Origin of the sequence: Gemmobacter sp. 24YEA27 (assembly GCF_030052995.1) — a bacterium.
GTDB lineage: Bacteria > Pseudomonadota > Alphaproteobacteria > Rhodobacterales > Rhodobacteraceae > Pseudogemmobacter.
This window is the reverse complement of the sequence record NZ_JASJPW010000003.1, coordinates 111435-166173: the sequence shown is the minus strand read 5'-3', so window position 1 is coordinate 166173 and position 54739 is coordinate 111435. Positions and strand designations below refer to the sequence as shown.

Genomic DNA, 54739 nt, shown 5'->3' with positions numbered 1-54739 from the left:
GCGCTCGGATGTGACCCGGCCAAGCGCCGAAGGTGCGGCGCAGGACCCCGAATACAGCGATCTGCGTTCGATCACGATCTGGATGCCGGGCTGGGATACGGTGACCGATACTGCTGTGCTGGATGTCGATTACGATCTGGGCAATGGTCTTGTGCTGACCAATAAATTCGAGACCTCGAAATCCGATGTTGAACGCCGCGTCGGCACGCCCACCGCCGGTGACGCCAATATGTGGCGCAAGAATTTCTCGAATGAATCGAAGCTGGCCTTTGGCACGCCCGAGGATGTTTTCTCTGGCGTGGCCGGTCTTTACGTCGCCTATAGCGATCAGGATGAATGGCTGAACCAGGGCGGTATCTCGACCTTCAATGACAAGAAGAACCAGCTTGGCGTCTATACCGAACTCAGCTGGCGTATTGATGATCAATGGACGCTTTCGGGCGGGCTTCGCTATCAGCGTGACCATCTGCGTCGCACCGGCGATGTCTCGCCGCTCTTTGCCAACAGCGATATCGATTATGACCAGACGTTTGAGGAGGTGCTGCCGAAACTTACGCTGTCCTATGCCGCGACACCGGACTGGACCGTCGGCGCGATGATCTCGAAGGGCTATAATCCCGGCGGCATTTCGCTGGATTTCGTCGGCACCCGCGACTGGACGAAATATAAGGAAGAGACCGTCTGGAATTATGAACTCTTCAGCCGGGCAAGCCTGATTGACGAGACGCTCTTCCTGACCGGAAACCTCTTTTATATGGATTACACCAACGCCCAGCACAGTGTGACCCAGATGACCTCGTCCGGGATCAACCAGACCCAGACGCTGAATGCTGAAAAAGCCCATTCCTACGGGCTTGAGATCGGTGCGGATTACAAGCCGGTCGACAGCCTGACGCTGCGCGCAAGCGCCGGTTTCCTCAGGACGAAGATCGACGAGATGTCCTCGGCCAAGGCCTGGGAGGGCAATGAATTTGCCCGCTCGCCCGGCAAGACCTTTACCCTTGGCGCAAGCTGGGATGCGAGTGACAAGCTGAAACTTGGTGGCCAGGTGCGCTTTATTGACGGCTATTATTCCAATACCGCCAATACACCGGCCTATGAGGTGGACAATTACACCCTCGTGGATATCCATGCGAGCTTTCAGCTGCGCGACAATCTTGAAGTCTATGGCTATGTGAACAACCTCTTTGACGAACGCAGCCCGACCCTGCTCGAGGCCGCGCGCGGCACGGTGGCCTTCACGCAGGGCTCGATGACCTCGCCGCGTATGTTTGGCATCGGCATTCGCGGCACGTTCTGAGCCATCGCGACAGAAACTGCGGCCGGCCCGTCTCTGGGCCGGTCGTTTCATGAACTGACGAGGCAGGGCGATGAAGCTCCGACCGAAACTCTGCATTGGGATCTCGCTGGCGCCGACCTGGCTGTCTGGCGAAGGCTGGCGGCTGGATGGCAGCGGCATCGAGGGTCTTTATTCCAGCGATTTTGCACTGGAGACCGCACAGCGCGCCGAGGCCGCCCATCTCGATTTCGCCTTCCGCCCCGATGCGAGCTTTCTGCCATTGGCGATCATGGACCAGTCCTTTGGCTTTTCCAGCCTGGACGCGACTTTGCTGATGACTTCGGTCGCGCGCGAGACGCGGCGGATCGGCCTCGTGACTACGATCTCGACCACATTCGGCCATCCCTATCAGGCCGCGCGGCAGCTGATGTCGCTGCACTGGCTCAGCAAGGGCCGCGCCGGCTGGAATGTCGTGACCGCCTTGCAGGGCAATGAGAATTTTGGCGTGGCCGAGATGCCTTCCTCGGATGCGCGCTATCTGCGGGCGCGTGAATTTACCGATGTCGTGCGCAAGCTGTGGTCCAGCTTTCCGTCCGGGGCGCTGCTGGTTGACCGCGAGACCGGGCGCTATGCCGATACTGATCTGATCCTGCCGATCAACCATCGTGGCCAGGGGTTCGAGGTTCAGGGACCGCTGAACCTGCCGGCATTTCCCGGACCGGGGATCCCGCTGATGCAGGCGGGCGGGTCGGCCACCGGTATCGATTTCGCGGGCGAGGTGGCGGATATGGTTTTCGGCATGACCCCCGATCTGGCAACGGCGCAACAGATGCGCAGCCAGCTTTCCGCCCGCGCTATGGCGCATCGCCGCGCGCCGCGTGATATCCGGCTTCTGCCCGGGCTCAGCCTCTATCTGGCCCCGACCCGCGAAGAGGCGCGCGCGCTGTTTCAGGACAACCACCGCCGCGTCGGACGCGCGCAGCGTCTCCAGCGCATTCAGGAAGCGATCGGGCTGGATCTGAGCGGCTGGCCTGACGATCGCCGCCTCACCCCGGCCGATCTGCCGAAAACGCATCACTCCATGCGGTCTGCCAGCCATCGTGCCCTCTTGCAGCGGATCGTGTCTGACACGCAGCCAACGGTGGCCGAGCTGCTGGCGCGGCCCGAGATCCTGTCATCGGTGCATTGGCAGATCGTCGGCACCCCCGAAGACGCGGCCCGGGAAATCGCCGTCTGGCATGACGCCGGCGCGATTGACGGCTTTATCGCCGTGCCCGGCGGCTCGCCCGAAAGCCTGCGCCTGACGCTGGAGGAACTGGTGCCGCGGCTGGTCAGCGACGGGCGCTTCCGCCGGGACTATACCGGCGACACATTCTTTTCGCATCTGACGGAAGACTGACACGGTCGCCGGTCCGGGCCAGGACTGTCCGGGTTCAGAACCGGGTGGTCAGCCCAAGATGGAGCCGGCGGCCTTCGGGCAGGACATCGCCCTCATGCCGGTCGTTCAGGTTGTAGACCGCCAGCACGCCGCTGACCCGGTCGCTGAGCTCAAAGCTCAGGCCCAGATCGACGATCACATGTGCCGGGACCGGTGGCTTCCGTCCCGAAGCGGGCGCGCGGCTGCGGGCGCGGGCCTGACCCCAGAGGTTCAGCCGATCTGCCACCTGCCAGTCGAGCGAGAGAGTCAGCATATGCAGCGGCAGGTTGTGAAAGCGTTGCCCGGCATTGCGGCCCCGTGTCACGCGCGACTCCGAATAGGTATAGCTCGCGGCGATATTCCAGTCGTCCAGGGTCAGATCCAGCGCCAGCTCGGCCCCGCTGAGCCGCGCGCTGTCGTCGTTGATATATTGCGACACGGCAACATATGGCGTTCCGTCCAGCAGGCAGCCCGGCGCCTGGCCGGTCGGCGTGCGGCACAGATCGGCCCGGGCGATCCGGTCGTAAAAACGGCTGTGCCAGAGCGTCGCGCCCAGGTGCAGCCCTTCGGGTCCGGTCCAGATCAGGCCAAGCTCGACATTGGTGCTGCGTTCCGGCCGCAACGAGGAATTGCCCCGGTCGCGCGACCGTCCATCGCCGCCCGAGGGCTCGGCCACACCATCATCGGCCTGTTTCAGCGCAGGCACCTTATAGCCGCTGCCAATGCCGCCTTTCAGCACCAGATCCTGTGTCATATACCAGATGAAAGAGGCGCGCGGCGTCAGGGCGAAGCCGTATTTCTGGTTCTGATCGGCACGCAGGCCAAGGGTCAGCGTCACGTCCTCACCCAAAGGCAGCGCGCCTTCCAGAAAGACCGAGTGATGCCAGCGATGCAGGCGCGGATTGGCCAGATCGGGCAGCCGGTCGGGGTCGTGCCTTGTGCGCTCGCGGCGGTATTCATAGCCGAGGGTGAGGTTGCGCCGCCCCTCGCCCAGGGTGGTGCGGGTGTTGAAGACCAGCGCATCATGGCCGCTTTCGTTGCCCGACCGGAAGTCGGTCGCCTCCCATTGCAGGAAGCTGGTGGTCTCGCGGTTTTCGCCCCAGCCGATGCGATGTGACAGGGCCGTGATGCGATCGGTCACTTTGGTATCGGCATGGCTGCGCGCAGACAGGGGGCTGCGGCTGAAATTGACGCGGCTTTCCTGCAGGCTCAGCTCAAGGCTCTGATCCGCCACAGGGGTCCAGCGCAGCCGCAGGCCCGATATGCTGCGCCGCGCCGCGCCGAGGCCCTGGCTCTGATAGCCCGCGCTGATCCGGTCATCCTCCTGACGCACCGTGAGCGATGTAAACAGCGCAAGCCCCAGCCGCCCCTGGACCAGCGGCCCGCCCAGCCAGACCCGCGCCTCATGGCTGTTCCCTGAGGCCGGATCACTGGCCCTGCCAAAGCCCAGCATGGCCTCGCCGCCCCAGATCCCGGGAATGTCGCGCGAGATCACATTGATCACGCCGCCCGCTGCAGCTGACCCGTGCAGCGCCGATAACGGGCCCCGGATCACCTCGATCCGGTCCAGCGCCAGGAGGGGTGGCAGGAACCCGATCCGCGTGTTCAACCCATGGCCGTTATAGCTGGCCTCTTCCGAAGCGCTGAGCGGGCGGCCATCGATCATCAGAAGCACATAGCTTTGCCCCATGCCCCGCAGGGAAATCGCCGGCAGCCCTTCGCGCCCCGGGCCGGGCACATAAAGGCCCGGAACGCTACGCAGCGCATCGGCGAGGCTCGCCATCGGGCGGGCTGACAGTCCTTCTGCCGGGATCACGGTCACCGAGGCCGGTGCGTCAATCAGATGCTGCGGCTGGCCGCTCGCTGTCAGGACGATGGTCCCGAGATTCTCGGCCGGTGATAGAGGTGCCGCCGCAGGCAGCGTGACGACAAGGCTGCCATCCGAGGTGAACCTGTACCCCGCGCCGCTGCCCGCGAGCACCTGATCCAGCGCCGCCTGCAACCCTGTAATGCCCCGGATCGCCGGAGCCTTCAGCCCGGCGCTGTCGCCTTTGATCAGAACCGAAATGCCCGCGCTTTCGCCGATGCTGTTCAGCGCACGCGCCAGCGGCAGTGCGGGCTGATCAAAGGTCGCGACCGGCTCGGCCAGTGATGGGACCGGGATGAGGGATATAAGGCACAAGGCCAGCACCGCCGCGCGCAAAACACCGTCGCGCGCGGCCCGGCAATAAGGCGGCGACGCGGGGCAATATGGTCTGGCGCGGCTGGCTCGCATCCTGTCCTTTTTCTGGCCCTGCCCGGCACGGGCCTTTGCCTGACCTTCACGCATGAGGCCATGCCCCACTGAACCCGCGCCCTGGCGGATTGTTGGCAATATCGCTGGCGGGACGCGAGGGCTGGCAGGCGATGTCGCTGGCCCCGGCGGCTGGCGAAAGGGTCACATCAACAGATTGCCACCCGGCAGGGCGAAGATGCGAAAGCCCATCGCCTCTGAAAGCGCCTGTAATTCGGCGCCGGTATCGGAGAGGCTGATACTGCCCGAGATCTTGCGATCGGCCAGCGCCGCATCCCCGAAAAGGATCGCGCCGGCGCCATGGCGGGCCAGCACCCCCGCGACTTCGCGCAGGGTAACATCGTAAAAGATATAGCGCCCGTCGCGCCAGGCCAGCGCCTCGGGCGCATCAGTGCCGGCAAGCTGCGGCGGTTCGCCAGGACGCAGGCGCATTTGCTGGCCGGGGGTCAGATACATCTCGTCGAGGCCGGGCGCGGTGACCGCGATACTGCCCTCTTCCAGCGAAATCTCGACGCAATTGCCGCAATCGCGAACCCCGAATTGCGTGCCAAGCGCACGGATTTCGGTCTCGCCCAGCTGCACGGTAAAGGAGCGGCCGTCTTTTTCAACATCGAACCAGGCGGCACCGGTCAGCAGCGTCACCCGGCGGCTGTCGCTGTCAGCGGTGAAATCCAGCGCCGAACCGCCATCAAGCAATGTACGGCTGCCATCCTGCAGCGCGAAATCACGGATCTCGCCCGCAACACTGACGTGATCCGCCACCAGCCGCAGCCGCAGATCCGGGCGCACCTGGTTCAGCCAGACTGCGCCCACCAGCGAGGCCGCCAGCGCGAGCCCGGCGCCGGCCCGCCAGAGCCGCCGCCCTGCAGGGCGCAGTGGAACGACCGCAACCGGCGCCTCCGCCGCGAGATCAGCGCCCACCAGACCGGCAATCTGCCAGGCCTGTTGCGCTTTGGCAAAAGCTGCGGCGTGGCGGCTGTCGGCCGCAAGCCAGGCGCGGAAAACCCTGTCCTGCTCCAGCGCCGGATGTGCAGTCACTGCGACCAGCCATTCGGCGGCCTCATCGCGGATCTGATCCTGGGAAACGGGGTTTTGCGCCAAAAGAACCGGCCTCATTCGCTGCGCTGGTGGGCGGGGCTGTCTGCGGGGGGATCTTCAAGCGCGCGGGCACAGCGCGCCACCGCTTTCGCCATATGCTTTGCCACATTGCGCTCTGACATGCCACAGCGGCTTGCGATTTCCTGGAAGGTCAGGCCCTCGGCCCGGTTCATCAGGAACAGCCGGCGCGTCGTTTCCGGCAGGTCGCGGATCGCGCGTTTTACCGCCTCCTGCGACTGGCGCGCAGCGATTTCCGCGAAAGCCGGATCGGCGGGCGCGGCTTCGGGCAGCGCGCTGCTGGTATGGCTGTCACGTACCTTTTCGCGCCGCAGATGGTCGATGGCCGCATTCCTCGCGGAACGGCTGAGAAAGGCAGAAGGATTGCCGGAAAACGCACCTGTCACCCCGCGCGTCCGTTCCCAGACCCTGAGAAACACCTCATGGACCAGGTCGCGCGCAATCGCGGGATTGCCCGTCCGCCGCGCAATCTGTCGCTCAAGACGGGCGCTCTCCTCGCTGTAGAGGCGGCCGATTTCGTCGGACTCGGTGGAAGACATCAGGGGCGCCAGAGGATCCGGAACAGGGATGAAGGATCTGGCATAGAGGGGCGCGAGCGCCCGCATCCGGCTGGAGCCAGACCCTATTTCGCGCCCCGGGGCCTGTCCACCGGCTGCGACGGTTACGACGGGCCCGGGCAGGTCTCTGTTGCATATTGGCGCCATTTTTCGCGCCCCGTCACAGGCTATGCAAAGGCGCGGCAAAAAACCGACAAAAAAACTTTGCGCGGTGGTTCAGTGACTGCCCGCCTGCCGCGTGAACCTCTCATGAAACCGAATTTTGCTCTGGGCCCAACCTGGCCCGGCTGGGGGATGTGATGAAAACCAACCACAAAATCAGGGCCGGGCTGTTGTCCTGCCTGCCCGTCTGGGCCATTGCGCTGGCCGTGATCGTGCCGCAGACGGCGGTGATGGCCCAGACCAGAAAGGCCGGCGAAGAGGAAGAAGCGCAGAACCTTGGCACCATCGTTCTGACCGCGACCGGCCAGGCGCAGGCCCTGCCTGACGCGCCGGCGACCATCACCGTGATCTCCGGCGAAGAGATCGCCTCGCGGCCCTATGCCTCGATCGCCGATGTCCTGCGCCGGGTGCCGGGCGTGGTTGTGTCCTCGCCATCGGCGCGCTCCGGCGCCGAGACCATCTCGATCCGGGGCCTTGGCGAAAGTTATGTGCTGACGCTGGTCGATGGCCGCCCCATCGGCAATTCGCAGGAGGCGACCTATAACGGCTTCGGCTCCGGCCTCGCGATGTCTTACCTGCCGCCGCCTTCCGCCATCAACCGGATCGAGGTGATCCGTGGGCCGATGTCGTCGCTTTATGGCACTGCGGCCTCGGGTGGCGTGATCAATGTCATCACCAAACCGGTTGCCGATGTCTGGTCGGGCTCGCTGATGCTGGGGAATTCGACCTGGCAGGACAATAACGCCGGTTCTGCGCATGAGGGGCGGTTCTATCTGAGCGGGCCGCTGATCGAGGGGCGCCTTGGCCTTGCGGTCTATGGCTCGATCTATGACCGCTCGAAGCCTGCGCTGCAGGTGGCCGGCACCGGCGCGCGCCCCTCGCAGGATACCGAACGCAAATCCCTCGGGGCCAGGCTGACCTGGATGCTCGACGACAATCAGGGCCTGGATTTCGAAGTGGCGTCCGGCACCTCCGACACTGTGAACCTGACCCCTGGCGGCACCCCCGGCGGTGTGAAGGTCGAGCGGATGAACTACGCGCTTGGTCACAAGATCACCTGGGGTGAGGGCTATGAGACCAACAGCTTCGTCACCTATGAAGATGTCGATTTCAAGAACGGCACCAATATCTCGGGCTATGAGCTTTGGAACCTGAATTCGAAAACCAATGTCAGTTTCGGGCGCCATGACCTGACACTGGGCTTTGATTACCGCGACGAGACCACCCGCCATTCGCCGAACCGCGTCAGCGTCAATCCGGTGATGACGCGCTGGAACCGGGCGGTGTTCGGCGAAGACAATTTCCACCTGACCGATGATGTGACGGTGACCTTCGGCCTGCGCTATGACGAGAACGAGCGCTATGGCTCGCATGTCACGCCGCGCCTCTATGCGGTCTGGCATGCCTCTGACGCGCTGACGATCAAGGGCGGGGTCTCGGGCGGCTATAAGACGCCGTCGCTGAAACAGGCCGACAGCAATATCTTTGAACCTTCCGGTGGCGATGGCCGGGCACGCGACCAGGGCAATACCAGTCTGAAACCCGAAGAAAGCACCAATTTCGAGATCGGCGCGATCTGGGAATCGGAAAGCGGCGTGCAGATCGGCCTTACCGCCTATCACACCCGCTTCAAGGACCGGATCACGACCGAGCGGATCTGTATGAACCCCGCCGATCCTGTCAATTACCCCGGCCTGCCCACCAATTGCGGCATGAACACCCCCACCGATCCGATCAAATGGATCAACCAATATGTTAACCGCGACGCGGCAGAGCTGAACGGCGTCGAGGCAACCATTGACTGGGTGCTGGGCGATGTCGGCTTCAACCTGAACTACACCTATGCCGACAGCAAGGTGACCAAAGGCGCGCGCACCGGCACCAGGTTCAACAACAGCCCGCTGCATGTCGCCAATCTCGGCATCGACTGGCAGGCGAATGAGGCACTGTCGGTCTGGGGCAATGCGCAATATCGCAGCGCGTCTTTTGACAGTGGCAACAGCAGGATCAAAGAACACGCGATCTTTGATATCGGGCTCGATTACGAGTTCAACGAGAACGTCAAAGGGTCGGTCGCGGTCTATAATATCGGCGACACGACCTTCGGCTCCACCAATTACAATGATGGCCGCCGCTTCTTTGTCGGGCTGACCACCACCTTCTGAGCCAATCCGATCCCGGCCCCTCACACGGGGGCCGGACGCTTTCTCACTGATCTTCCAGGAGCCGTCATGACCCGCCTTTCCCGCCCTGTTCTCGCGCTTGTCCTTCTGATGGGCAGCAGCTCGTTTGTCGCCGCCGATGCGGTGTTTGATGCGCCCGCGCCCTTTACAGGCCAGGTTTCCTTCTCGGGGCCGAACCGCAGCCCGGCCTATCCCGGCGGCGCGGTCGAGGTTTCGGGCGAAGGCTTTGCCCCTGGCCAGATCATCACCCTGAGCCGCGGCGGCGATCTGATTTCGCCCGAGGGCCTCAGCGCCGATCAGGAGGGCAAATTTTCCTTCCCGCTGACCTTGCCGGCGGATGCGGTGACCGGCCAGCACCCGATCGTGGTCGAGGCCGAAGGCCCCGACAGCGCCGCCGTGGTCGATCTGAAAATCTCGCCCGAGATTGCACTTTCGGGGGGCGAAAAATACACCAGCCGCAGCGTGAAGACCGCGCCGGGCGTCTATCAGGTCGCCTATAGCGCCAGGAACGGCACCGTTTTCACCGCATCTGCCACCGGGCGCGGCGACAAGGGCACCTCGTCCATCGTCAAATTCGACGCGACCACTCTGGAAAAACTGGCCGAGGCCTCGCCCTATTTCGACAAAGAAAACGGGCTTTACGGCGCTTTTGGCATCGCGGTGGATGACGAGAATGGCACCGTCTGGGTCACCAATACCCGTACCTCTTCGGTCGCGATCTATAAGCAGGATGACCTGACGCTGGTGAAACAGTTCGAACCGGGTTCGGTTGAAAAGCCCCGCGATGTGGTGATCGACCAGGCGCGCGGTCGTGCCTGGGTGTCGACCCATCGCACGCGGATCGAGGAATTCGATCTGAAAACGCTCCAAAAGCTGGAAGGCTTCGAGGTGCAGTCGGCCGAACGTGGCGGCCAGTTCGGCACCATGAGCCTCGTTCTTGATGCCGATAAGGGCCAGCTTTACACCGTGTCGCTGCGCACGCCGGAAGTGGCCCGGATCGACCTTACCAGCCGCGAGACGACGATCATCCCGCTGCCGGGCGCGAAAACCGCGTCTGGCGTGGATATCGACCCGCCAAGCGGGCGGATCTTCATCGCCTCGCAAGGCAGCGATGACGTGATCGCGCTGGATACTGATGGCAAGGTGCTCTTTGACACGCCGGTCGGCGCACAGACGCTGAATGTGGTCTTTGATGCGGTTTCCGGCCAGCTTTATGTGGCGAACCGGGCCTCGGACACGATCACCGTGGTTGATGCGGCGACGGGGGCGATTAGTGCTAATCTCGACGGCCATTCCTTCCCGAACCACCTCGCCGTGACCCCCGAAGGTGTGGTCTTCGCGGTCAACAAGGCGCGCGGCCCCGAGGACGCCAAAGCCGATCAGCTGACCCGGATTGCCCCCGCAGAGTAAGCGGCTCCCCCCCCACTGCGGCGCATCGCTCCCGCGCCGCAGATCTCCCGCGCCCGGACCCCACCCGGGCGCGGGGTGTTTCCCCCCGCAGCTTTCCCGATCCGGATCCCGATATGCCAGCCCGCGCGCGCCAGACCGAAGCCGTAAGGCCAAAACCCGAAGATGAGGGATTGCGCTACCGGCTCGCAGTCGCCTCGCGCAGTCTTGCGGCCCTGGCGGGGGGCTATCTGCTGGCGAACCTCTTCGTGCTGGCTTTCCGGGCACAGGTGCCGATGGAGCCGCGTGATGCAGGCCAGCTTGCGCTGATGCTGTCCTTTGTCGTTTTTGCGCTGGCCGCGATCTGGGCCTTTGCCACGCGTGACGCATGGCGCGCTTGGGCGGGCATTCTGGTGCCGGTGGCGCTTTGTGCTGCCCTGTGGTGGTTCGCCCCGGAGGCAGGCGCATGAAAAATGGCTTCCGTCAGTCGATGGCCTGGCTGCACACCTGGACCGGGCTTTTGCTCGGCTGGCTCCTGTTCGCGATCTTCCTCACCGGCACCCTGGCCTATTTCCGCACCGAGGTGACCTGGTGGATGAAGCCCGAGCTGCACGCTTCGAGGGTCTCCGAAGATCCCGTGGGGCTCGCCATGTCGCGGCTGAAGGAGCTGGCACCTGCGGCGGCGTCCTGGTCGATCACCCTGCCCGAAAGCCGCAGCCCGGTGCTCGCGGTCTCCTGGTCCAATCCCGGCGAGGCCCCGGGCCGGCGCGGCGCGCCCGCGACTGTGCTTGATGCCTCCACCGGCGAAATCCTCACCCCGCGCGAGACGGCGGGGGGCGATTTCCTCTACCGTTTCCATTTCGAATTGCACGGATTGCCGCGCGAGCTGGCGCGCTGGTTTGTCGGCATCGCCACAATGGCAATGTTCATCGCGATCATCTCGGGCGTCATCACCCATAAGAAAATCTTCAAGGAATTCTTCACCTTCCGCCCCGGAAAGGGCCAGCGCTCCTGGCTCGACATGCATAATATGACCGCTGTTCTGGCGCTGCCTTATCATATCATGATCACCTTTTCCGGGCTGGTGCTGTTTGTCGCCACGCTGATGCCTTTTGTGATCGAACGCGGCCCTGCGCGTGGCCCCGCGCCTGCGCAGGAGGTCGCAGAAGCCCTGCCGTCCGGCCCGCTGGCCCAGCTGACCGCGCTTGCGCCGCTGCTGGCGCAGGCCGAAACCGCCTGGGGCGGCATGCCGGTCGGGCGGATCCAGATCGAAGACCTCGACACCGACCGGCCCGAGATCCTCCTGATCCCGCTCCGCCAGTCGGTGGTGACGGTGCAGAGCGGCTCTGGCTCCAACGGGTCCGAACGGATGCGGTTTGACGGGTTGAGCGGCGCGCTGATCGATGCGACCGGGCGGCCCGACGCCTCGACTGTCGCAAGTGTGAATATGGCGCTTGGCGCGCTGCACCGGGCGCGGTTTGCCGATACGGGACTGCGCTGGCTGTTTTTTGTCTCAGGCGTCGCGGGCACGGTGATGGTCGGATCGGGTCTGGTGCTCTGGGTGTCGAAACGCGCGCAGAAACATGCGAAATCCGGCGTGCAGCCCTTTGGGCTGCGGCTGGTTGACCGGCTGAATGTCAGCGCGATATCCGGGCTGACAGTGGCGACCGCCGGCTATTTCTGGGCCAACCGACTGATCCCGGCAGGGGTGGAGGATCGGGCAGGCCTCGAGATTCATGCCTTTTTCGCGATCTGGGCGCTGGCGCTGATCCACCCTTTCCTGCGCGCGCCCGCGAAATCCTGGTGTGAACAGTTCGGCCTTGCGGCAGTGCTTTTGCTGACGCTGCCGATCCTGAACGCGTTCACCGGTCCGTCAAACCTGGTCCGGGCGCTGTGGCAGGGCAATATGGTGCTGGTCTCAGTCGAGCTGATGGCGCTTCTCAGCGGGTCCGCCTGCCTTTACGCAAGCTGGAAGGCGCGGCCCGGGCGGCAGAAACAACCCACGAGGCGCGTCCGCAAACCGGTAGCGCCCCCTGCCCCCCAGATCGCCGGAGAATGACCATGTATGCGTGGTCTACCCTGATCCTGAGCTATGCCGGTTTCACCGCCCTTGCCCTTGCGATGCCGCGCCATCACGAGGAACTGCGCGGCGGAAAGCCGGGCGAGGCAGAAAAGCACCTCTTCCGCCTTGCCGGCATCGTTTTTCTGAGCCTGTCTTTGCCGGGGGCAATGCGGGCCTGGTCCAACCCGGTGATTGCAGTCTCGGCCTGGCTGGGGCTTCTGACCGTCTCGGCCTTCGCGCTGGCGATGGTGCTGACTTATGCAACCGGGAAGAACCGCCGCCTTCTGCCATTTCTGCCGGCGCTGGTGATGCTTGGCGCTGGTCTTGCCAGGCTTTAATGGCCAGGAACCGATTTTATGACCATAATTATGGACGTTATACGCTTTTATGTTCAGTTTACTGATCATTCATTGACAAGGGTCCGCCTGCAACAGCATCATGTCCGGAATTATGGACCCGCCCCTGTCTTATGTCGGGAAAACCGGACAAGGCCCCGTCATGCCGCGCAAAAGAACCTATTCCCGCGTCACCCGCGAGGCGCTCCTGATGCTGGGTCGCCTGATCCGCATTGGCCGGGCTGAACGCGGGCTGACGGCACAGGATCTTGCCGATCGGGCCGGGATCAGCCGCACCACGCTTTCCAATATCGAAAAGGGCGCGCCCGGCCCCGAGATCGGCACGGTGTTCGAGGTCGCGGCGCTGGTCGGGGTCGCGCTGTTTGGCGAAGAGGAACGCGGCCTGCAGCTGCAAAATGCCCATCTTGGCGAAAAGCTGGCTTTGCTGCCGAAAGCGGTTCGCCGCAGCGTGAAGGAGGCCGATGATGACTTCTGACACGCCCTTGCGCCCCCCGACAAGCGCCTATGTCTGGGTCTGGCTGCCGGATGCGACAGAGCCGGTTGTGGCTGGGCGTCTCGACCGCGACGGCCAGCGGCTGACTTTCACCTATGGCGCAAGCTACCGGCGCCTGGCCGGGGCAATTGCACTTTACACCCCCGAACTGCCGCTGCGCGAAGGGCTGATCGAACCTGCGCCCGGTCTGCAGATGGCAAGCGCGATCCGCGACGGCTCGCCCGACGCCTGGGGGCGCCGGGTGATCCTCAACCGGCTGACGGCGAGGCGCCCGGATGCCCCGGATGTGCCGGAACTGGGGGAGCTGACCTTTCTGCTGCACTCGGGGTCAGACCGGATCGGCGCGCTGGATTTTCAGGCCTCGGCCACGGAATATATTCCGCGCCTTGCCACCGAGGCCTCGCTCGGCGAGCTGACAGAGGCCGCCGCCCTGATCGAACAGGGTATACCGCTGCCGCCGGCGCTGGACCAGGCGCTCAATCACGGCACTTCGATCGGGGGCGCGCGGCCCAAGGCGCTGATTGACGACGGCGATCGGAAATTCATTGCCAAGTTTTCCGCCAGCAATGACACCTACAGCGTGGTCAAGGCCGAGTTCATCGCCATGCGGCTGGCGCGGGGCTGTGGCCTGAACGCAGCCCCCGTGCAGCTGACCCGCGCCGCACATAAGGATGTGCTTCTGATCGAACGCTTTGACCGGCGGCACACAGGTCATGGCTGGACAAGGCAGGCGATGGTCTCGGCCCTGACCATGCTCGGGCTTGACGAGATGATGGCCCGCTACGCCTCTTACGAGGATCTGGCAGAGCTGATCCGGCACCGTTTTACCAATCCGAGGGCGACGCTGCACGAGCTTTACGCGCGGATCTGTTTCAATGTGCTTTGCGGCAATACTGATGATCACGCGAGGAACCACGCGGCGTTCTGGGATGGCAGGATGCTGACCCTGACACCGGCCTATGACATCTGCCCCCAGGGCCGGACAGGCAGCGAGGCCAGTCAGGCGATGCTGATCAAGGGCACTGCGCGCGCAAGCCGCCTTGCGACCTGCCTGACTGCCGCGCCGGATTTCCATCTGAGCGAGGCCGGGGCGCTGGCGCTGATGCAGCACCAGATCGAAACGATTGCGGCCCAGTGGCGACCGATCTGCGAAGAGGCGGCGCTCAGCCCGGTTGACCGCCGTTTGTTTGCGGGTCGCCAGTTCCTCAATGCCTATGCGATTGAGGCGCTGACGGGCCAACAGGCGCTGCGTGACGCCTTCGACCAGGCGCGCAGCAGCATCATGGCAGACTGAACGCTTCTTAACCCGGCCCAGGGCTGTGATGCGCGCGGTTTCGGCGGCCCTCTTGACACATATCTCAATTTGAAACATATGAAGTTACATGAAACGTGACAGCCGCCTTTCCTCGGTCCTTCATGCGCTTTTGCATATGGCAGAGCATGACGGACCCATGACCTCCGAGGCGCTTGGCCTCTGCCTTGGCACCAATCCGGTCGTGGTGCGCCGCACCATGGGGCTGTTGCGCGAGGCCGGGCTGGTGGCCGCCGCGCGCGGTCATGCCGGGGGCTGGCGGATCTCGGCCGATCTGACGACAGTCAGCCTGCGCCAGCTGCATGAGGCTTTGGGCGAGCCCGCGATCTTCGCCATCGGCAACCGCAACGAGACGCCGGACTGTCTGGTCGAACAGGCAGTGAATGCGGCGCTGGATCACGCTTTCGAAGAGGCCGAGGCGCTGCTGCTGGAACGTTTCGCCGCCGTCTCCCTGGCCGATCTGGCCGGGGATTTCGCCCGCCGTCATGCCGCATGGCGGGCCGCTCAGGAGTAGAAAGATGCAGGATGTGATCGTGATCGGGGGCAGCTACGCCGGAATGGCAGCCGCCCTGCAACTGCTGCGCGCGCGCCGCAAAGTGACGGTGGTCGACGCGGGCGAAAGGCGCAACCGCTTTGCCGGCCAGTCACACGGGTTTCTGGGCCAGGATGGGGTCGACCCGGCGCTAATCTGGTCACAGGCGCGCGACCAGCTGCTGGCCTATCCTCCCCTGACCTGGATCAGGAACGAGGCCTGCGGCGTCTCTGGCCAGCGCGATGGCTTCCAGGTTGACCTCGCGGCGGGAGATCCCGTCCAGGGCCGGCGCCTGCTGTTTGCCAGCGGTGTGAAAGATCAGCTCCCCGAGATCCCGGGACTTGCAGAACGCTGGGGCAAATCGGTGTTTCACTGCCCCTATTGCCATGGCTATGAGCTTGACCAGGGCCGGATCGGTGTGATCGCCACCGGGCCGATGTCACTGCATCAGGCGCAGTTGCTGCCGGAATGGGGCGCGGTCACCTTTCTGACCCAGGGCCTTTACGCGCCCGATGCGGCCGCGCGCGCGGATCTGGCGCGGCGCGGTGCAGAGATCGAGACGACCCCGGTTGCCCGCCTTTCCGGACATGCCGATCTTGAACTGACAGATGGCCGGGTGCTGCAATTTGCCGGGCTCTTCACCGCGACGCGCACCTCACCGGCCAGCCCTTTGGCCGAGGACTTTGGCTGCGCGATGACCGAGACGCCGATGGGGCGCCAGATCCTCACCGGCGACAGCAAGGAGACCACCATTCCCGGTGTCTTTGCCTGTGGCGATACCGCCCGCGCGCCGCATTCGGTTTCGCTGGCGGTGGGCGATGGCGCCTGGGCCGGGGCGCAGATCCATCGCTCGCTGGTCTGGCCCGAGGGGTGAGATCCGGAGGATGAGCCACCGGGGGGAGGCCCACCCCCGGCCCTGCCCCCGGCATCTCACGCCGGCAGCAGTTCCGGATCGCTGACCTCCGCGACGCGATGCGCGGCCGCCGGATGACCAGGGCCAAGCTGCGCATCCCGGCCGGGAAAGAGCTTTTCGCGCAAGGTGCCGGGCGCATAATCGCTTTGCGCCAGCCCGCGCTGGCGCAGGACCGGCATCACATGTTGCGCGAAATCGGCAAAGCTGCCCGGCAGGGTCTGATAAGCGATATTCACCCCATCAATCCCGGCGTCACGCCATTCCGCCAGCCGGTCCGCGATGGTCTCGGGCGAGCCGATGATGCGGCCATTATAGCTCATCGCCGTGCTCAGATCGCGCAGCCGCACCACCTTGCCGGGATTGGCCTCTTCGACAAAGGTGGTGAAGCCCTGCAGCCCTTCGATCTTCAGCTCGCGCACCGGCTGATCTGGGTCCAGCCTTGCGAAATCCACGCCCAGATCCCGCCCGACATGGGCCGAGAGCGCGTCGAAATTCACCCAGTCATCGGCTTCGCGCGCCTTGCGCTGCGCCTCTTCATCGGTCGAGCCGATCACGAAAGACAGCCCCTGGAAGAACAGGATATCGCCGGGCGCGCGGCCATGGGCGGGCAACTGGCTGTTGATATCCGAAATCGCCCGCCGCGCGCCATCCGGCGTCAGGGCCACGATAAAAGTCGCCTCGGCATGGGCGGCGGCAAAGGCGCGCCCGCTGGGCGATGAGCCGGCCTGGACCAGAAACGGCGTGCGCTGCGGCGAAGGAGTCGAACTATGCACGCCCTTGATACGGTAGCGCGGCCCCTGGTGATGAATGTCATGCACCAGGGCCGGATCGGCGAAACGGCCCGCCGACCGGTCTTTCAGCAGCGCGCCCTCCTGCCAGGAGCCTTCCCAAAGCTTATAGGTGGCCTCGACATAATCCTGCGCCCAGGCATAGCGATCATCATGCCGCGTAAGCCCGTCATGGCCGAAGAGATCCGCCGAGGCCTTATTGGCCGAAGTGACGATGTTCCAGCCGACGCGGCCTTTCGTGTAATGGTCCAGCGTCGAGACGCGGCGGGCGAATTCGACCGGATGCGCCTGGATGATCGACGAGGTGAACATCAGCCCAAGATGTTCGGTCGCAGCCGCCAGCGCGCCCACCAGGATTGACGGATCATTTGAGGGGAAATGTATGCCCTGTTCGATATAGATGTCGCGGCTGTTGTCATAGACCGGATCGACGCCCAGCACATCGGCCAGAAACAGCCCGTCAAACCGCGCCTCTTCCAGCAGCCGGGCGAGATCAGTCCAGACCTTCAGGTCGTTGAAATCGACCTGACGACTATCGGGATGGCGCCAGTAGCCATGATAGACATGCGACAGGGCATTCATGCAGAAGGCATTGAAAATCAGTCTCTTGGTCATCTTAAGGTCCGGGGTTGAGGCAGAACAGGGGGCTCAGGCGCGACATTTCGCAACCCGACAGAGCCCCGGGCCTGGCCTCATTGCCAAGAGGAAAGACATCTTGCCTCGGCTGAAAATTGCGGGCGTGGGGGCGCTGCGGGTCAGTGCCGCTTTGATGCGATGAATATAGCTGTCGGCACGGGTATTTGATTTCAAATACAGGGTCGGTGCCGCAGTGCAGAGACCAAAGCCGGGCATTCAGGCAGGCAGGATTTTCTGTTTGCGGCGGCCGGGAAGCTGCCCCGGCATAGAGTACTGTGATGCATTGGCCCGCAGCTGCCCGCGCGGCCCCTGTGCTGGACGGGTGCCGGGATCAGACCCCCGGCACCACGCATGTTCAGGCAGGCGCCGCAGCCGGGGCGCGGACACCGAGCGCGATCAGCAGACCGGCAAGAACCAGCAGCACCCCGCCGAAAGCATAGACTCCGTTCGCCCCGGTCGTGTCGTAAATAACGCCGCCACTTGCCGCACCAAGCGCGATGGCGAACTGGATCGCGGCCACGATCAGCCCCCGGCGCTTTCGGCGTCATCCGGCGCGATCCGCGTGTTCCAGGTCGTCCAGGCCACCGGCACCCCGCCAAAGGCCATGCCCCAGAGCGCGATCAGCGCAAGACTCAGCAGCGATGCAGTATGAAGGCCCGACAGAACCAGCGCGCAGACCCCGGCGATCAGTGGCATGGCAAAAAGCGTGAAGCTGACACTGCGTTTCAGAAGCGGCCCGGCCAGCAATGTCCCGATGAAATTCGCCACACCAAAGCCCAGCAGAAAGGTCGTGAGCCAGCCGACACTCGCGCCGAGCGCGGTCTCGATAAACGGCCGGATAAAGGTGAAAAGCGCGAACTGGCCGGTGAAGACCAGGGTGACGCAGAAGATCCCCTGCCAGACGCCCGAGCGCAACAGAACGCGGAAGATAGTGCCGATGCTTGCGCTTCCGGTCGCGGCCATCGCGGGCAGGGTCCGCCATTGCAGCAAAAGCCCGATGGCACCGAACCCTGCCGACCAGAGGAACACCGCGCGCCAGCCGACCAGTGCGCCAAGCCAGCTGCCCAGCGGTGTCGACACAACCGTCGCCAGCGAGACGCCGGCAAAGATCAGCGACAGCGCTTTTGGCACATCCGCCCCGGCACCAGCCGCATCGCGGTCGCGGCCGACATGGTCCAGAACCCGCCAATCGCCACGCCAAGCAAAAGCCGCCCGGCCAGCAGGGTCGGGAAATTAAGCGCGGTCGCCACCAGAAGGTTCGACACGACCAGCAGGACCGAAAAGCTCAGCAGCACATGCCGCCGGTCTATTCCCCGCGTCAGCGTTGCGATCAAAAGTCCGGTGAAAAGCGCGACCACTGCGGTCGCCGTCACGCCCTGGCCGGCCAGGCCCTCGCTGATCTGCAGGTCCTCTGCCATGGGTGTAAGCAGGCTCATCGGCAGGAATTCGGCGGTGATCAGGCCAAAGACGCCGACGCACAGCGCGTAGACGGCGCACCAGCGCGGGGTGATCCGGTCGGGGCCGGCGGGAGGGTGAGCGATCCGTGCATCTGTCAAAGCTTTCGAAGGTCAGTCGGGACTGGTGGTCTATCCTTCCTGATGCGGACGATCTATGATGGCATGTCCGCAATTTTTGATCAGGCGTCCGACATGCTCGACCGATCCCCGAATGCCACGCTGCCGATGGCCGGCACCAGCACCCCTGATATGATGAGCGAGCTGTTGATGGGCATGCGGCTCAATGGCATCAGCTATCGCCGGATGCAGCTGTCGGCCCCTTTTGGCATCGGCTTCGGCGGCGCGCCGGGCAAGGCGCAGCTGCATTTCGTCGCGCGGGGCGAGGCCTGGCTGGTGATCGACGGCACGCCGCGCCACATTGGCTGTGGCGATGCGGTTTTCCTGCCACGCGGCACCGGACATGCGCTGGTCTCACAGCCGGGGCGCCGCTGCGCGACCTTGCCGATTTCGCCAGCGCGCCGATCTGTGACGCGGTGGATGAGATCAAAAGCTGCGATCAGGCGGCCTGCCGCAGCCAGGATGTGATCCTGTTCAGCGGCTGTATGGATCTTGATCTTGGCACCATGCTGCCGCTGATCGGCATGATGCCCGAGGTGATGCAGCTGAGCCAGCTTGCCGACCGTCAGCCCGAAATCCTTCCGGTACTGGAGGCTATGGAGCGTGAGGCCCGCACCCGGCGCGCGGGCTTTGCCGGCATCCTTGCGCGGCTCGCCGATGTGGTCGCGGCCTCGATCATCCGGGGCTGGGTCGAAAGCGGCTGCGGCAGCGCCTCGGGCTGGGTCGAGGCTTTGCGCGATCCGAAACTTGGCCGGGTGCTGCTGGCTTTGCACCGCGATCCGGGGCGGGCCTGGACGGTCGCCACGATGGCCCATGAGATGGGCGCCTCGCGCTCGGTCTTTGCCGAACGGTTCCTCGCGGTGACCGGCCTGACGCCGATCCGCTATATCACCGATCTGCGGATGCGGCTGGCCGGGCAATGGATCGCACAGGGCGGGATCGGGATCGAAGAGGCGGCGCATCGTCTGGGCTACAGTTCACAGGCCGCCTTCAGCCGCGCCTTCAAACGCGCAACGGGGCAGCCGCCTGGCCTTGCCCGCCTTGCGGTGAAACAGGCCTGACCCAGGGATCAGCCCGGACCAATCCGCAGCGCGAGCGCCGCGACCTCGCTTTGCCGATGGGCGCCGGTTTTCCCGAGGATCGCCTTGAGGTGAAACCGCACCGTCTCGCGCGAGACCCGCAACAGGCCCGCGATCCGGTCGAGGTCGTGGCCATGCCCGATCAGCGCCATGACCTGCGCCTCGCGCGGGGTCAGATCGAACACCGCGCGCAAAGCCGCGGCTGAGGTCTGCGGCGTGGCGGAAAGATCCACCAGCGTCAGGAGCGCCCCTTCCACGCCAAAGGCCCCGATCATCGCCCCATGATAGGGTGCGGCACGCAGGATCAGCGGCGCGACGCCCTCATCGCCGGGCAGCATCAGGGGGCCAGGGTTGTGACCGAGGGACAGGCTCGACTGTGCGGCGGCATCGATCATCCCGGCCAGCGCCGACTGGCGGCCGGGGTCACTGGCCACCAGACGCCCCGCACTGACCCGGAGCGCGCTATGCGACAGACGGTCGAAACAACCGTTGGAAAACAGCACCTTCCCCCAGCCGTTCACGATCAGCGCCGGCGTGCCCGCCTGGTCAAGCCCCTGCAAAATGCCACCGGCCCGGACATGGGCCACCTTGCGCGCAAGGTCGGCCGCATTGCGCAGATGCGGCAGGAGCTGCGCGAGTTTTGCCAGGTCATGATCGTCAAAAAGGCCCTGCGCCTCGGTTCGCTGCAACGAGAGCGCGACATAATTACGGGTCGGGTCTATAGCCAGGGACGCGGCACAGAACCAGGGCACCCCGGCAGACCGCGCGAAACCGGCATAATAGCGGCTGCGGTCGATCTCTGCCCTGGAAAACAAAAGCTGATCTGTCACCACCTCATGCGCGCTGACATAGCGCTGTGCGGCGATGGTACGGGCATCGCACAGATGCCAGTTCTCCTCGAAGAACTGCTGCAGCACCGGCTCCATCCCCTTTGAATGCGGCAGGGCACCTTTCACAAAGGTCGCGGCGGGCAGAATGGCACCGCGCGCATTGAAGGCCTGGGTGATCAGATCCAGCGCTTCTGCCCAAAGGTCGGAATTCAGCGCCGCCGCATAGAAGCGGGCCACAACCTCGGGCAGTTCGGCAACGGCACTGGTCATCAAGGTCTCCCGACCTGGAAATCCGCGGCGACACAATCCCGGCGCGCTTCACGGTGACATTCTCGCAGGGCGGGCCGTTTGCGGGTCTGGAATTCCATCATCCTACCCGAACGGGGGAGGATTTCCACAAAAGCCTGTCGCTAGCTGGGGCCGAGGCGAAATGGAGGATCTGATGGCATTTTATATTCCTGTCCGGGGCCGGGTTGCAGCCCTGGCGCTGAGCGCAACGCTGGCTCTGGCGGTCATGATCCCAGGCGCGGCACGGGCCGAAACCCAGAGGCTGAGCAGCGGGCCGGATGGCGAGGTCATTTTCGTCACGCCATCGGGGAATATCGGCTGCATCTATATCCCGGCGGGCGGCACTTCGGTTTATGAAAGTGCCGATGGTCAGGCCGAACTGCAATGCGACCGGGTCGAGCCGAGCTATGTCACAGTGATCCTTGGCGCGAAAACCAGGGCAAAGCGGATTAACGAGCCGGGCGAACAGGGCTGTTGTTCGCTCGATCAGCCGCTGGACTACGGCAACAGCTGGTCGGAGGGACCCTTTACCTGCCTGTCATCAAAAACCGGGCTGACCTGCAGTTCGCGGGCGGGGCACGGGTTCTTCATCAGCAAGGCGAAGATCGAGGTGCATTGATATGAAACGCATCTCTCTGGAGGTGCTGTGCCTCGTGCTGGCTGCCCTTCCACAGGCAGGCTTTGCGCAATCACAGGTATTCGAGCTGCCCCGGATCAATGGCACACTGCTCGACTGGTGCTACAACTGGGGCGCTGAATGTGGCAAACCCGCCGCCGACCGCTTTTGCGTCCTGAACGATTACGCCGAAGCCGTGGATTTCGGCGAAAAGCCGGGGCCGCTCGGCGAGCCGACCATGCTGATCAGCGATGGCCGGCTCTGCGAGGCCGATGATTGCGGCACTTTTGAATATATCGCCTGTGAAGGCAATCCCGGCGCCGTGGCAGACCCCGAGCCAGCTGTCACGACCCGGTTTGAGGCGCCCGCTTTCAACGGGATCCGGCTCGACTGGTGCTATGAATTCGCGGCGCAATGCGGCGAGGCATCGGCGGATCGGTTCTGCTCCTCCCAGGGCTTTGCCGGGGCTTCGGCCTGGCAGATCGAAGAGAATGTCGGCCACAGCATCACGCTTGCGACCGGCAAGGAATGTGTCGCCGGGAAATGCGACGGCTTCACCTATATCGACTGCACGAAGTGAGGAGGCCGGAATGAACCGCCAGACCTGGACGCTGACCGGAGTGGTGGCTCTGCTGCTGGCGGCGGGTGGTGGTGGCCTGTGGCATTACGGGTCACGGACCGCTCCGCCCTCGGCGGAACCTGCAACTCCAGGGGTGACGCAGCCCGCCCCGGCAGAGCCGGCCATGTCGACAGCGCCGCAACCTGCCTCTCTGCCTGCGGCTCAACCCGATCCCCTTCCCGAGACAGACTGGAATGACCCGCTGAACTGGCCACTGACCGTGCCGGTTGGTCCCGATGGCAACGCCCTCCCCCCACGCGCCGACCTTGGCCTGCGCGCGGCGCCGCCGGTGCAAAGCCGGACATCGGCGCTTTTGAAACTGGCCCGCGGCGAGCGCGCCGGCGCGGATCGGCTGATCCTGGCGCGCGGGCCCAGTCCGAAGCCGGGCCCGGTCAGGCTGGAGCCGATCGGCCCGGGAACGCATACCATATCACCCCCGGCTGGTGGCACGGGAGGTGGCGCGAATTACGGCGCCTCTCCGGGGGGCGGCAAGAGCTGGGAGAGCGGCTTCCGCGGCTCTGTCAGCCATGGCGACGGCTCATACGATTACTGGGACGACACCGGCCACTGGCACGGCGATGCCCCGCGCGAGGATGGGTCGCGCGACAGCTGGTATCGCGACAATGACGGCAATATCGACCGGTTCTTCGATATGGGCGATGGCTGGATGTCGCATTACGACCCGAATGGCGACATCGAACTGGCCGGGCCGGACGGCTCGCGCGAGATCGAACATGCCGATGGTTCGCACGAATATATCGACCCGGAGGGCAATCGCAGGATCGATCTGGACCCGGATGAGAACTGGCACAGCAGCAATGGCCCGGCCGGACCCGACGGTGCCGGAAACGGCGGCAAAGGCAGCGCCAGTGGCATTGGCGAGCCACATTTCCTGACCTTTGACGGCACCGGCTTTTCCACCCAGGCTGTGGGCGAATTCGTGCTGGCTACGGGGGTCGCAGGCCAGGAGTTGCAGGCCAGGATTCAGCCCTGGAGGGACAGTCGGTCCGTCAGCGCGATCACCGGTTTTGCGATCCGCGCCGGTGGCGTGGTGATCCAGGTTCTGGCAGATGGCAGCCTGCGCATCGATGGGGCCCTGGCCGGACCGGGCGAGACCCTGCGCTATGACCTGCCGGAAGGCGGCGCGCTTGGCCTCTGGCGCGAAGGCGATGAGATGAAACATGTGGTGCTGATCTGGCCCGATCTCTCGACGCTCTGGGTCGACCGCCACGCGGGATATCTGGATTTTTCAGTGCAATGGCGTCGGGCCGACCCCTCGCGGCGCGGGCTTTTGGGGCTGGATGATGGCGATGCTGCAAATGATCTGTCCGGCCGTGACGGCGCCCTGGCTTTGGCCGGTGATGCCACACAGCTTGCGGGCTTTGTCGACGGCTGGCGGGTGAGCGATGAGGAATCGCTGTTCTCTTATGCGGATGACGAGGGAACGGCGGATTTCACCGACCGCAGTTTCCCCTATGAGGCGCCGGCGCAAATGGCTGCCGACCTCGCGCAAAGCCTTTGCGGGGGGGTCAGTCATCCCTTCCTGCATGAGGCCTGCCTCTTCGATGTCGCCGTCACCGGCGAAGAGAGCTTTGCCCGATCCGCGAGCGCGGCAGAGAAACGGCTGACAATTCTCACGCCAAAAGACGCGCCATTCGCCCCCGCAGATGGGGTCTGCAAGACAGAGGGCGACGACATCACCACCGCCACCACGCCCGAAGGGGGCACAATCGAAGCGACCACGACCGCCACCGCCCCCGCCTCTACCGCATTGAAACAAATGGCGGAATTACGGTGATGACACAGGCGGGCATCTCCTGGTCAGGCGCCTATGCCGAGGGTCTGCCGGGCTATTGCCTCTTTGATGCGACCGGCGCGACGATCATCCCGCTCACTCATTCCGGCAGCGATTCCTCGTTCTCGCGCAATGACCAGGGCGATATCCCGGCTGGCATTTACTACCTGAAAGTGGTCGGCACAGGCGAGACACGGCTGAGCGTGGTGACCGGCCCGTGAGGTCCTTGCTGAAAGATCGAAAGACCAAAGCCATGCGCCTGACATCCCCGCATGTTGCCGCTGCGATTCATCTGCCGGCCCTGTTCGCAGCGCATGTGAAAGCCGCAGCCCGCGCGCCGGCCTGAGGTAAGGACTATCAGGCTGGTGTGACCACAACAGATCGTCTTTGGTCTGGATTTCCGGCGCCCGCTCATGGCATCTGGGGCGAAGATCCTGGATGTAAATGCAATGGTGTTTTCCTTTCTGAGACGCGCCGCCGCCCCTGCCCGCAGGCGCGCCTTGAGCGCGGCCGGGCCTGCGACCATCCGTCCGGGCCTGCTAACGCCCTGCCCGGACGAACCGGTCTGCCTTCTGGGCGACCTGCACGGCCGCAGCGATCTGCTGAAACGTTTTCTGACCCTGCGGGACGCACATTTCCCCAATGCCCGCATCATCTTTCTGGGAGATATGATCGATCGTGGCCCGGACAGCGCAGGGGTTCTGACACTTGTGCGCGAAGAGGTCGCGAAAGGCGCCATCGCACTTTCGGGAAATCATGAGGCGATGTTTCTCGATTTTCTCGACCAGCCGGAAAAGGGCCTCTCCTGGCTGAAACATGGCGGGGTCGAGATGCTGGCGAGCTTTGGGCTGGAACCCGACCGGCCCGAGGCCCTTTGCGACGGCATCCGGACCAGGCTGGGCGAAGACATGATCGCCTGGCTGCGGGCCCTGCCGCTATACTGGCAAAGCGGCACTCTGGCCGCGGCCCATGCCGGGATGGACCCGCAGCGTCCGGTCACCGATCAGGAGCCGCAGGTGCTGCAATGGGGGCACCGGGAATTCGGCCGCATCCTGCGGCGCGACGGGATCTGGGTCGCGCATGGCCATACGGTGATGGACCGTGCCTTTGCCCATGCCGGCCGGATCGCACTGGATACCGGCGCCTATGCGACCGGCCGGCTGAGTTTCGCGGTGATCGACCCTGACCTGCCCGAAACCGAACGGCTGATGATCGCCGTCACCCCGTAATCCGGCGGATCCTGACCGCTTGCGCGGCTTATGGCCCCGTCGTTCAGAACCGGCCTCTCAAAGGTGGTGGCGCTTGACGAAATCGCCACGGCTGCCACTCAGGAAGGTGAAATCCACACGCGTATCCGCCGCAGTCAAGCTGGCGATATAGAGCCCGCATAGCCCTGTTTCACCATCTCTGTGACAGGGATGCCGGGCGCGGCGCAGCAGTTAATATACGGCGATACAGACCTGGAGCTCAGGGACCCGTCGGTTGACGTCTTGTGCCATGAGGCGCAGCCCCGGCACTTCCCTTCTCCCCGGCCACCGTAATTTTGCCCTGAATAAACTCGGTCACCAGCGCTGTCTTAAGCTTCACTGTCCCGAGTTTGATGCTGTCACCCATGGTCACACTCGTCGCTTGTCTTATGGTCCGTGCCGGGCCGGACGTTGGTTTGGCTTGCCACGGGGATTTGTTAAGAACCTCGATGTCAGTGGGGATCGGATCGAAGATCGCCTGGGTCTTCAGGACCGCAACATAGTCGGATCGTCCTCACCCTTCTTGAGGCCTGAACGGAATGAAGGGCGTCGGGCCCGCATGGCAAGCCGGGGAGAGAAGAATATGGGAGGAATTGTCAGCATCGACGTTTCTGAGGCAAACCCTCGTGCAGGCCACGACGTGGCAAACTGCGGGGAGCCGCCACGCCATACGCCCCGATTGGTTTGCCTGGCCGAAAAATTTGAGACATAAAGGATCGCAGCTGGATGTGAGAATGAACATGGCCGATCCCGTCGAAGACCGTGAACTCGCCCGACAAAGGTTGCGGCTTTGGGTCTCGATGCTGAAATCAGTCCGCAGCATCGAGACCGAATTGCGGGGCCGTCTGCGCAGCAGTTTTGACACCACACTGCCCCGGTTCGATGTGCTCGCGGCGCTGCATGCCGCACCGCAGGGGCTGACGATGACGGATCTGTCACAGCAGCTTATGGTGTCGAATGGCAATGTCACCGGCATTGTGGACCGGCTGGTCGCGGATGGTATGGCGCTGCGGCAGAACGAAGAAACGACCGCCGTGCCTTTCGCATCTCGCTGACCGAGGCCGGGCGCGCAAAAATGACGGGGATGCTGGAGCAGCATCACCGCTGGATCGACGAGTTTTTCGCGGCTATCCCCGAACATGACCTTGCGCGGGGCATCGCGATCATGATGGACCTGCGCCACAGCTGTGGCCGCGCGGTCTGAGATCGCGTGCGCGAAGCCCGGTCAGAACTGTCGTCTCTTCCCCGTATGCGGCAAGATGGCAAATATTTTACGCGCCCATATAATTTAAGCTTGAAGTAGTTTAACTACATTTCGCATGATACTCACAGGCTCATGATCGCGGAGACCGCCATGCCTGGCGCGACGGCTCATACTGACGGCTTTACCAGTGATGATCTGCTGACCGAACCCGGTATGCCGGTCTTCCTGCCTAGTACCTCCATATATCCCGAACATCTCGATGCATCGGTCGAACTGACAGGCCAGATGGTGGAAAGGGGTGCAGGCGACCGGACCCGGCCCTGCCCGCTGAAGCGCACCTTTGAAACACCCATTGAAAGGATTACCGATGTGGTATCACATCTCTGACTGGAACGCAGTCTACGACAATGCGCCCAATATCCCGCGCGGCGCAGACTGGCCGGGTGTCTGGGTCGAGCCGGCGGCGGCATTTCGTGCAGACATGGCTGCAAAAGGCCTGCTGGAGGCGGATCTGCGCTACGGCCCCGGCGCGCGGCAGGTCTTTGACCTGTTCCGCCCGCCACCCAGCCGAAGGGGCTTGTTGTCTTCGTGCATGGTGGTTTCTGGATGGCGCTCGACAAGAGCTATTGGTCACATCTTGCTGCCGGGCCGCTGGCGCAGGGCTATGCAGTCGCAATCCCGAGCTACACACTGGCGCCGAGGCCAGGATCCGCACGATGACGCAGGAGATCGGCGCCGCGATCACGGCGGCTGCGGCGAAAATCGCGGGCCCACTGCGACTGGTGGGCCATTCAGCGGGCGGCCATCTGGTGACGCGGATGGTCTGCGAGGATACGCCGCTGGCGCCGGAGCTGCGCGACAGGATCGCGGCGGTGCTGTCGATTTCAGGGCTGCATGACCTGCGGCCCATGCGCAATATCTGGCGCAATGCGACGCTTGCAATTGACGCGGAAGAGGCGGTCTCGGAAAGCCCGGCCTTGCAGTTGCCCCTGGCAGGAACGCGGCTGACGGCCTGGGTCGGCGCGATGGAGACCTCGGAATTCCTGCGCCAGAATGCGCTGATTGCGAATATCTGGGCCGGGCTCGGCGTGGCCACAAGGGCGGTGGTCGAGCCAAATCGCCACCATTTCAATGTGACCGACGGGCTGGCGCAGCCGGATCATCCGCTGGTCGCGGCGCTGCTGGATCTGCCGGCCTGAGGGAGTGCTATTTGAAAAGCCCGGCCACACGGCCGGGCTTTCGCGTTTCGATCAGAGGCTTGCCACCGGCAGCCGCCGCTTTGCGCATAGCGTCATCAGCACGATGAAGAACAGCGCTTCGGCAATGACAAAGGCGGTGAAAGCCATCGGAAAACCGCCGCTGCCGCGAATGATCACCCCCATGATTGTGGGCGCGACAAAGCTCGACAGGATGCCGAAGACCTCGGCATAGCCGATCGCAGCCGAAGCCAGCGCAGGGGCGTAAGTGTCCGAGATCAGTGCAAAGATCGCGCCGCCGCCGATCACGGCAATGCCGCTGATCGCCGCCATAAGGACCAGAACCGCAAAGGGCAGCGCCCAGAGCGTTGCGGCCAGAAACATCAGGCCGGTGAGGATCGCCATGATGACCGAGACACGGATCAGCTTCAGCTTGTCGCCTTTGTCGGCCATAAGCCCGCCTATCACCAGAAAGACCACCTGCGACAGGCCCATCAGCGTGCCGATCAGCGCGGCGCTGGCCTCGGGCATTGCCTGATGCGAGATAAAGGCCGGCACGACCCAGGTGGCCGTGCCCGCGATGGCAAAGGTGCAGGACGCGATGCCGAAGCCCGCGATATAGACCCAGGGCTTGCGGAAGATCGAGGCGAGCTCCGGTCTATCGGGTTTGGCGGCTCGCCAGACCATCTGAACCCGGAAAAGGCTGACCCAAGCGCCGCCGGGCCGGGTTTGGCAAACAAAAGCACCAGCGCCGCCGCGAGTGCGGTGCCGCAGGTCAGGATCGCAAAGAAATTGCGCCAGCCATAGCTGATGGTCAGCGGAATCCCGATGGCGAAATCCAGCGTGATCGCAAGGCTATAGGCCGCAAGGATCAGACCGACCACCAGCCCTCGCCGCGCCGGCGGGAACCAGGCCAGCAAAAGCTTCATCACCCCGATAAAGACGCCCGCGTCGAAAAAGCCGATGATCAGCCGCAGCGTCAGCAATTGCCCATAGCTTTGCACATAGATCTGCAGACCCATGCCGATGGTGGTGCCGATCAGCCCGGTCAGCAACATCGCCCGCGCCGACCAGTCGCGGCTGAGCGCCGACCAGACCACCATGCCAAGCCCGTAGGTCAGTGCGAAAATGCCCTGGGCAAAGCCGGCCTGGGCCTCATCCAGCCCGAGATCGGGCGAGAGGAAGGGCAGAACGGCGGCCAGACCATACCAGTCCGCCGCCAGCATGATCTCGCAAAACAGCCCGAGCGCCAGCACACCCCATTGCCAGCGCCTGATCCTTGCCTGATCAGGCGGGGCAAGATTGTCCCATGTTGTCATTTCATCAGTCCCTGTTGGTTTTTGTTTTTTTCGCCGGGTTCAGGCCGCCCCCCCTCCCGCCCCGGCGCGGGAGAGGGCGCCGGGGTCAGGCCCCGGCGGGTGGCGGCAGGAAGTGGATATTGTGCAGCGCGGCCAGGCGCACCACTTCGGCCGGGTCCGGCACCTGATGGATCGCCTCGAAAAGCGCGCGCAGATCACGGGTCGGGGCGACCCAGAACAGGCAGGTGGCTTCAGCGCCCGAGAGGTTGAAGATCCCATGCGGGATGCCACGCGGCATCACCACCAGATCGCCGGGTCCGGCCTTTTGTTCGGTATCCCTGAGGCGGATGGTGTATTCGCCGCTCAGAACATAGACGAATTCATCCTGATCGGGATGGATATGGGGCGGAACGAAGGTGCCGGCCGGAAAGATCGCATGCCAGGCCATGCTGTCAGGCCCGGCCTGTTTCAGCGTATAGGTCTGGCCGAGAATGTTCCAGGTCACGCCCTCCCAGGCGCCCGATTGCGCGGTGATGCCGCCGGGCATGGCGGCGCTTGCGCGGGCGAGGAAACCGGTCACGAGGCCGGCGCTTTCAGGCGTTTCTTCCAGGACGAGGTGACCGGTCGCCGGGACCAGCGCCAGTTCGGCCCCGGGCAGCTGTCCCAGCCAGTCCTGTGCCTGGCCGGTCGGTCGCAACCGGTCTTCTGCCCCCCAGAGCAGCAGAACCGGCATCGTCAGACGCCAGAGCCTGCGTGCCAGATCCGGGTTCCCTTCGGGATGGGGTGCCGAGAGTTTCAGAAAGCCGCCAACCTCGCGCCCGAGGGCCGCATCGAAAGCCGGATCCGGTGCGGCAGGGAACAGCGGCAGGATCTTTGCCGGGTCATGTGCCAGATAGGCCGGCAGCTCGGGCGGGGTGATCGAGGTCATCGCCGGTGCGGGAGCGGCCTCGCTGATCAGACCGGCCGGCGCGATCAGCACGAGGCCCGAGACCCGCCCGGGCTGACGCACCGCGAATTCCGCCGCGATCCAGCCGCCAAGCGAAAAGCCCGCCAGCGCGAATTGCTCCATCTTCAGCGCGTCAAACAGCGCCATGTAATGGAAGACCATATCCTCGATGGTCGTGATGCCTGGCGCATCCTCGCTGAGGCCAAAGCCGGGATGGAAGGGGATGACCACCCGATGCGTGGCCGCCCAGTGGCGTGCGGCCTCGAACCCTGTAAAGGTGCCGGTGCCATGCAGAAAGACGAGATCGGGCCCTTGCCCGAGGGTCAGAACGGCAGTGCGGATGCCATTCACGACAAGATCCTGCCGGGCAAAACCGGCGATCTGATTTGAGAGCGGGTCAGACATGTCTGCTCCTGTGATATTGGTGGGGCCGCGCCTCAGGCGGCGCAGCGGATTTCGCGCAAGGATGCGGCGAGCTGGGCCACGCCGGTTTCGAGCCGTTGCGCCAGTGCCCCGGTCGGAGCGCCGTCCGCGTCGAGTTCCGGCGCGCAGGCATAGACTGCCGTGGGCATGGTCAGCGCCTCAAAGAAGCCAAAAAGCGGGCGCAGCTGATGTTCGACCACCAGCGCATGGCGCAAGCCCCCACCGCAGGCCGTGATCAGCACCGGGCGGCCTTTCAGGACACCCGGCGGGATCTGGTCGAAGAGATGCTTGAAGAGCCCCGGATAGCCGCCCTGAAACACCGGGCAGCCGATGATCAGCGCGGGCGCCGCCTCTATCCGCGCGATCAGAGCCTGGGCGTCAGCGCCCATCTCCTCGCGACGAAAGGCGGCAATGCCGGGCCGGCATCCAGCAGATCGCAGGTCTCGGCCCCGATCCCGTGTAAGCGGTCCAGCCGGTCGACCGCCGCCTCAATGAGGCGGCGCGGGCTGGCGGGGCGCCAGCTTGTTGCGGAAAACGCGAGGACGGGGGGCACTTTATTTGCCCCCGTCTGCCACACCGAACACCGTCCAGGGCGCATTGGGATCGGTGGTGCCCATCAGCGCGCGGCCGCATTCCTCAAAGATCTGATCCGACATCAGGATATGTTGGGTGCCCGCGTGAATGTCGCGGTACACCCGCTGCATGACCGTATTGTGCAGCGAGGCGCCGCGCGCCGCGCGATGAGCAAAGGTCGCGATGTCAGAAATCACATCATGGCTGTAACGCAGGCAGAGCTTGATCATCGTCATCTGATGCTGGCTGAGCGGCTGTCCGGCCTCCAGCGTGTCAGAGGCGCTTTTCCAGGACTCCAGCACCAGTGCCCGCATGGCACGGAATTTGGCCTCGTTCTGGGCGAACTGGAACCTGAAACTGGCGCTCTGGGCCGATGGGCCAAAGGCATCGCGGCGCGGGACGATGACCTTGATCAGCTCATCAAGCATCCGCCGCCCGGTGCCAAGCGCGAAGGAAGTATGGGCCCAGGCGCTGAAGCCGGCAAGCCCGATCGTGCCCTGATGCGAGCCGCGCAAAGGCGCCTCGATATCGAAATCATAGACCATCTCATCGGGGACAAAGATCTCCGTCCCCTCTTTGACGGCGTAATCAAAGCTGCCAGTGGCGCGCAGCCCCAGCACGTCCCAGTTGCCCTTCAGCTCGATCGTGTCGCGCGGGTGATGGGCGATGATCACTTTCGGCCCGCCCGGGCCCATGATCATCTCGCCCGCCTCATCCACCAGGAAGGCGCCGGTATGGATCCAGTCTGCGTGCTGGATGCCGCTGCCATAGGCCCATTGGCCCCAGATCATGTAACCGCCATCGGTCTTGCGGGCAAAGCCGCGCGGCACACCATTGCCGGCGATGGTGATATCAACGCCTTTTGCGAAGACAAGATCCACCCCGGCCTGGTCAATATAGACCGCCATGGTGGTGCCTTCCATATTGTTCACGCCGATGTACCAGCCGGCGGAAGCATGGGCGTAAGTGATCTTTTCATGGATCAGCATCGCATCGAAATGGCTGATCTCAGAGCCGCCGACCACGCGGGGATAGAGCATGGTGAAAAGCCCGGCCTTGCGCAATTCGGCCACGACCTCATCGGTCAGATGCCCAAGCCGTTCCGCTTCAGCCGATTGCGCTTCGATCAGTGGCAAAAGCGCCTCGGCCCGCGCCATCAGCTCTGTCGCGGTCGGCGGCGTGGCTGTCACATTGATATTCATCCGGATCCCTCTCTGTAGCGCGCGGCTCGTATCTGCACCCCGTGCCGGGGCTGGCCGCTTTTTAATAACTGCGCAAATCGGCCTGACGCGCCGCGCGGGCGGTGACTGGCCGATCTGTCGGACGATCCTGGCGGTTGGGGCTGGCCCGCCTCAATCCCCCGAACAGGGGGGCTGTTGTGGCAGGGTTGCGGCAGGAATGCTTTGACTGCGAAATTTTTACACCCGAATGATCATGAAAGGTGCAGACTGAATTGACCGAATCACCCTCTCCTCCGAAGCTGTGCGCCGCAGGCCACTTCGGCCGCACTTTCGGACTGACCCATGACCGCTGCGCCTTTCTCTGCCGATCTCAGTGCTGCGGAGCTGATGGGGTCATTTCTGCGGCCTCGATCCCGGTGCTCGGCGAGCAATGTCATGCGGCGCTGGAACGGCATTGTGGTGCCTCGGGGATGGGGATCTATCTTTTGCGCAGCGGCGTGCGGATCTGCTGTATTCCAGCGGCGTGCCGGGTGGTTTTCTGGAAGATTACGCGACGCTTTACGGCACCGATGATCCGCTGATCCGGCAGCTGAGCACGCAGGTGCCCGTCACCGATGGCCGGACCTGTCTTGGCGAGGCGGATTGGGCCCGCAGCGGGTTGCGTGAATTGCTCAGCTCATGGGGGCTTGGGCATAATATGTGCGGGCTGATCCCGATCGACGAGGCGACGATGGGCGTCATCTATACGGCCACGCTGCAACGCACCGGACCTTTCACGCCCCAGGCGCGCGAGCAGCTGGTTTTTCTGTGCCGGGGCGCCGGGATCGCTTTGCGCTCGCTGGTGCGGCGCACCCGTGTCGCGGGCGATCTGCCACCGCAGCAGGCGCGGGTCGCAGCCCTGGTCTGCGAGGGGTTTTCGAACAAGGAAATCGCCGGGCCGTAGGGCTTTCCGAACATACGATCAAGGAATATGTCCAGCGCCTCGCGCAAAGGCTGCGGGCCGACAATCGCACGGCCCTTGCCGTTGCCCTGCTGCGCCAGGGGTTTTTGCATTAGGCGCGGCGATCTGGCCCGGGGGCAGAAGCAAAAAAGACCGCCCGAGGGGCGGTCTTTTGAAGTCTTGTCCGATGCTGCGGCTTACAATCCGCAGTCATTGACATAGGTGTCCTGGTAGTCATCGAAGATCTTCTCGACAACCGAAGTGGCATAGCGGCCATCTTCACGCTTCACCACTTTGGTCAGGTAGAAATCCTGAATCGGGAAGTGGTTCTTGCCAAACGAGAAATCGCCGCGCAGCGAGGTGAAATCTGCTTTCTGCATCGCGCTGCGCAGCCCGTCCCGGTCTGACATTTTGCCATCCACCGCCTTGACCGCGCTGTCGATCAGCAGCGCCGCATCATAGGCCTGCATCGCGAAAGTCGCGGGGACTTTGTCATATTTGGCGATAAAGGCATCGGTGAAGGCCAGTGATTGCGGCGTGTCGAGATCAGGCGCCCAGTTCGACCCGGCAAACATCTCAAGCGCAGCATCCTGCTGTGCCGGAAGGGTAGATTCATCCACCGTAAAGGCCGAGAGGAAGGGAATGCCGCTCATGCCGGCCTGGTTGAACTGCTTGACCAGATTGACGCCCATGCCGCCCGGCATGAAGGCATAGATCGCATCCGGGCCGGTCGCGGCGATCTGCGCCAGCTCGGCCGAGAAATCCAGCTGCCCCAGCGGGACCAGCATCTCATCGGCAATGCCGCCTTTATAGGAATGCTTGAAGCCCTCCATCGCGTCCTTGCCGGCCTGATAGTTCGGCGCCAGCAGATAGACATTCTGATAGCCACGATCCTGGGCGACCTTGCCCGAGACCTCGTGGATCTGGTCATTCTGATAGGAGGTGACGAAGAGGTTCTTGTTGCATTCCTTGCCCGCCAGCGTCGAGGTTCCGGCATTGGTCGAAATCAGGAAGGCGCCACCTTCGGTGACCGGTGGCATGATGGCGTTCAGGATGTTGGAAAAGATCGGGCCGACCACGAAATCGACCTTATTGCCCTCGACCAGCTCGCGCGCGCGGCTGACGGCGACTTCGGGTTTTTGTTCGTCATCGACAATGATCAGCTCGACCTGCCTGCCGCCGATCTGGCCGCCCAGATCGTCAAGCGCCAGCTGGAACCCGTCGCGCGCCTGTTCGCCCAGAACAGCCGCCGGTCCTGACAGCGTGTAGATCAGGCCGATCCGGACCACATCATCATCGGCCCTGGCCACGGATGCGAACCCGGCAAGGATGCTGCCAGCCAGCAGGGATGCTTTCACTTTATTCATTTACTACCTCCATCGGGCCTGTTGGCGCCCAGTGTTTTTGGGTGGCCGGTATTTTGGCGGCCAGTTTTTGGTGGACGCGCGCGCCAGGCAGACGCGCGCCGTCAGGTCTTTTGATCAGTCAAGCGCCGGTGGCGGCACGAATTCCAGCTCGTGGAAGCCGGCGATCCGCACCACTTCGGCCGGGTCCGGCACATTATGGATCAAAGAGAACATTTCCCACAGCTTTGCCGTCGGGGAAACCCAGAACATCGCGACCACATCTGAATCCGACCGGTTGAAAAGCCCATGCGCGATGCCGCGCGGCAGGACAACCAGATCGCCCGGGCCCGCACGGCGCAGTTTGCCGCCGACCTCGGCCTCAAGCTCGCCCGAGAGGATATAGACGAATTCATCCTGGGTGAAATGAATGTGATGCGGCACGAAGGTGCCGGGCGGGAAAACCGCATGCCAGGACATCGAGCTTTCGCTGCAGGATTTCGGCGTATAGGTCTGGCCCAGAATGTTCCAGACGATGCCTTTGATGCCATCGTCACCGGCCACCACACCGGGGGCATGGGAACGGGCGGCAGCGGATAGGTCGGGGTGGTCATCTTTCGATCTCCTTCTTCATCTCATTCAGATTTAAAAATTTTGTGTGTAAAGCTATTTCTGCGCCTCACTGGCGTTTCCGGGTCTGGTCATCCGAAAAACCGGCGGTCGAAGCATAGCCGCGCACGATGGCGGCGCGTTCCTCAGGCGTGATCACCTGGTCGAGATCGGAGAAGCCATCAGGCGCGCGGCGCTCGACCTCGTCGATCAGCCCTTCGGGGCCGCCAAGCCGGTTCAGCCGCACGATCTCGGCGGTGACAGGGCGGCGCGCCGCATCATAGGCGGCAAGTGCCGCGCGGATGGCATCCGCTGTTGTCGCGCCCACCAGCAGATCCGCCAGCGCTCTGGTGTCAAGGATCGCCTGGCTCGCGCCATTTGATCCCACCGGATACATCGGATGCGCGGCATCGCCGATCAGCGTCACACGGTCATGGCTCCATCCCGGCAGCGGATCGCGGTCGCACATCGGATATTCCAGGAAGACCGGCGTGGCGCGCACCAGCGCCTCCAGGTCGATCACATTCACATCAAAAGCGCGCACATGCGGGATCAGCTCTTCCAGCGTGCCCTGGCGGTTCCAGTCTTCGCGCTTCGGGGTCGGGCTGCCCTCGGCGCCGGGGCGGTAAGTTACGACCCAGTTCATCAGCACCTTGCCGGGCGCGGATCCGGGCGCGATCGGGTAGAGCACCAGCTTATAGGTAAAGCCGCCCGCAACGATCATAGTGCGGCCATCGGCAAACGCATCGGTCTCAACCGCGCCACGCCACATCATGACGCCATTCCATTTCAGGCCAGGTTCGTTCGGGTAAAGCTGTGCGCGGATCGGCGAATGCACCCCATCCGCCGCGACCAGAATATCGCCCTGCGCTGACAGGCCAGTGTCGAATTCCAGCCTGACTCCATCCGCATCCTGGTGGAAGCCGGTGCTGCGATGCGAGAGATGCACCGCCCCCGGCCCGAGCCGGTCCAGCACCGCCTCGCGCAGCATATTATGCAGCCGCCCGCGATGGATCGAGAATTGCGGGTAGTCGCCGCCGGCCTCGACACCGCGCGGCTCGCGCCAGACCTCCTGGCCCTGCCTTGTCTGGTAGCGCAATTCGCTGGTGCGAATGGCGATCCGGTCCAGCTCGGGCAAAAGGCCCAGCTCGGCAAGTTCGCGGATCGCATGTGGCAACACATTGATGCCGACGCCCAATTCGCGCAATTCGGGGGCGGCCTCGAAGATCTGGCAGGAGATGCCGCGCGCCTGCAACATCAGGGCCAGCGTCAGCCCGCCAATTCCGGCCCCACTCACCAATACATTCATGTCATTCCTCACTTCCCCGTCGCGGCTGCCTGCTGGTATTGCCTGCGGCCGTCATTTGGGCCGATGCTTGAGGGCAAGGGCCGCGCCAGCTATCGCCACAGCGCCAGACTATCAGCAGAGCGCCATCTGCTACGCTTTTTCCCGCAGGCACGCGCGGTCAGCGGCGCCCAGTGCAGAAAGCTTTTGCAAAAGCCGCCCGGCCCATGGTTGAATTGCCGTCGGAAACTATAAGCCTGAAATAAATTCCGCCCCTCACTGACCCGGTTGATCGCGTAAATGCAAAGCTTGCCGCCGCCCTTGCCGCCACGGTCGCCGCCGCCTTTGTGGAAGCGCAGCAGCTCGCTCGAGGAATTCGAGGCGGTGATGTCTGACCTCTTGCGCCCCTGTCGGGTGCGGGGGCAGGCGCGGCGCGGATACCGGACCGAGATTCTGCATCAGCGGGTCAATGGGCTGGGGCTGACAGCGGTGCGCCTGGGGGCGCCCGCTTCGGTCAGGGTGGCACCGGACCGGGCAATTTCGCTGTTGCAGATCCCGGTCGGTGGCACCTTCCTCGCGCGCAGCGGACGACGGGGGGAAGAAAGCTTCCGCTCGGGTCTTGAGGCCCAGGTGGTCGATGCGCCAACCGGGCTGGATCTGGATTTCTCCCAGGACAGCCGGATGCTGATTGTTGATCTGAGCGCGCCGCAGATCGCGGCGCTGGCCTGTGGGCCGCTGCCCTCGGGCAGTCTTTCGCTGGCCACGCCGGAAGGGGCGCAGCTGTGGCGGCTGGCGCAATATCTTCTGACGGAACTGGAATCCGGGGTGCTGGTTGGCGACAGCCCGCTGGCGCTTGGCCTGGAGCAAAGCCTGACCGGCGCCATCGCCCGCGCGCTGAAAGCCCATATGCCGGCGGCTGTCCGGTCGCAGGACACCAGGTCGCAAAGTGACAGGATGCTTTTGCGCGCCGAGGCGTTCATGGCCAGCCATCTCGACCAGGTGATCGATCCGGCGGCGATAGCGCAGGCGGTTGGGATAAGTGTGCGCAGCCTGCACCGGCTGATGCGCGACAAGCGCGGCACCACGCCGCTGGCGGCCCTGAAAGAGATGCGCCTGCAACGGGTGCGCGCCGAGATCGAGGCCGGTCTTTGCCCGCCAAACGGCATCACCGATCTGGCGCTGCGCTTTGGCTTCAACCATCTTGGCGCTTTCGCCACCGATTTCCGTCGCCGCTTCGGGGCGCCGCCCTCCGAGCTGTCGCGCCGCCACGCGCAGCGCTGACTTACGGGGCGCTGACCCGCCTCAGACCTTGAGAAACCGATCCTTGATCGCGGGGCTGTCTTTCAGCGCCTGGGTGGTGCCGGACCAGACAACCCGGCCCTTTTCCACGACATAATGGCGGTCGGCAAAGCGGGTCAGCGCATCGACATTCTTGTCGATGACAAGGATCGCCTCGCCTTCCGCTTTCAGTTTCGCAAGGCAATCCCAGATCTGATCGCGGATCAGCGGCGCGAGCCCTTCGGTCGCCTCGTCCAGCACCACAAGATCGGGATTGGTCATCAGCGCCCGCCCGATGGCCAGCATCTGCTGTTCGCCACCCGAGAGCTGGTTGCCCATATTCGACGCCCGCTCTTTCAGGCGCGGAAACAGGCCATAGACGCGCTCAAGCGTCCATTTGCCTTTCTTTCCGCCGGAATGGGCGGTGGCGATCAGGTTTTCGGCGACGGTGAGATTGGGGAAGATCATCCGCCCCTCGGGCACCAGCCCAAGGCCCATCCGCGCAATCTTGTGCGGCGAAAGGCCGGCGACATCGCGGCCATGCACCGAGATCCGGCCCCCGCGTGGTTTTACGAGACCGAAGATCGTGTTGATCGTCGTGGTTTTGCCCATGCCGTTACGGCCCAGAAGCGTGACCACTTCGCCCTTGTTAATCGCAAGCGACATGCCAAAAAGCACCTTGCTGTCGCCATAAGAGGCCTCGAGATCCTCGACCAGCAGCATCAGACGCCCTCCTCTTCTTCGCCCAGATAGGCCTCGCGCACCTTCGGGTGATTGCGGATGTCTTCCGCCGTGCCGCCGGCGACAATCTCGCCGTAAACCAGCACCGAGATAAAGTCGGCAAGCTGGAACACCGCGCTCATGTCGTGCTCGATCAGCATCATGGTGACGCGGGATTTCAGCCGCAGCATCAGCGCGATAAGGATCTCGGCCTCTTCCGGGCCGGTGCCGGCAAGGGGTTCATCCAGCAGCAAAAGACGCGGCTTTGTCGCCAGCGCAATCGCGATCTCTAGCTGGCGTTTCTCGCCATGCGACAGGGTGCGCGCCAGCCGCCGGGCCTGGGCGTCCAGCCCGACCTCGGTCAGGCAGGCCATGGCCTCGTCATTCAGCGCGCGCTCCTGGGCGGCAACCTGCCAGAAACGAAAGGAGGATCCCGTCCGCGCCTGAACCGCGATGGCGACATTTTCCAGCACCGACAGCCCGGGCAGGATCCGCGTCAGCTGAAACGACCGCGCAAGGCCACGGCGCACCCGCCCCGCCATGTCGAGATGGGTGATCACCTCGCCATCATACCGCACCTCGCCACTGTCGGCGCAAGCTGGCCGGAAAGCTGCGAGATCAGCGTGGTCTTGCCCGCCCCCGTTCGGCCCGATGATCGCATGGATCTGACCGGGAAAGACCTTCAGCGAAACGTCATTGGTGACCGCAAGCGCACCATAGGATTTGCGCAGCGACGTGACTTCAAGCAGGGGCTGGCTCATTTGTCATCTCCCTTGCCGGTGACGCGCCCGCTGACGCGCTCCACAAGCCGGTCAGGCCACGGGCGAAAACAGAACGACCGCCAGAAGCAGCATGCCGAACCAGAGCTTCCAATGTTCGAGAACCGCGCGAGCGCCTCTTCCAGGCCGATGGTCAGAAGGCACCCGCCAGCGCCCCGACGAGGTTTCCGACGCCGCCCAGCACGACCATGATGATGAATTCACCCGAACGCTGCCAGCTTGACAGCGTTGGCGAGACATATTGCAGCTGGTTCGCGATCAGCACCCCCGCAATGGCGCAGATCACGGCCGAGATCACATAGGCGACCATCTGATAGGGCATGATCCGGTAGCCGATTGCCTCCATCCGGAGGCTGTCTTCGCGGGTGCCGATCAGCACGCGGCCAAAGCGCGACCGGGTCAGGCGGCAGAGGAAGCCGAAGATCACCACGAGGATTACGAGGACCAGATAGAACAGCGTAACCTCGCTGCGCAGGAAGTCCTGCCCGAACAGGGTGGCGCGCGACAGGCTCATCCCGTCATCGCCGCCAAAGGCCGAGAGCGAGATGAAGAAAAAGAACGCCATCTGGCCGAAGGCCAGCGAGATCATGATGAAATAGACCCGCGCGTGCGCAATGCGATCGCCCCGGTCACGAGCGCGAAGGCGGTGGCCGCAAGGCTTGCCCCGCAAGATGCAGGAAGAAATCGGTGATCCCCCTTGTTTGCAGGAACAGCGCCGCATAGGCGCCGATCCCGAAAAAGGCAGCATGGCCAAAGGAAACCAGCGCACCATAGCCCAGGATCAGATCCAGTGACAGCGCGGCGATGGCATAGATCATCATCCGCGTGACGACCGAGGTGTAATAGTCCAGCCGGCAAGGTTCAGAAGCGGCGGCACGATGGCAAGGCCCGCGAAGATGCAAAGCGCGATGCGGATGCGGGGGTCGCCGCTGCGCGGTATGTGCGAAGGCGTCTGGGTCATTTGGCATGGCTCCGACCGAAAAGCCCGTTCGGGCGCCAGCAAAGAATGGCGATCATCAGCAGATAGACCAGCATGGGGGCAAGGGTACGGCCCAGCTGATTGGCCACTGCCGGGTCAAAGGCCATTTTCAAAAGCATCGGCCCGAAGATCCGCCCGACCGTGTCGATGATGCCGACCAGCAGCGCGGCGATAAAGGCGCCCCGGACCGAGCCGACGCCGCCAATCACGATCACCACGAAGGCAAGGATCAGGATCGAATCTCCCATCCCCGGATCGACCGAGAGAATGGGCGAGACAATGGCCCCTGCAAATCCGGCCAGCATGGCACCAAAGGCGAAGACCACGGTGAAAAGGCGTGAGATATCAACGCCAAGCGCCGAGACCATATTGCGGTTCGAGGCCCCGGCCCTGAGCAGCATCCCAAGCCTTGTGCGCCCGATCACATACCAGAGCCCAAGCGCGAGACCGAGCCCCGCCAGGATGATCGCCAGCCGGTAGACCGGAAAGCGCATCGGTCCGGCCAGCGGCATTGATCCCGAGAGGCTCTCGGGCATCGGGACGTTCAGCGGCGCCGCGCCCCAGATCATCTTGACCAGTTCAGAGGTGATCAGCACCAGCGCGAAGGTCGCGAGCACCTGATCGAGATGCGGTCGCTGATAGAGCTTTCGGAAGATCCCCAACTCAAGCAACAAACCCACCACCAGCATCGCCGGCAGGGTCAGCGCCAGCCCAAGCCAGAAATTGCCAGTTGTCGCGGCAAAAGTCGCCATCAGATAGGCCCCGACCATGTAAAGCGCGCCATGGGCAAGGTTGATGAAATCCATGATCCCGAAGATCAGCGTCAGGCCGGCAGCAACAAGGAACAGGAGGATCCCGAACTGAACGCCATTCATGACCTGCAGCAAAAGCAGGGTGCTCATACGAGCCCTCCTTGCCAGGAGGTCGCCTTGCCACAGGGAGCGCGCGCCCCGGCCGGATCGCCGCAAGCTCTGATCATCAAGGCTTCCTCTCTGTTTGCAGTTCGCTTCCAGCGTCATGCCGCGCCGGTTCTGCAATTTATTTTATATACGAAACATCTCGATTCAATCGGAATGCGGCCCCCCACACAATTTTTTACATGCGGGCAGGGCCCCGGAAGGGCGTTTTTCAGCTCTGGGGGAAAAATCCCCGGCGCGGTGCGTGCGGCAAGGCCATTTGTGGTACCTGGCGGATAGGGCGGTCGCTCTCCAGGGCCGCCAGTCACATTTCAGCTCATAAGGCAGAGAGGAAATTGACGAACATATGGTGAACATATACTGTCGCGCACATGGCAAGACCCCTTCAGGACAAGCTGGCGATCCTTTCGGACGCGGCAAAATATGATGCCTCCTGCGCTTCCAGCGGAGGCGAGAAGCGTGATTCCCGCAAGGGTGGTATCGGGTCTTCGGGCGGCGCCGGCATCTGCCACGCCTACACGCCCGACGGGCGCTGCATCAGCCTTTTAAAAATCCTGATGACCAATTTCTGCATCTTCGACTGCGCCTATTGCATCAACCGCGTGTCATCGAATGTCGAGCGCGCGCGGTTTTCGGTCGATGAGGTCGTCTCGCTCACGCTGGAATTCTACCGGCGCAATTACATCGAAGGGCTGTTCCTGTCATCGGGGATCATCCGTTCGCCCGATCAGACCATGGCGGATATGGCCCGCATCGCGCGGGTCCTGCGCCAGGATCACGGCTTCAGGGCTATATCCATCTCAAGACCATTCCCGATGCCAGCCCCGATCTGATCCGCGAGGCAGGGCTTTATGCCGACCGCCTCTCGATCAATGTCGAACTGCCCGCCGATGCCTCGGTGCGCCGCTTCGCTCCGGAAAAACGCCCCGAGACGATACGCTCTGCCATGGCGCAGGTGCGGCTCGAGGGGGAGGCGGCGAAAGAGAAAACCCTGACCGGCAGGCGCCCGCCGCGTTTTGCCCCTGCGGGCCAGTCGACGCAGATGATCATCGGCGCGGATGGCACTGACGATGTGACGATCCTGCAAAGCTCGACCCGGCTTTACACCGGCTACAAGCTGCGGCGGGTCTATTACTCGGCCTTCTCGCCGATCCCTGATGCGTCATCGGCCCTGCCTCTGGTTCAGCCGCCGCTCCTGCGCGAACATCGGCTGTATCAGGCAGACTGGCTCCTGCGTTTTTACGGATTCAGCGCCGAAGAGATCGCGACCGGGACCAATGCCGGGCATCTGGATCTGGAGATCGACCCGAAACTGGCCTGGGCGCTGCAGCATCGCGGGCTCTTCCCGCTGGATGTGAACCGGGCGGCGAAGGATATGCTGTTGCGGGTTCCAGGCTTCGGCACCCGTACGGTCGACCGCATCCTGGCGGCGCGCCGCTCGCGCGGCTTACGCTATGAGGATCTCGTGCGAATGGGCGCCCTGATGAAAAAGGCGCGGCCCTTCATCACGGCCCCGGGCTGGTCGCCGGGCGGGCTGACCGACAGCGCCGGCCTGCGCGCCCGTTTCGCACCACCGCCAGAGCAGCTGTTGCTCATATGAGCTTTGCCGTCACCCTGCCCGATCAGGGGCAGTTCGCAGCCTGGCGGCAGGCGGCGCGGCTTGCGATCAGCCACCGCATCCCTCCCGGCGATATCGACTGGACCGGTGGGGCCGGGCTTTTCGCGGCCGATCCGCTGCCGGACAGCCCCGGCCCGCATCAGGCACGGGTGCCGGAGCAATTCGTGAAACTGGCAGGCTCTGTCATCTGGCATTCTGCGCCAGAGCGGGTCGCCCTGCTCTATCAGGCGCTCTGGCGGCTGGACGCGCGCGAAGGGAGCCTCTGTCGCAAACCGATCCGCTGGGGCGGCGGCTGACCCTGATGGCAAAGGCCGTGGGCCGCGATATCCACAAGATGCACGCTTTCGTGCGGTTTCGCGAATTGCCTTCTGAGGGCAGACGCCGTTTTGCGGCCTGGTTCGAGCCCGGGCATAATACGCTGGAACCCGGCAGCAACTTTTTCGCGAAACGCTTTGCCGATATGGACTGGATGATCGCCACGCCGCGCCTGACCGCCCGGTTCGAGGCGGGGCAGCTTGCCTTTCATCCCGGCGGGGCGCGTCCCGATCTTCCCGAAGATGCGTCAGAAAGCCTCTGGGCCACCTATTTCGCCAATATCTTCAATCCGGCACGGGTGAAGCTTGATGCGATGCGCTCGGAGATGCCGAAGAAATACTGGAAGAACCTGCCCGAGACACGGCTGATCCCCGATATGCTGAAGGATGCAGAGGCGCGGGTGCAGCGGATGCGCGAGGCGGCGGCCAGCGCGCCGCGCCCCGGTGCCGCCGCTGTTTCGACCCGCTACCGCGCCGCGATGCCCGCAGCCCAGGATCTGCCAGAGACACTGACGGCGGCGCAGCGTTCGGCGCTGCAATGCCGTCGCTGCGGTTTGTGCGAGGCGGCTACTCAGACCGTCTGGGGAGAAGGCTCTGCGACCGCCCGCCTGATGCTGGTCGGCGAACAGCCCGGCGACCGCGAGGATCTGGAGGGTCGCCCCTTCATCGGCCCCGCCGGGCAGCTTTTGCGGCACAGCATGGCAGCGGCAGGCCTCGACCCGGCTTCGGTCTGGCTTACCAATGCGGTAAAGCATTTCAAATTCAGCCCGCGCGGCAAACAGCGCCTGCATCAGACCCCGACCGGCAGGAGATCCTGCACTGCCGCTGGTGGCTCGGGCTGGAGCTGAGCTTTATCCGGCCAGATCTTGTGCTGGCGCTTGGTGCCACGGCGGCGCTTGCCCTGACCGGCAGGGATGACCCGATGACCGCCCGGCGCGGGCAGATCGAGACCGGCCTCCATGGCGGGCCGGTGTTGATCACCTGGCATCCCTCGGCGATCCTTCGGCAAGGGGACCCTGAGGCCCGGGCCCGGATGACCAAAGACCTTGCAGCCGATATTGCGACGGCGCGCCATCACCCCTGAGTGAACGCGACGTCATCCAGGGGAACCTGCGAGCCGCTTTGACGTTGAACAGGTATGAGTTCGTTTACTTGTTCTAAAAGGAGCGTTGATGATGGCAGAGGCAGCAGACGATATCCGCGCCAATCTGGAGAAGCAGATCACCGATCTGAAGAAAGAAGTTTCCAGAATGAGCAAATCTCTCGCGTCGCGGGCGTCAGACGCGATGGATGACGCGGAAGATGCCTTCGAGGAAGGCAAAGGCCGGGCACGGCAGGCTGCGTCGCAGGTTCGCGAACAGGCCCAGCTTACGGTGGGCGCGATGCGCGAAAACCCCGGCACAACGGCAACCGTTCTGACCTCCGTTGGCCTGATGGGCGTTGCAGCGGGCTTTGTGCTGGCAGGACTTTATGCCGGTGATCGCCGGCGCTGACGCCTGCCGTCGGCAACTGATGGCCGGGGCCGGGCCTCTCCCCTCCCCCTGTCCCTCCCCGGCTTAACGCGGCCCGTGTATTTACACGCGGGCCGCATCCTTATGTCCTCGCGACCAGGCCTGCCCGAAGGAGCGCGACCAACCATGCTGAGACCGCTTTTTTTCATCGTGCCGGTGGTCGTGGCCGGGTTGCTGATCGGCTGGTTCAACATCCCCGGCGCCTGGTATGAGAGCCTCGTGAAACCCGGCTTCAACCCTCCAAACCAGGTTTTCGGCCCGGTCTGGACCGCCCTTTACGTTCTGATCGGCCTCGTCGGCTGGAGGGTCTTTGACAAAACACCGGATCAGCCGCTCCGCTGGCTCTGGATCCTGCAAATGGGGCTGAACTTCGCCTGGTCGCCGGCCTTTTTCGGCCTGCAAAACATTGCACTCGCATTGGTCATCATCCTTGCTCTGCTCGCGACGCTGGTCGCCTTCAGTCTGAGAGCCAGGAGCAAAGAGCCGATATCAGCCCTCCTGTTTCTGCCCTACATCGCCTGGGTCGCCTTTGCTTCGCTGCTCAACGTCGCGATCTGGCGCCTGAACTGAGCCGAGGCGCGGAGTACCACTGCCGCACCCGGGCAGGAAAACCGGTGCGGATCATCGACCTTATGCGAAGACAGTCAGCTACCGCTGACCCTATTTCGGGCGGCGGAAGCGGCTTTTCAGCCGTTCCCACCCTTTGAAGATCCCGCGCTTTGAGGGGCTCTCGAACATCTCGTCCGGACCGTTCGGGTCAAGGATCTCGTTCTCGGCGAGCCATGCCCGATGGCGGAGAGGTCGGGGATCTCATACGGGACGAGGCTGCGACCTGGACCGCGCAGCGCCCCGACCGTGGCGATCAGCGAGCCGGTCGCCTCCAGGCTGGCGGCAACCTCCGCAGGAGTCACGCCCAGATGCTCGGCCAGCAGATCATTGCGCAGCGCCGCGATTTCATCCTTCAGATCCTCATTTCCCGGTTCATCCGCCGAAAGGATCACATCGCATTCACTGTCGAGCCGCATCGAGCGGTTGTTGAAATTCGAGGATCCGACCCGCAGGATCTGATCATCCACGACCATGACCTTGGCATGGACATAGATCGGCTGCCCGCCTGCTGTCTCCGGATGCCAGATGCGCAGACGGCCGTGGCGGTCGATCCGCTGCAACGCCTCGACCAGCTTTGCGCGGGCGGTGTCCATCGCCAGCGGTTCCAGCCAGCCATGGGCAGTATGCGGCATGATGATGACGATTTCGGGCGGGTCCGCCTCTGCAAGCCGTTCGGCAATGGCGTGCGCGATCCTGCGCGAGGCGAAATACTGGCTTTCGGCATAGATCATCCGCTTTGCCCGCACGATCATATCGATCCAGGAGGCCTCGATCTCATGGACCGGTTCCTGCCCGTCCATCTTCGGGATGGTCCGCGAAATACCAAGCCGCATCTTTGTGAACGACGTCGCCAGCCCTTCGGGCCAGCACTCGTGACACTGGGAACAGGGTTCAAGCCTTTCTCCGGTGGCTGTCAGCCAGCGCGCCCGCGCCAGATCGCCAATCGCCCGCGCGGCGTCCCCGTCAAAGGCGCTGGTTGCATCATGCCAGGGATCCGTGGGCCGCCCGCCCGGGCTGACACGGCGCGGATCATCATCGAGATGGTCGCGCGTGTCCCACCGCTGCATGGTCAGGTCAATGCCGCCGGCAAAGGCGATACTGTCGTCAATCGCCACGATCTTCTGGTGATGCGATCCGGCCAGCGGGTGCTTTGCGTCAAGCTTCAGCGTGATCCGGGGATGCGCCTTCCAGCGAAGAATCGTGAAGATCGTATTGCCGCGCAGCATCGCCCTGAAAGCACCCGTATCCCAGCGAAGCAGCCTGATCTCCAGCGACGGCGTCCGATCCGCCAGCCAGAGAATAAAATCCCCGAGCCGCTCGGGCCCCCCGTCATTGCTGTCGCCAAAGGTGATCCGCGTGTCGAAATCCCAGCCCACCAGCATGATCGAATGCCGGGCCTGAAGAAGCGCCTTGCGCAGGGATACGAAATAATCCGCGCCATCAACGACAAAGGCAAATCGCTGCGCGGCCTCGACCCTCCAGCAGGTTTCACCTGGTCGCAGCAGTGTGCTTTCGGACATATTCCCTCACACCGCATTCATCATATCGGCAACGCCCGGGCCTGGCAGAGGTTCCCTCACAACCGGCAGGGGTGTCAGCCTTCAGCGCGTCACTGCGGCATATCTGCCCCCGCGCAAATGATGCGGTTGCCGCTTTTTTCCTGCAGCAGCGCGAAATGGGGATGTTCCTGCACGGCTGCGTCCATGATGATATGGTCGGGTTCACTGGCCGATGCAAAAGAGATACGCCCGCAGCGCCCCAGTTTCGAACCATCCGCCAAAAGGATCCGGCGCGTGGCGCTGGCAAAGACAGCCCGCGCGATCTCGGCCTCTTCAACCAGCATGCTGGTCGCGCCATCCGCCGCACTCAGCCCATAGGGCGATGAAAACGCGATGTCGGCGCGCACATTGGCGATTGCGGCAAGGGTCGTCATGCCACAGGTCGAAGCGGGGGCAGGGATGAAATCGCCGCCAAACATGATGGCGCGGTTCTGGCGGGCGCGCGACGTGGCCGTGCTCAGATGATTGGCGACTTCGACCGAATTGGTGAAGACCAGCAGGCCGCTCAGCCCGGCCAGTTGTCCGGCGAGGCAGGCGGTGGTGCTGCCCGCGTCAATCAGCAAGGTCTGGCCGGGGCTGACAAGCCCGAGACAGGCCCCGGCAATCGCCCGCTTTTCGCGCAGATTCTGGCGGGTCCGTTCAGGATATGGCGCCTCATTCTCGGCATGTGACGGCACGATACCGCCATGAATGCGCCGCAGGGCCCCCGCATCTTCCAGCTCTTTCAGGTCGCGCCGCACCGTCTCGCGTGAGACGCCAAGTTCGGTGACGATCCTGTCGATGCTGACCTGACCAAAAGTTTCCAGAAGGGCGCGGATCCGCTGATGACGCTTTGCCTGCCACATGGGGCGAAGACCTTTTGTTAGCTGTTCAGAAAGGCCAGGGCTTCGCGATGCAATTCGGGCGTTGCGGCAGCGATGACCTGCTCGCCGGAGCCAATGGTCAATGCTTTACCCTGCCAGTCGGTGATAACGCCGCCAGCCTCGGTGACCACGGGCGCGATGGCAAGAAAGTCATAAGGCTGCAGGCGGCTTTCGACAATGAGGTCGATATGTCCCGAGGCGAGCAAGCCGTAGCCATAGCAGTCGCCGCCGAAACGCTGAACCCGGGATGCATCGCGGATCGCCTCGTAATGCGGGCGTTCGCTGCTGTCAAAATAGTCAGGCGAGGTGGTGTAGAACCGCGCCTGGGCCAGGTCTTCACAGCTGCTGCTGCGCGCGGCACTGTCTGTTCCGTCGGCGCCGTGAAAGCGGCAGCCATTGCCCGCACTTGCGACCCAGGTCTCGCCGAGGGCCGGCATATGCACGATGCCGAGCTGCGGACAATCACCGGAGATCAGGGCCATCAGGGTGCCCCAGATCGGCCAGCCGGTGATAAAACTGCGGGTGCCGTCAATCGGATCGACGACCCAGGTCGGAACGCCGGACTGGCCTTCCAGGCCGAATTCCTCGCCCAGAATTGCGTGTTCCGGAAAAGCCGCGCGCAGTCTGTCGCGCAGCAAAGCCTCGACCGCGCGATCCGCTTCGGTGACGGGGCTCTGGTCTTCTTTGATGTCAATTGAGACCGGCTTGCGAAACCATTGCATCCCCAGCCTTCCGGCCTCGGTCGCGATTTTGAACGCATAATCAGCCATTTCGGCCGGAATTGTCCGATTTCCTGGCGCTGCTGTAACCATGTCCGGACAACTCCTGTGCTGGAATGATCATTTTTAAAAAACCTCAATATAGCACAAATGCACAGATTGCCACATCGTCAAGCCTGCGTTACCGTTTCTGAAAAATAAAACCAATCAACAGGAGAAGGCTTATGAAGAATACTATTTCACTTCTTGCCGGACTTGCTCTCGGGGTGGCGGCTTTGCCGGCACTGGCGGGTGAGATCACAGTCTATTCGGCGCTGGAAGAAGACGAGATTGCCGCCTACCTGGAGCGGGCAGCCGCCGATATGCCGGATGTCACCGTCAACCTGCTGCGGCTTTCGACCGGCGACCTGGGCGCACGGCTGATCGCAGAGGCCGGCAATCCGCAGGCCGATGTGATCTGGGGCTTTGCCGTTACCAATATGCTTAACCCGGCGATCTATGACCAGCTTGCGGGCTATGACGCCAAAGGCGAGGACGCCCTTGGCACACAGTTCCGCGACAAGGATGGACGCTGGTTCGCGCCCACGGGCTATGTCGGCGCTTTCTGCGTCAATACCGAACGTCTGGCCCAGCTCGGCGCACCGGTCCCCACCTCCTGGGAAGATCTGAAGAACCCCGCCTATAAGGGCGAGGTGGTGATGCCTGATCCGTCCTCTTCGGGCACCGGCTATCTGCAGATCGCCGCGATCCTGCAGGGCGCGGGGGATGAGGCCGGCTGGCAGCTGATCAAGGATATCGACCCGAATATGGCACAATATACCACCTCTGGCTCGCGGCCCTGCCGCATGGCCCAGGCGGGTGAATTCGCCATCGGGGCATCGCTTTCCTACGTGGCGATGCAGGGGATTGATGAGGGCTATCCGATCCAGATGGTGATCCCGTCGGATTACGCCGGATTTGAGCTGGAAGCCAACGGGCTGATGGCTTCGGCGAAAAATCCCGACGATGCGAAGCGTTTCCTTGACTGGACGCTGGGCGAGGGCGCGGCCGAGGCCTATGCAGCGCGTAAGGATCTGGTCACCATTCCCGGCGTGCCGCGGTCGCCCCAGGCCGAAAAAGCCGGTCTGCCCGACGATCTTTCCTCGGTGCTGTTCCCGATGAATTTCGCAGCTTCGGGCGAGGCGCGTGACGCGATCCTCACCAAATGGCGCGAGACCGTCGGGCGCTGAGACACCTGATCTGTGGGATGCGGGGCCTTTTCCGCATCCCGTCTTCACCGGTCTCCGGTCCAAAGCAATTCTGGTTTTGAGTGAGGTAAGATGACCCTGGACATCCGAGGGCTGTCGAAATTCTATGGCACATTTCAGGCGCTGAACGAGATCAATCTCTCGGTCGGCGACAGTGAATTCGTTTGTCTGCTCGGGCCTTCGGGCTGCGGCAAGACCACGCTTTTGCGGGTGATCGCCGGGCTGGAAAGCTTTGACCGGCGAGATGATCCTGGGCGGGCGCGATCTTGCCACGATCGGGGCGCGGGACCGCGGCTTTGGCATCGTCTTCCAGTCCTATTCGCTGTTCCCGCAAATGACTGCGGCGCAGAATATCGGCTATGGGCTGAAATTGCGGCAGCGCCCGCGGGCCGAGATCTCTGCGCGGGTCGAAGAGCTTCTGGCGCTGGTCAGACTGGAACAATTCGCCGACCGCCTGCCCTGGCAGCTTTCCGGCGGGCAGCAGCAAAGGGTGGCGATTGCGCGCGCCTTGGCGGTGCAGCCTGCGCTTTTGCTGCTGGACGAGCCGCTTTCGGCGCTTGATGCACGGGTGCGGGCCGGGCTCAGGACCGAGATCCGTCAGATGCAAAAGCGGCTTGGCATCCGACCATCATGGTGACCCATGACCAGGAAGAGGCGCTGACCATGGCGGATCGCGTGGTCTGCATGAGCGCAGGCCGGATCGAGCAGATCGGCTCTCCGGCGGAAATCTACGCACGGCCAGCGACCCGCTTTGTCGCCGACTTCGTTGGCAGCTCGACCATGTTAAGCGCCGCGCGCGCGGCGGGGTTCGGCGTCACACCGCCCCAGGGCCAGGGCGACAGCCTTTTCGCGCTGCGTCCTGAAGATGTGCTTATCCGCGAGGATGCGGCGGCCACGGGCCGGGTGCGGTCGATCACCTTCCTCGGCAATGTCAGCCGCGTCGAGGTGGACTGGCAGGGCGAAACCATCCTGGCCGAAACCCACCGCCTGCCCGGCTTTGGCGAGGGCGCCTCGGTTGACCTCAGCCTCCAGCCGGGCGCCGGTGTCTGGGTTCAGCCATGAGCGCGGCCGGCAAACCCGTCACACGCGGCCTGGATACCCCGTTTGAAGAGCGGCTCTTTCAGCGCGTGGTGCTGCTGGTGCCGCTGGCGGGGCTGGCGCTCTTCTTCCTCTATCCGCTGGCGATTGTGATCTGGCGCAGCCTGTTGCAACGCGACGGCGCGGTGGGGTTCGGCAATTACCGCGAGATCCTCGCGCTTGATCACCTCTGGCGCGTGGTGTGGAATTCGATGGTGATGAGCGGCCTGACCGCGCTGATCTGTGTCAGTCTTGGCCTTGTGATCGCCTATGCGATGAGCCGCAGCAGGATCCCGCTGCGCTGGCTGGTCTCGCTGGCACTGATCCTGCCGCTGCTCGCGCCCTCGCTGGTGCAGGCGCTCGGGCTGATTTTCATGTTTGGCCGCAATGGCCTGCTGAATTACCTGACCGGGATGCAAATGCAGATCTATGGCCTGCCCGGCCTGGTGATCGCCAATTCGATGTATGCCTTGCCCCAGGCCGTGATGATCCTTGCGGTCGCGCTGCGCTATGCCGACCGGCGTCAATATGATGCGGCACTGGTACTGGGCGCCTCGCCCTGGCGGCGTTTTGTCGATATCACGCTGCCATCGCTGCGGTTCGGCCTTCTGAGCGCGGGTTTTGTCTGTTTCACCGTAACCATCACCGATTTCGGCAATGCGGCGGTGATCGGCGGCAATTACCGGGTGCTGGCCTCCGAGATTTACGCTCAGGTCGTCGGCCAGATGAATTTCAACATGGGCGCGGTGGTCGGGATCCTACTGCTGATCCCCACTTTGCTGGCCTTTTATCTTGAAAAAGTCGCCGCACAGCGCGGCGGCATCCAGGAAGGCGCGATCCCGGTCGAGCCCGACCGCTGGGCGCCGCGCGATATTCCGCTTTGGGCCGCCAGCTACCTGACCGCGCTGTTCCTGATCGCGATTGTCGCGGTGGTGATCTTCGCAAGCTTTGTGCAGCTCTGGCCCTATAAAATGAGCCTCACGCTGAAGAACTACAATATCACCACCCATGGCGCCTATGATCCGCTCTGGACCTCGCTTTATGCCTCGCTGATCACCGCGACCTTTGGCACCCTGATGCTCTTCGCCCTGGTGCTTGCGCAGCGCAAGATGTCACGCGGCCCGGCAAGGCTGGTCTATCTGCTGGCGATCATTCCGGTTGGCGTGCCCGGGCTGGTGCTGGGGCTGTCTTACGTGCTGTCCTTCAATGTGAAGCCGGTCTTTCCCGGCATTCTTTACGGCTCGGCCCTGCTGATCGCATTCTGCAACTTCTATCATTACCATTCGCAGGGGTTCCTGACGATGGTGACGGGCGTGCGCAACGTGCCGCGACAGCTTGAGGAGACCGTGACCACGATCGGTGGCGGTGTCTGGGCCAACCTGCGCGATGCGATCATACCGATCATGGTGCCAACGCTGATTTCGGTGTTCTTCTTCCTGTTCATGCGCGGGATGGTGACGCTGTCGGCGGTGATTTTCCTGATCACCCCGAAGCTGAGCGTCGGCGCGGTCTCGGTGATGCGGCTGGATCAGGCAGGTTCATCGACACAGGCCGCCGCCTTCTCGGTGCTGATCATGCTCACTGTGCTGGCCGCCATGGGGCTGATGCGTCTGCTCCTTCTGGCGCAGGCGCGGGTTAATGGCCGCCCGGGAAGGGAAGAAAGTGCAGCCTGACGGGATGGTCATGCTTTGCAGCGCCGCTGCAAACCGGATCTGCGGCACTAAGAATACGCGATGTTAGCCGGCACATAAAAGCGATGCGAGGTGGTGCAGCCGCGCGCTGGTCTCCTGGGTCCAGCGGAAAGAGAAATTCAGCGCCAGCGCCGCGGCGAAATTGGCCCCGGGATCAGGCGTGACAGGCGCAAAGATCGTGCCGGGCAAAAAACTGGTCCGGGCCTTGCCCGCTTCGCGCAAAAGCACGCCCTGATCCAGCGGCGCGGGCAGGCTCAGCCAGCAGGTGAAGCCCCCGCCGGATCAGAAAGTGCGCCCCGCCCGCCCAGGGCTTCAGTCAGGATCGCGCGGCCCTCCTGCATCCGGCGCGCGAGCATGCGGTTGAGGTTGCGCAGCTGGCGGTCATAGCTGCGCCCCGAGAGATAGCGCGCGATGCCCCATTGCACGAAACCGTCGCGCAGACGGTGGCCGTTCATGTAATGGGTGACCAGCAGATCGCGCTTGTGCAGCCCCCCCACCACCCAGCCATAGCCATATTCCGGCGGCAGGGTGAATTCGAAACTGCCGATCTGCACCACCGTGGCGCCCTGATCGAAATGCCGCAGTGTGACGCGCGGGCCCGGCCGGTAGCCAAGATCGCCAAACATATCATTCTCGATGATCACGGTGCCATGCCGCGCGGCGATGGCGACAAGCCGCTCCATCACCTCTGGCGGGCAGGTGACGCCGGTTGGAAAATGGTTGGTCACTGTCAGGATCGCGGCGCGCACCGGATGCGCTGCCAGCAGCCGGGCAAATTCCTCCGGGTCAAGGCCGCGCAGCGGATCGGGGGTGATTTCGATCACCTTCAGATCGCGCCGCCGCAGCGTGGCCAGCAGCGGGAAATAACCGGGGCTTTCGACCAGCACGGTATCGCCCGGCCGGGTAAAGCTGTCGAGACAGAGGTTGCAGGCCTGGATCGCCGATCCGGTGATCAGGATCTCACCCGGCTGGGCAAAGGTGCCGCGGCGGGCGATATGGCGGCAGATCTCCTCGCGCATCCGCAGATCGCCATCGGGCTCCAGCCCCTCGGCGAGGCGGCGGCTGCCGGTGCGCAGCGACTGGCGCATGATGCGGTCGGCCTGGGCGCGCGGGATCAGATCGTCACAGATCCACATGGCGCCAAAGGTCTCGAACCGGCGGTCCTGCTGTGGACGCAGGAGCTGGCTGTGCAGATCCTCTGCCCTGTCGTCAGGGGCGGTATCGGGCAGGCTGTCAGGCGCGGGCGGAACGGCTGTGACGAAATAGCCCGAGCGCGGCTGCGCCCGGCACAGGCCACGGCTTTCCAAAAGCTCATAGCCATGCAGCACCGTGACCGCGCTGAACCCGGTGATCCGGCTCATCTGCCGCACCGAGGGCAGACGATCCCCCGGCCGCAAAGCGCCCGCTCCGATGCGCGCGGTGATCATCCCGGCCACTTTCTCGTATCTGGTCATCAGCTGGTTTTTCTCAATCTGTACTGATCGAGAATGAGGGGATCTGCTGATAGGAAACAAGGACGCAGCACGCTAATCTTTTCAGGAACAGCCCTTATCTGCGCGGCAGGCCGCGCGACACGCCGGAACGGGCGTGATCGCGAACGATAAAAATTTCATCTGTTCTGATTGCCCTGCCGCCTGCATCTCCCCTTCACCCTCTTCGCAAAGAACAGCCACGATGACCGAAATCAGCCCGCTTGCCGCCGCCACCATCGGGTCCCGGATCGAAAAACTTCTGGCGCTGCAGCCGCCGGGGCGCTCACCTTTGCAGCCGTTCTACACCGATCCCGCGATCTATGCCGAGGATCTGGAACGCTTCCTGTTCCGCCACTGGATTTGCGCCGGCCATGTCAGCAGCCTGGCCGCGCCCGGCGATTTCTTCACCGTCGAATTCGCCGGGGAATCGGTGATCCTGGTCCGGGGCCGCGACAATGAGATCCGCGCGCTGGCCAATGTCTGCCGTCATCGCGGATCGCGCGTCTGTCTGGAACGCTCTGGCAATGCGCGGCTGTTCATCTGCCCTTATCATGCCTGGGCTTATCATCTGGACGGCTCGCTCCGGGCGGCGCGCGACATGGGCCCGGAATTCGGGCGCGAGGATCATGGGCTGCGGCAGTTGCAGGTCAGGATCGCCGGCGGGCTGATTTTCTTCACCTTCGCCGATCAGCCGCCGGATTTTTCTGCGGCGCAGGAGGTGATCGCCACCGTCGCCCGCGCCTATGGCTGGGAGACCGCGAAAGTGGCCCTGCGCAAAAGCTGGCGCATCGCGGCGAACTGGAAGCTCGCGGTCGAGAATTATCTGGAATGCTATCATTGCGGCCCCTCGCATCC

The 54739-nt window shown here is 63.6% G+C and carries 61 protein-coding genes and 1 pseudogene (2 of these 62 only partly in view); 35 read left to right on the top strand and 27 right to left on the bottom strand.

Annotated features, from left to right (window positions below; translation table 11 throughout):
- Both QNO18_RS20875 and QNO18_RS20870 read left to right on the top strand, forming a co-directional pair.
- Positions 1-1300, top strand: the 3' portion of a protein-coding gene (locus QNO18_RS20875) for a TonB-dependent receptor (protein ID WP_283179445.1). Its footprint begins 785 nt before the window's first position; the window shows 1300 of its 2085 coding nt (coding positions 786-2085); its start codon lies beyond the left edge, outside the window; it ends in the stop codon at positions 1298-1300.
- A 70-nt stretch (positions 1301-1370) separates the two neighbouring features.
- The gene (locus QNO18_RS20870; RefSeq protein WP_283179444.1) at positions 1371-2678 is read left to right on the top strand and encodes an NtaA/DmoA family FMN-dependent monooxygenase; all 1308 of its coding nucleotides are present in this window, start codon (positions 1371-1373) and stop codon (positions 2676-2678) included.
- Positions 2679-2712: 34 nt separating this feature from the next.
- Here the strand turns inward: QNO18_RS20870 and QNO18_RS20865 are convergent, their stop codons facing one another.
- The 3 genes from QNO18_RS20865 to QNO18_RS20855 all read right to left on the bottom strand — a co-directional run bounded on the left by QNO18_RS20865 (position 2713) and on the right by QNO18_RS20855 (position 6644).
- Positions 2713-5025, bottom strand: coding sequence for a TonB-dependent receptor (locus QNO18_RS20865; RefSeq protein ID WP_283179443.1), 2313 nt, complete (start codon positions 5023-5025; stop codon positions 2713-2715).
- Positions 5026-5133: 108 nt separating this feature from the next.
- The gene (locus QNO18_RS20860; RefSeq protein WP_283179442.1) at positions 5134-6090 is read right to left on the bottom strand and encodes a FecR domain-containing protein; all 957 of its coding nucleotides are present in this window, start codon (positions 6088-6090) and stop codon (positions 5134-5136) included.
- Positions 6091-6101: 11 nt separating this feature from the next.
- Positions 6102-6644 carry a sigma-70 family RNA polymerase sigma factor gene (locus QNO18_RS20855; RefSeq protein WP_283179441.1) on the bottom strand — a complete coding sequence of 181 codons (543 nt, stop codon included), beginning with the start codon at positions 6642-6644 and terminating at the stop codon, positions 6102-6104.
- Positions 6645-6961: 317 nt separating this feature from the next.
- Here QNO18_RS20855 and QNO18_RS20850 point away from each other — a divergent pair, with 317 nt between their 5' ends.
- From QNO18_RS20850 to QNO18_RS20810, 9 genes are all read left to right on the top strand, one after another.
- A complete protein-coding gene (locus tag QNO18_RS20850; protein ID WP_283179440.1) occupies positions 6962-8989 on the top strand; it encodes a TonB-dependent receptor in 2028 nt (675 codons plus the stop codon).
- Between the two features lie 66 nt (positions 8990-9055).
- Positions 9056-10417: a hypothetical protein gene (locus QNO18_RS20845; RefSeq protein WP_283179439.1), complete on the top strand. Its 1362-nt coding sequence runs from the start codon at positions 9056-9058 to the stop codon at positions 10415-10417.
- A gap of 113 nt (positions 10418-10530) precedes the next feature.
- Positions 10531-10863, top strand: coding sequence for a DUF3649 domain-containing protein (locus QNO18_RS20840; RefSeq protein WP_283179438.1), 333 nt, complete (start codon positions 10531-10533; stop codon positions 10861-10863).
- A complete protein-coding gene (locus QNO18_RS20835) occupies positions 10860-12452 on the top strand; it encodes a PepSY-associated TM helix domain-containing protein (RefSeq protein WP_283179437.1) in 1593 nt (530 codons plus the stop codon). The genes QNO18_RS20840 and QNO18_RS20835 overlap by 4 nt, the downstream gene beginning before the upstream one ends.
- Before the next feature lie 2 nt (positions 12453-12454).
- A complete protein-coding gene (locus QNO18_RS20830; RefSeq protein ID WP_283179436.1) occupies positions 12455-12793 on the top strand; it encodes a DUF3325 domain-containing protein in 339 nt (112 codons plus the stop codon).
- A gap of 160 nt (positions 12794-12953) precedes the next feature.
- Positions 12954-13286: a helix-turn-helix domain-containing protein gene (locus QNO18_RS20825; protein WP_283179435.1), complete on the top strand. Its 333-nt coding sequence runs from the start codon at positions 12954-12956 to the stop codon at positions 13284-13286.
- Positions 13276-14598, top strand: coding sequence for a type II toxin-antitoxin system HipA family toxin (locus QNO18_RS20820; protein ID WP_283179434.1), 1323 nt, complete (start codon positions 13276-13278; stop codon positions 14596-14598). Before QNO18_RS20825 ends, QNO18_RS20820 begins: the two co-directional genes overlap by 11 nt.
- A gap of 88 nt (positions 14599-14686) precedes the next feature.
- Positions 14687-15130 (top strand): Rrf2 family transcriptional regulator, encoded by a 444-nt coding sequence (locus tag QNO18_RS20815; RefSeq protein ID WP_283179433.1) that lies wholly within the window; start codon positions 14687-14689, stop codon positions 15128-15130.
- Positions 15131-15134: 4 nt separating this feature from the next.
- The gene (locus QNO18_RS20810) at positions 15135-16022 is read left to right on the top strand and encodes an NAD(P)/FAD-dependent oxidoreductase (RefSeq protein WP_283179432.1); all 888 of its coding nucleotides are present in this window, start codon (positions 15135-15137) and stop codon (positions 16020-16022) included.
- Between the two features lie 56 nt (positions 16023-16078).
- Here QNO18_RS20810 and QNO18_RS20805 read toward each other — a convergent pair whose 3' ends face one another.
- The 4 genes from QNO18_RS20805 to QNO18_RS25805 form a co-directional block, all read right to left on the bottom strand.
- Entirely contained in the window at positions 16079-17464 is a 1386-nt protein-coding gene (locus tag QNO18_RS20805; protein ID WP_283179431.1) for an NtaA/DmoA family FMN-dependent monooxygenase, read from the bottom strand.
- A gap of 376 nt (positions 17465-17840) precedes the next feature.
- Complete coding sequence (locus QNO18_RS20800) at positions 17841-18005, bottom strand: hypothetical protein (RefSeq protein WP_283179430.1); 165 nt, start codon at positions 18003-18005, stop codon at positions 17841-17843.
- A 2-nt stretch (positions 18006-18007) separates the two neighbouring features.
- Positions 18008-18616: an MFS transporter gene (locus tag QNO18_RS20795; RefSeq protein ID WP_349293918.1), complete on the bottom strand. Its 609-nt coding sequence runs from the start codon at positions 18614-18616 to the stop codon at positions 18008-18010.
- Entirely contained in the window at positions 18595-19041 is a 447-nt protein-coding gene (locus QNO18_RS25805) for an MFS transporter (protein ID WP_349293917.1), read from the bottom strand. The genes QNO18_RS20795 and QNO18_RS25805 overlap by 22 nt, the downstream gene beginning before the upstream one ends.
- A 93-nt stretch (positions 19042-19134) precedes the next feature.
- Between QNO18_RS25805 and QNO18_RS20790 the strand changes: the two genes are divergently transcribed.
- Positions 19135-19527: a cupin domain-containing protein gene (locus tag QNO18_RS20790; RefSeq protein ID WP_283179429.1), complete on the top strand. Its 393-nt coding sequence runs from the start codon at positions 19135-19137 to the stop codon at positions 19525-19527.
- Positions 19476-20120 carry an AraC family transcriptional regulator gene (locus QNO18_RS20785; RefSeq protein WP_283179428.1) on the top strand — a complete coding sequence of 215 codons (645 nt, stop codon included), beginning with the start codon at positions 19476-19478 and terminating at the stop codon, positions 20118-20120. Before QNO18_RS20790 ends, QNO18_RS20785 begins: the two co-directional genes overlap by 52 nt.
- A gap of 8 nt (positions 20121-20128) precedes the next feature.
- On the opposite strand, the gene QNO18_RS20780 is transcribed toward QNO18_RS20785, so the two are convergent.
- Positions 20129-21238 carry a helix-turn-helix transcriptional regulator gene (locus QNO18_RS20780; RefSeq protein ID WP_283179427.1) on the bottom strand — a complete coding sequence of 370 codons (1110 nt, stop codon included), beginning with the start codon at positions 21236-21238 and terminating at the stop codon, positions 20129-20131.
- Positions 21239-21410: 172 nt separating this feature from the next.
- On the opposite strand from QNO18_RS20780, the gene QNO18_RS20775 reads away from it, so the two are divergent.
- From QNO18_RS20775 to QNO18_RS20735, 9 genes are all read left to right on the top strand, one after another.
- On the top strand, positions 21411-21875 hold the full coding sequence (locus QNO18_RS20775; RefSeq protein WP_283179426.1) for a hypothetical protein: 465 nt from the start codon (positions 21411-21413) through the stop codon (positions 21873-21875).
- 1 nt (position 21876) lies between these two features.
- Positions 21877-22452 (top strand): hypothetical protein, encoded by a 576-nt coding sequence (locus QNO18_RS20770; protein ID WP_283179425.1) that lies wholly within the window; start codon positions 21877-21879, stop codon positions 22450-22452.
- Positions 22453-22462: 10 nt separating this feature from the next.
- Positions 22463-24289, top strand: coding sequence for a hypothetical protein (locus QNO18_RS20765; RefSeq protein ID WP_283179424.1), 1827 nt, complete (start codon positions 22463-22465; stop codon positions 24287-24289).
- Positions 24289-24507, top strand: coding sequence for a hypothetical protein (locus tag QNO18_RS20760; protein WP_283179423.1), 219 nt, complete (start codon positions 24289-24291; stop codon positions 24505-24507). Before QNO18_RS20765 ends, QNO18_RS20760 begins: the two co-directional genes overlap by 1 nt.
- A gap of 279 nt (positions 24508-24786) precedes the next feature.
- Positions 24787-25515: a metallophosphoesterase gene (locus QNO18_RS20755; protein ID WP_283179422.1), complete on the top strand. Its 729-nt coding sequence runs from the start codon at positions 24787-24789 to the stop codon at positions 25513-25515.
- A 758-nt stretch (positions 25516-26273) separates the two neighbouring features.
- A complete protein-coding gene (locus tag QNO18_RS20750; protein ID WP_283179421.1) occupies positions 26274-26588 on the top strand; it encodes a MarR family transcriptional regulator in 315 nt (104 codons plus the stop codon).
- A 20-nt stretch (positions 26589-26608) separates the two neighbouring features.
- Positions 26609-26737 (top strand): hypothetical protein, encoded by a 129-nt coding sequence (locus QNO18_RS20745; protein ID WP_283179420.1) that lies wholly within the window; start codon positions 26609-26611, stop codon positions 26735-26737.
- 150 nt (positions 26738-26887) lie between these two features.
- Positions 26888-27124 carry a hypothetical protein gene (locus QNO18_RS20740; RefSeq protein WP_283179419.1) on the top strand — a complete coding sequence of 79 codons (237 nt, stop codon included), beginning with the start codon at positions 26888-26890 and terminating at the stop codon, positions 27122-27124.
- A gap of 329 nt (positions 27125-27453) precedes the next feature.
- Positions 27454-27936 carry a hypothetical protein gene (locus QNO18_RS20735; RefSeq protein WP_283179418.1) on the top strand — a complete coding sequence of 161 codons (483 nt, stop codon included), beginning with the start codon at positions 27454-27456 and terminating at the stop codon, positions 27934-27936.
- Positions 27937-27987: 51 nt separating this feature from the next.
- On the opposite strand, the gene QNO18_RS20730 is transcribed toward QNO18_RS20735, so the two are convergent.
- The 6 genes from QNO18_RS20730 to QNO18_RS20700 form a co-directional block, all read right to left on the bottom strand.
- Positions 27988-28464: an MFS transporter gene (locus QNO18_RS20730; RefSeq protein ID WP_349293916.1), complete on the bottom strand. Its 477-nt coding sequence runs from the start codon at positions 28462-28464 to the stop codon at positions 27988-27990.
- Positions 28440-29252 (bottom strand): MFS transporter, encoded by an 813-nt coding sequence (locus QNO18_RS20725; RefSeq protein WP_283179416.1) that lies wholly within the window; start codon positions 29250-29252, stop codon positions 28440-28442. Before QNO18_RS20725 ends, QNO18_RS20730 begins: the two co-directional genes overlap by 25 nt.
- A gap of 85 nt (positions 29253-29337) precedes the next feature.
- Positions 29338-30582, bottom strand: coding sequence for an alpha/beta fold hydrolase (locus QNO18_RS25800; protein WP_349293915.1), 1245 nt, complete (start codon positions 30580-30582; stop codon positions 29338-29340).
- Positions 30583-30614: 32 nt separating this feature from the next.
- Positions 30615-30989 carry an NAD(P)H-dependent oxidoreductase gene (locus QNO18_RS20710; protein ID WP_283179415.1) on the bottom strand — a complete coding sequence of 125 codons (375 nt, stop codon included), beginning with the start codon at positions 30987-30989 and terminating at the stop codon, positions 30615-30617.
- Positions 30965-31153: a hypothetical protein gene (locus QNO18_RS20705; RefSeq protein ID WP_283179414.1), complete on the bottom strand. Its 189-nt coding sequence runs from the start codon at positions 31151-31153 to the stop codon at positions 30965-30967. The genes QNO18_RS20710 and QNO18_RS20705 overlap by 25 nt, the downstream gene beginning before the upstream one ends.
- Before the next feature lies 1 nt (position 31154).
- Positions 31155-32375, bottom strand: a complete 1221-nt coding sequence (locus QNO18_RS20700; protein ID WP_283179413.1) for an acyl-CoA dehydrogenase family protein — start codon at positions 32373-32375, stop codon at positions 31155-31157.
- A 409-nt stretch (positions 32376-32784) separates the two neighbouring features.
- Here QNO18_RS20700 and QNO18_RS20695 point away from each other — a divergent pair, with 409 nt between their 5' ends.
- Complete coding sequence (locus tag QNO18_RS20695; RefSeq protein ID WP_283179412.1) at positions 32785-33297, top strand: hypothetical protein; 513 nt, start codon at positions 32785-32787, stop codon at positions 33295-33297.
- Positions 33298-33491: 194 nt separating this feature from the next.
- Here QNO18_RS20695 and QNO18_RS20690 read toward each other — a convergent pair whose 3' ends face one another.
- The 3 genes from QNO18_RS20690 to QNO18_RS20680 all read right to left on the bottom strand — a co-directional run bounded on the left by QNO18_RS20690 (position 33492) and on the right by QNO18_RS20680 (position 36555).
- On the bottom strand, positions 33492-34661 hold the full coding sequence (locus QNO18_RS20690) for an ABC transporter substrate-binding protein (RefSeq protein WP_283179411.1): 1170 nt from the start codon (positions 34659-34661) through the stop codon (positions 33492-33494).
- Positions 34662-34775: 114 nt separating this feature from the next.
- Complete coding sequence (locus tag QNO18_RS20685) at positions 34776-35204, bottom strand: cupin domain-containing protein (RefSeq protein ID WP_283179410.1); 429 nt, start codon at positions 35202-35204, stop codon at positions 34776-34778.
- Between the two features lie 112 nt (positions 35205-35316).
- Positions 35317-36555, bottom strand: coding sequence for a flavin-dependent oxidoreductase (locus QNO18_RS20680; protein WP_283179409.1), 1239 nt, complete (start codon positions 36553-36555; stop codon positions 35317-35319).
- A gap of 276 nt (positions 36556-36831) precedes the next feature.
- On the opposite strand from QNO18_RS20680, the gene QNO18_RS20675 reads away from it, so the two are divergent.
- Entirely contained in the window at positions 36832-37812 is a 981-nt protein-coding gene (locus QNO18_RS20675; RefSeq protein WP_283179408.1) for an AraC family transcriptional regulator, read from the top strand.
- Positions 37813-37833: 21 nt separating this feature from the next.
- Here QNO18_RS20675 and QNO18_RS20670 read toward each other — a convergent pair whose 3' ends face one another.
- From QNO18_RS20670 to QNO18_RS20650, 5 genes are all read right to left on the bottom strand, one after another.
- Positions 37834-38532: an ABC transporter ATP-binding protein gene (locus QNO18_RS20670; protein WP_283179407.1), complete on the bottom strand. Its 699-nt coding sequence runs from the start codon at positions 38530-38532 to the stop codon at positions 37834-37836.
- Positions 38532-39290, bottom strand: coding sequence for an ABC transporter ATP-binding protein (locus tag QNO18_RS20665; RefSeq protein WP_283179406.1), 759 nt, complete (start codon positions 39288-39290; stop codon positions 38532-38534). The genes QNO18_RS20670 and QNO18_RS20665 overlap by 1 nt, the downstream gene beginning before the upstream one ends.
- 151 nt (positions 39291-39441) lie before the next feature.
- Positions 39442-39897, bottom strand: coding sequence for a branched-chain amino acid ABC transporter permease (locus QNO18_RS20660; protein WP_283179405.1), 456 nt, complete (start codon positions 39895-39897; stop codon positions 39442-39444).
- A gap of 40 nt (positions 39898-39937) precedes the next feature.
- On the bottom strand, positions 39938-40276 hold the full coding sequence (locus QNO18_RS20655; protein WP_283179404.1) for a hypothetical protein: 339 nt from the start codon (positions 40274-40276) through the stop codon (positions 39938-39940).
- Entirely contained in the window at positions 40266-41189 is a 924-nt protein-coding gene (locus QNO18_RS20650) for a branched-chain amino acid ABC transporter permease (RefSeq protein WP_283179403.1), read from the bottom strand. The genes QNO18_RS20655 and QNO18_RS20650 overlap by 11 nt, the downstream gene beginning before the upstream one ends.
- Positions 41190-41575: 386 nt before the next feature.
- Here QNO18_RS20650 and QNO18_RS20645 point away from each other — a divergent pair.
- The 6 genes and pseudogenes from QNO18_RS20645 to QNO18_RS20630 all read left to right on the top strand — a co-directional run bounded on the left by QNO18_RS20645 (position 41576) and on the right by QNO18_RS20630 (position 45217).
- Positions 41576-42804 (top strand): annotated as a pseudogene (locus QNO18_RS20645) (putative DNA modification/repair radical SAM protein).
- Entirely contained in the window at positions 42801-43118 is a 318-nt protein-coding gene (locus QNO18_RS25795; RefSeq protein WP_349293914.1) for a hypothetical protein, read from the top strand. The pseudogene QNO18_RS20645 and the gene QNO18_RS25795 overlap by 4 nt, the downstream one beginning before the upstream one ends.
- A gap of 5 nt (positions 43119-43123) precedes the next feature.
- Positions 43124-43984 carry a TIGR03915 family putative DNA repair protein gene (locus QNO18_RS25790; RefSeq protein ID WP_349293913.1) on the top strand — a complete coding sequence of 287 codons (861 nt, stop codon included), beginning with the start codon at positions 43124-43126 and terminating at the stop codon, positions 43982-43984.
- On the top strand, positions 43867-44220 hold the full coding sequence (locus tag QNO18_RS25785) for a uracil-DNA glycosylase family protein (RefSeq protein WP_349293920.1): 354 nt from the start codon (positions 43867-43869) through the stop codon (positions 44218-44220). The genes QNO18_RS25790 and QNO18_RS25785 overlap by 118 nt, the downstream gene beginning before the upstream one ends.
- 91 nt (positions 44221-44311) lie before the next feature.
- A complete protein-coding gene (locus QNO18_RS20635) occupies positions 44312-44629 on the top strand; it encodes a hypothetical protein (RefSeq protein ID WP_283179402.1) in 318 nt (105 codons plus the stop codon).
- Between the two features lie 144 nt (positions 44630-44773).
- Positions 44774-45217 carry a TspO/MBR family protein gene (locus tag QNO18_RS20630; RefSeq protein WP_283179401.1) on the top strand — a complete coding sequence of 148 codons (444 nt, stop codon included), beginning with the start codon at positions 44774-44776 and terminating at the stop codon, positions 45215-45217.
- 116 nt (positions 45218-45333) lie between these two features.
- On the opposite strand, the gene QNO18_RS20625 is transcribed toward QNO18_RS20630, so the two are convergent.
- The 3 genes from QNO18_RS20625 to hisN all read right to left on the bottom strand — a co-directional run bounded on the left by QNO18_RS20625 (position 45334) and on the right by hisN (position 48448).
- On the bottom strand, positions 45334-46776 hold the full coding sequence (locus QNO18_RS20625) for a phospholipase D-like domain-containing protein (protein WP_283179400.1): 1443 nt from the start codon (positions 46774-46776) through the stop codon (positions 45334-45336).
- An 89-nt stretch (positions 46777-46865) separates the two neighbouring features.
- Positions 46866-47660 carry a DeoR/GlpR family DNA-binding transcription regulator gene (locus QNO18_RS20620; RefSeq protein ID WP_283179399.1) on the bottom strand — a complete coding sequence of 265 codons (795 nt, stop codon included), beginning with the start codon at positions 47658-47660 and terminating at the stop codon, positions 46866-46868.
- 17 nt (positions 47661-47677) lie between these two features.
- Complete coding sequence (gene hisN / locus QNO18_RS20615; protein ID WP_283179398.1) at positions 47678-48448, bottom strand: histidinol-phosphatase; 771 nt, start codon at positions 48446-48448, stop codon at positions 47678-47680.
- A 173-nt stretch (positions 48449-48621) separates the two neighbouring features.
- Here hisN and QNO18_RS20610 point away from each other — a divergent pair, with 173 nt between their 5' ends.
- The 4 genes from QNO18_RS20610 to QNO18_RS20595 all read left to right on the top strand — a co-directional run bounded on the left by QNO18_RS20610 (position 48622) and on the right by QNO18_RS20595 (position 52394).
- On the top strand, positions 48622-49626 hold the full coding sequence (locus QNO18_RS20610; protein WP_283179397.1) for an ABC transporter substrate-binding protein: 1005 nt from the start codon (positions 48622-48624) through the stop codon (positions 49624-49626).
- 250 nt (positions 49627-49876) lie between these two features.
- On the top strand, positions 49877-50281 hold the full coding sequence (locus QNO18_RS20605; RefSeq protein WP_283179396.1) for an ATP-binding cassette domain-containing protein: 405 nt from the start codon (positions 49877-49879) through the stop codon (positions 50279-50281).
- Positions 50275-50706, top strand: coding sequence for a TOBE domain-containing protein (locus tag QNO18_RS20600; RefSeq protein WP_283179395.1), 432 nt, complete (start codon positions 50275-50277; stop codon positions 50704-50706). Before QNO18_RS20605 ends, QNO18_RS20600 begins: the two co-directional genes overlap by 7 nt.
- Positions 50703-52394: an ABC transporter permease subunit gene (locus QNO18_RS20595; RefSeq protein WP_283179394.1), complete on the top strand. Its 1692-nt coding sequence runs from the start codon at positions 50703-50705 to the stop codon at positions 52392-52394. Before QNO18_RS20600 ends, QNO18_RS20595 begins: the two co-directional genes overlap by 4 nt.
- Positions 52395-52457: 63 nt before the next feature.
- Here QNO18_RS20595 and QNO18_RS20590 read toward each other — a convergent pair whose 3' ends face one another.
- Together QNO18_RS20590 and QNO18_RS20585 are read right to left on the bottom strand one after the other, a co-directional pair.
- On the bottom strand, positions 52458-52640 hold the full coding sequence (locus QNO18_RS20590) for a hypothetical protein (protein ID WP_283179393.1): 183 nt from the start codon (positions 52638-52640) through the stop codon (positions 52458-52460).
- A gap of 26 nt (positions 52641-52666) precedes the next feature.
- Positions 52667-53866: a PLP-dependent aminotransferase family protein gene (locus QNO18_RS20585; protein WP_283179392.1), complete on the bottom strand. Its 1200-nt coding sequence runs from the start codon at positions 53864-53866 to the stop codon at positions 52667-52669.
- A 220-nt stretch (positions 53867-54086) separates the two neighbouring features.
- Between QNO18_RS20585 and QNO18_RS20580 the strand changes: the two genes are divergently transcribed.
- Positions 54087-54739 carry the 5' portion of an aromatic ring-hydroxylating dioxygenase subunit alpha gene (locus tag QNO18_RS20580; RefSeq protein WP_283179391.1) on the top strand. It continues 586 nt past the right edge of the window, so the window shows 653 of its 1239 coding nt (coding positions 1-653); it begins with the start codon at positions 54087-54089; the stop codon falls past the right edge of the window.

Coding starts and splice junctions, on each gene's coding strand:
- QNO18_RS20660 (WP_283179405.1), bottom strand. CDS start 39,897: ATGATCTCGCTGGCCTTCGGCCAGATGGCGTTCTTTTTCTTCATCTCG.
- QNO18_RS20600 (WP_283179395.1), top strand. CDS start 50,275: ATGGTGACCCATGACCAGGAAGAGGCGCTGACCATGGCGGATCGCGTG.
- QNO18_RS20695 (WP_283179412.1), top strand. CDS start 32,785: ATGTCATGCGGCGCTGGAACGGCATTGTGGTGCCTCGGGGATGGGGAT.
- QNO18_RS20805 (WP_283179431.1), bottom strand. CDS start 17,464: ATGACCAAGAGACTGATTTTCAATGCCTTCTGCATGAATGCCCTGTCG.
- QNO18_RS20690 (WP_283179411.1), bottom strand. CDS start 34,661: ATGAATAAAGTGAAAGCATCCCTGCTGGCTGGCAGCATCCTTGCCGGG.
- QNO18_RS20735 (WP_283179418.1), top strand. CDS start 27,454: ATGACGCAGGAGATCGGCGCCGCGATCACGGCGGCTGCGGCGAAAATC.
- hisN (WP_283179398.1), bottom strand. CDS start 48,448: ATGGCTGATTATGCGTTCAAAATCGCGACCGAGGCCGGAAGGCTGGGG.
- QNO18_RS20670 (WP_283179407.1), bottom strand. CDS start 38,532: ATGCTGCTGGTCGAGGATCTCGAGGCCTCTTATGGCGACAGCAAGGTG.
- QNO18_RS25795 (WP_349293914.1), top strand. CDS start 42,801: ATGAGCTTTGCCGTCACCCTGCCCGATCAGGGGCAGTTCGCAGCCTGG.
- QNO18_RS20865 (WP_283179443.1), bottom strand. CDS start 5,025: ATGCGTGAAGGTCAGGCAAAGGCCCGTGCCGGGCAGGGCCAGAAAAAG.
- QNO18_RS20845 (WP_283179439.1), top strand. CDS start 9,056: ATGACCCGCCTTTCCCGCCCTGTTCTCGCGCTTGTCCTTCTGATGGGC.
- QNO18_RS20730 (WP_349293916.1), bottom strand. CDS start 28,464: ATGCCCGAGGCCAGCGCCGCGCTGATCGGCACGCTGATGGGCCTGTCG.
- QNO18_RS20815 (WP_283179433.1), top strand. CDS start 14,687: ATGAAACGTGACAGCCGCCTTTCCTCGGTCCTTCATGCGCTTTTGCAT.
- QNO18_RS20625 (WP_283179400.1), bottom strand. CDS start 46,776: ATGTCCGAAAGCACACTGCTGCGACCAGGTGAAACCTGCTGGAGGGTC.
- QNO18_RS20630 (WP_283179401.1), top strand. CDS start 44,774: ATGCTGAGACCGCTTTTTTTCATCGTGCCGGTGGTCGTGGCCGGGTTG.
- QNO18_RS25800 (WP_349293915.1), bottom strand. CDS start 30,582: ATGTCTGACCCGCTCTCAAATCAGATCGCCGGTTTTGCCCGGCAGGAT.
- QNO18_RS20680 (WP_283179409.1), bottom strand. CDS start 36,555: ATGAATGTATTGGTGAGTGGGGCCGGAATTGGCGGGCTGACGCTGGCC.
- QNO18_RS20595 (WP_283179394.1), top strand. CDS start 50,703: ATGAGCGCGGCCGGCAAACCCGTCACACGCGGCCTGGATACCCCGTTT.
- QNO18_RS20765 (WP_283179424.1), top strand. CDS start 22,463: ATGAACCGCCAGACCTGGACGCTGACCGGAGTGGTGGCTCTGCTGCTG.
- QNO18_RS20855 (WP_283179441.1), bottom strand. CDS start 6,644: ATGTCTTCCACCGAGTCCGACGAAATCGGCCGCCTCTACAGCGAGGAG.
- QNO18_RS20760 (WP_283179423.1), top strand. CDS start 24,289: ATGACACAGGCGGGCATCTCCTGGTCAGGCGCCTATGCCGAGGGTCTG.
- QNO18_RS20840 (WP_283179438.1), top strand. CDS start 10,531: ATGCCAGCCCGCGCGCGCCAGACCGAAGCCGTAAGGCCAAAACCCGAA.
- QNO18_RS20700 (WP_283179413.1), bottom strand. CDS start 32,375: ATGAATATCAATGTGACAGCCACGCCGCCGACCGCGACAGAGCTGATG.
- QNO18_RS20665 (WP_283179406.1), bottom strand. CDS start 39,290: ATGAGCCAGCCCCTGCTTGAAGTCACGTCGCTGCGCAAATCCTATGGT.
- QNO18_RS20850 (WP_283179440.1), top strand. CDS start 6,962: ATGAAAACCAACCACAAAATCAGGGCCGGGCTGTTGTCCTGCCTGCCC.
- QNO18_RS20775 (WP_283179426.1), top strand. CDS start 21,411: ATGGCATTTTATATTCCTGTCCGGGGCCGGGTTGCAGCCCTGGCGCTG.
- QNO18_RS25790 (WP_349293913.1), top strand. CDS start 43,124: ATGGCAAAGGCCGTGGGCCGCGATATCCACAAGATGCACGCTTTCGTG.
- QNO18_RS20835 (WP_283179437.1), top strand. CDS start 10,860: ATGAAAAATGGCTTCCGTCAGTCGATGGCCTGGCTGCACACCTGGACC.
- QNO18_RS20780 (WP_283179427.1), bottom strand. CDS start 21,238: ATGACCAGTGCCGTTGCCGAACTGCCCGAGGTTGTGGCCCGCTTCTAT.
- QNO18_RS20620 (WP_283179399.1), bottom strand. CDS start 47,660: ATGTGGCAGGCAAAGCGTCATCAGCGGATCCGCGCCCTTCTGGAAACT.
- QNO18_RS20745 (WP_283179420.1), top strand. CDS start 26,609: ATGACGGGGATGCTGGAGCAGCATCACCGCTGGATCGACGAGTTTTTC.
- QNO18_RS20725 (WP_283179416.1), bottom strand. CDS start 29,252: ATGACAACATGGGACAATCTTGCCCCGCCTGATCAGGCAAGGATCAGG.
- QNO18_RS20750 (WP_283179421.1), top strand. CDS start 26,274: ATGGCCGATCCCGTCGAAGACCGTGAACTCGCCCGACAAAGGTTGCGG.
- QNO18_RS20585 (WP_283179392.1), bottom strand. CDS start 53,866: ATGACCAGATACGAGAAAGTGGCCGGGATGATCACCGCGCGCATCGGA.
- QNO18_RS20655 (WP_283179404.1), bottom strand. CDS start 40,276: ATGCCAAATGACCCAGACGCCTTCGCACATACCGCGCAGCGGCGACCC.
- QNO18_RS20635 (WP_283179402.1), top strand. CDS start 44,312: ATGGCAGAGGCAGCAGACGATATCCGCGCCAATCTGGAGAAGCAGATC.
- QNO18_RS20830 (WP_283179436.1), top strand. CDS start 12,455: ATGTATGCGTGGTCTACCCTGATCCTGAGCTATGCCGGTTTCACCGCC.
- QNO18_RS20710 (WP_283179415.1), bottom strand. CDS start 30,989: ATGGGCGCTGACGCCCAGGCTCTGATCGCGCGGATAGAGGCGGCGCCC.
- QNO18_RS20825 (WP_283179435.1), top strand. CDS start 12,954: ATGCCGCGCAAAAGAACCTATTCCCGCGTCACCCGCGAGGCGCTCCTG.
- QNO18_RS20810 (WP_283179432.1), top strand. CDS start 15,135: ATGCAGGATGTGATCGTGATCGGGGGCAGCTACGCCGGAATGGCAGCC.
- QNO18_RS20675 (WP_283179408.1), top strand. CDS start 36,832: ATGCAAAGCTTGCCGCCGCCCTTGCCGCCACGGTCGCCGCCGCCTTTG.
- QNO18_RS20740 (WP_283179419.1), top strand. CDS start 26,888: ATGCCTGGCGCGACGGCTCATACTGACGGCTTTACCAGTGATGATCTG.
- QNO18_RS20650 (WP_283179403.1), bottom strand. CDS start 41,189: ATGAGCACCCTGCTTTTGCTGCAGGTCATGAATGGCGTTCAGTTCGGG.
- QNO18_RS20770 (WP_283179425.1), top strand. CDS start 21,877: ATGAAACGCATCTCTCTGGAGGTGCTGTGCCTCGTGCTGGCTGCCCTT.
- QNO18_RS20610 (WP_283179397.1), top strand. CDS start 48,622: ATGAAGAATACTATTTCACTTCTTGCCGGACTTGCTCTCGGGGTGGCG.
- QNO18_RS20870 (WP_283179444.1), top strand. CDS start 1,371: ATGAAGCTCCGACCGAAACTCTGCATTGGGATCTCGCTGGCGCCGACC.
- QNO18_RS20820 (WP_283179434.1), top strand. CDS start 13,276: ATGACTTCTGACACGCCCTTGCGCCCCCCGACAAGCGCCTATGTCTGG.
- QNO18_RS20790 (WP_283179429.1), top strand. CDS start 19,135: ATGCTCGACCGATCCCCGAATGCCACGCTGCCGATGGCCGGCACCAGC.